The 57,456-nt window shown below is 32.4% G+C and carries 52 protein-coding genes and 4 tRNA genes; 37 read left to right on the top strand and 19 right to left on the bottom strand.

Going from position 1 to position 57,456, the window contains the following annotated elements; translation table 11 throughout:
* The coding region (locus IAI56_RS04745) for a pre-peptidase C-terminal domain-containing protein (protein WP_187656776.1) at positions 1–3,037 on the bottom strand (3,037 nt) is incomplete at its 3' end.
* Positions 3,038–3,206: 169 nt separating this feature from the next.
* Between IAI56_RS04745 and IAI56_RS04740 the strand changes: the two genes are divergently transcribed.
* Genes IAI56_RS04740 through hemL form a run of 3 tightly spaced genes read left to right on the top strand, consistent with a single transcriptional unit; the run spans position 3,207 to position 6,300 of the window.
* Positions 3,207–4,112, top strand: a complete 906-nt coding sequence (locus tag IAI56_RS04740; RefSeq protein ID WP_187656779.1) for a 1-aminocyclopropane-1-carboxylate deaminase/D-cysteine desulfhydrase — start codon at positions 3,207–3,209, stop codon at positions 4,110–4,112.
* A complete protein-coding gene (locus IAI56_RS04735) occupies positions 4,105–5,004 on the top strand; it encodes a glucosaminidase domain-containing protein (protein WP_187656775.1) in 900 nt (299 codons plus the stop codon). Before IAI56_RS04740 ends, IAI56_RS04735 begins: the two co-directional genes overlap by 8 nt.
* A gap of 9 nt (positions 5,005–5,013) precedes the next feature.
* Entirely contained in the window at positions 5,014–6,300 is a 1,287-nt protein-coding gene (gene hemL, locus IAI56_RS04730) for a glutamate-1-semialdehyde 2,1-aminomutase (protein ID WP_187656774.1), read from the top strand.
* Positions 6,301–6,328: 28 nt separating this feature from the next.
* Here the strand turns inward: hemL and IAI56_RS04725 are convergent, their stop codons facing one another.
* The gene (locus IAI56_RS04725; RefSeq protein WP_187656773.1) at positions 6,329–6,691 is read right to left on the bottom strand and encodes a hypothetical protein; all 363 of its coding nucleotides are present in this window, start codon (positions 6,689–6,691) and stop codon (positions 6,329–6,331) included.
* Between the two features lie 69 nt (positions 6,692–6,760).
* Positions 6,761–7,210: a hypothetical protein gene (locus tag IAI56_RS04720; RefSeq protein WP_187656772.1), complete on the bottom strand. Its 450-nt coding sequence runs from the start codon at positions 7,208–7,210 to the stop codon at positions 6,761–6,763.
* 78 nt (positions 7,211–7,288) lie between these two features.
* Between IAI56_RS04720 and IAI56_RS04715 the strand changes: the two genes are divergently transcribed.
* The 6 genes from IAI56_RS04715 to IAI56_RS04690 all read left to right on the top strand — a co-directional run bounded on the left by IAI56_RS04715 (position 7,289) and on the right by IAI56_RS04690 (position 12,508).
* Positions 7,289–7,729: a hypothetical protein gene (locus tag IAI56_RS04715; RefSeq protein ID WP_222940969.1), complete on the top strand. Its 441-nt coding sequence runs from the start codon at positions 7,289–7,291 to the stop codon at positions 7,727–7,729.
* Between the two features lie 110 nt (positions 7,730–7,839).
* Positions 7,840–8,622 (top strand): MbnP family protein, encoded by a 783-nt coding sequence (locus tag IAI56_RS04710; RefSeq protein ID WP_187656771.1) that lies wholly within the window; start codon positions 7,840–7,842, stop codon positions 8,620–8,622.
* Between the two features lie 13 nt (positions 8,623–8,635).
* A complete protein-coding gene (locus IAI56_RS04705) occupies positions 8,636–9,679 on the top strand; it encodes a cytochrome-c peroxidase (RefSeq protein WP_187656770.1) in 1,044 nt (347 codons plus the stop codon).
* A 21-nt stretch (positions 9,680–9,700) separates the two neighbouring features.
* The gene (locus IAI56_RS04700; RefSeq protein ID WP_187656769.1) at positions 9,701–10,483 is read left to right on the top strand and encodes an MbnP family protein; all 783 of its coding nucleotides are present in this window, start codon (positions 9,701–9,703) and stop codon (positions 10,481–10,483) included.
* Positions 10,483–11,544, top strand: coding sequence for a cytochrome-c peroxidase (locus tag IAI56_RS04695; protein ID WP_187656768.1), 1,062 nt, complete (start codon positions 10,483–10,485; stop codon positions 11,542–11,544). The genes IAI56_RS04700 and IAI56_RS04695 overlap by 1 nt, the downstream gene beginning before the upstream one ends.
* 7 nt (positions 11,545–11,551) lie before the next feature.
* The gene (locus IAI56_RS04690; protein ID WP_187656767.1) at positions 11,552–12,508 is read left to right on the top strand and encodes a transporter; all 957 of its coding nucleotides are present in this window, start codon (positions 11,552–11,554) and stop codon (positions 12,506–12,508) included.
* 58 nt (positions 12,509–12,566) lie between these two features.
* Here the strand turns inward: IAI56_RS04690 and IAI56_RS04685 are convergent, their stop codons facing one another.
* The 13 genes from IAI56_RS04685 to lysS all read right to left on the bottom strand — a co-directional run bounded on the left by IAI56_RS04685 (position 12,567) and on the right by lysS (position 23,265).
* Positions 12,567–12,896 carry a hypothetical protein gene (locus IAI56_RS04685; protein WP_239106988.1) on the bottom strand — a complete coding sequence of 110 codons (330 nt, stop codon included), beginning with the start codon at positions 12,894–12,896 and terminating at the stop codon, positions 12,567–12,569.
* A gap of 20 nt (positions 12,897–12,916) precedes the next feature.
* Positions 12,917–13,180 carry a hypothetical protein gene (locus tag IAI56_RS04680; RefSeq protein ID WP_187656766.1) on the bottom strand — a complete coding sequence of 88 codons (264 nt, stop codon included), beginning with the start codon at positions 13,178–13,180 and terminating at the stop codon, positions 12,917–12,919.
* A gap of 18 nt (positions 13,181–13,198) precedes the next feature.
* Complete coding sequence (locus IAI56_RS04675) at positions 13,199–13,993, bottom strand: hypothetical protein (RefSeq protein WP_187656765.1); 795 nt, start codon at positions 13,991–13,993, stop codon at positions 13,199–13,201.
* Positions 13,994–14,010: 17 nt separating this feature from the next.
* Positions 14,011–14,700 carry a hypothetical protein gene (locus IAI56_RS04670; RefSeq protein WP_187656764.1) on the bottom strand — a complete coding sequence of 230 codons (690 nt, stop codon included), beginning with the start codon at positions 14,698–14,700 and terminating at the stop codon, positions 14,011–14,013.
* A 214-nt stretch (positions 14,701–14,914) separates the two neighbouring features.
* Entirely contained in the window at positions 14,915–15,604 is a 690-nt protein-coding gene (locus tag IAI56_RS04665) for a hypothetical protein (protein WP_187656763.1), read from the bottom strand.
* Positions 15,605–15,897: 293 nt separating this feature from the next.
* Positions 15,898–16,278, bottom strand: coding sequence for a hypothetical protein (locus tag IAI56_RS04660; RefSeq protein WP_187656762.1), 381 nt, complete (start codon positions 16,276–16,278; stop codon positions 15,898–15,900).
* Positions 16,279–16,680, bottom strand: a complete 402-nt coding sequence (locus IAI56_RS04655; RefSeq protein ID WP_187656761.1) for a hypothetical protein — start codon at positions 16,678–16,680, stop codon at positions 16,279–16,281.
* Positions 16,681–16,691: 11 nt separating this feature from the next.
* The gene (locus IAI56_RS04650) at positions 16,692–18,062 is read right to left on the bottom strand and encodes a hypothetical protein (RefSeq protein WP_187656760.1); all 1,371 of its coding nucleotides are present in this window, start codon (positions 18,060–18,062) and stop codon (positions 16,692–16,694) included.
* 121 nt (positions 18,063–18,183) lie between these two features.
* Entirely contained in the window at positions 18,184–19,179 is a 996-nt protein-coding gene (locus tag IAI56_RS04645) for a phage/plasmid replication domain-containing protein (RefSeq protein WP_187656759.1), read from the bottom strand.
* A gap of 50 nt (positions 19,180–19,229) precedes the next feature.
* A complete protein-coding gene (locus tag IAI56_RS04640) occupies positions 19,230–19,526 on the bottom strand; it encodes a helix-turn-helix domain-containing protein (RefSeq protein ID WP_187656758.1) in 297 nt (98 codons plus the stop codon).
* A 72-nt stretch (positions 19,527–19,598) separates the two neighbouring features.
* Positions 19,599–20,306 (bottom strand): hypothetical protein, encoded by a 708-nt coding sequence (locus tag IAI56_RS04635; protein ID WP_187656757.1) that lies wholly within the window; start codon positions 20,304–20,306, stop codon positions 19,599–19,601.
* Positions 20,307–20,309: 3 nt separating this feature from the next.
* A complete protein-coding gene (locus IAI56_RS04630; RefSeq protein ID WP_187656756.1) occupies positions 20,310–21,380 on the bottom strand; it encodes a tyrosine-type recombinase/integrase in 1,071 nt (356 codons plus the stop codon).
* 157 nt (positions 21,381–21,537) lie between these two features.
* Positions 21,538–23,265: a lysine--tRNA ligase gene (gene lysS / locus IAI56_RS04625; protein WP_187656755.1), complete on the bottom strand. Its 1,728-nt coding sequence runs from the start codon at positions 23,263–23,265 to the stop codon at positions 21,538–21,540.
* Between the two features lie 246 nt (positions 23,266–23,511).
* Here lysS and lipB point away from each other — a divergent pair, with 246 nt between their 5' ends.
* On the top strand, positions 23,512–24,207 hold the full coding sequence (gene lipB / locus IAI56_RS04620) for a lipoyl(octanoyl) transferase LipB (RefSeq protein WP_187656754.1): 696 nt from the start codon (positions 23,512–23,514) through the stop codon (positions 24,205–24,207).
* A gap of 101 nt (positions 24,208–24,308) precedes the next feature.
* Here the strand turns inward: lipB and IAI56_RS04615 are convergent, their stop codons facing one another.
* Complete coding sequence (locus IAI56_RS04615; RefSeq protein WP_187656753.1) at positions 24,309–24,971, bottom strand: ribonuclease HII; 663 nt, start codon at positions 24,969–24,971, stop codon at positions 24,309–24,311.
* A gap of 187 nt (positions 24,972–25,158) precedes the next feature.
* Between IAI56_RS04615 and IAI56_RS04610 the strand changes: the two genes are divergently transcribed.
* The 6 genes from IAI56_RS04610 to IAI56_RS04585 all read left to right on the top strand — a co-directional run bounded on the left by IAI56_RS04610 (position 25,159) and on the right by IAI56_RS04585 (position 36,118).
* Positions 25,159–28,179, top strand: coding sequence for a SusC/RagA family TonB-linked outer membrane protein (locus IAI56_RS04610; RefSeq protein ID WP_187656752.1), 3,021 nt, complete (start codon positions 25,159–25,161; stop codon positions 28,177–28,179).
* Positions 28,180–28,189: 10 nt separating this feature from the next.
* Entirely contained in the window at positions 28,190–29,671 is a 1,482-nt protein-coding gene (locus tag IAI56_RS04605) for a RagB/SusD family nutrient uptake outer membrane protein (protein ID WP_187656751.1), read from the top strand.
* Between the two features lie 2 nt (positions 29,672–29,673).
* Positions 29,674–30,546 (top strand): Calx-beta domain-containing protein, encoded by an 873-nt coding sequence (locus IAI56_RS04600; protein ID WP_187656750.1) that lies wholly within the window; start codon positions 29,674–29,676, stop codon positions 30,544–30,546.
* 85 nt (positions 30,547–30,631) lie between these two features.
* Complete coding sequence (locus IAI56_RS04595; RefSeq protein WP_187656749.1) at positions 30,632–32,506, top strand: S8 family serine peptidase; 1,875 nt, start codon at positions 30,632–30,634, stop codon at positions 32,504–32,506.
* Positions 32,507–32,611: 105 nt separating this feature from the next.
* On the top strand, positions 32,612–34,573 hold the full coding sequence (locus IAI56_RS04590) for a putative porin (RefSeq protein WP_187656748.1): 1,962 nt from the start codon (positions 32,612–32,614) through the stop codon (positions 34,571–34,573).
* Between the two features lie 183 nt (positions 34,574–34,756).
* Entirely contained in the window at positions 34,757–36,118 is a 1,362-nt protein-coding gene (locus IAI56_RS04585) for a pyridoxal-phosphate dependent enzyme (RefSeq protein WP_187656747.1), read from the top strand.
* 34 nt (positions 36,119–36,152) lie between these two features.
* Here IAI56_RS04585 and IAI56_RS04580 read toward each other — a convergent pair whose 3' ends face one another.
* A complete protein-coding gene (locus IAI56_RS04580) occupies positions 36,153–37,724 on the bottom strand; it encodes a GLPGLI family protein (protein WP_222940968.1) in 1,572 nt (523 codons plus the stop codon).
* Between the two features lie 129 nt (positions 37,725–37,853).
* On the opposite strand from IAI56_RS04580, the gene IAI56_RS04575 reads away from it, so the two are divergent.
* The 21 genes from IAI56_RS04575 (at position 37,854) to IAI56_RS04475 (ending at position 57,065) form a co-directional block, all read left to right on the top strand.
* The gene (locus IAI56_RS04575) at positions 37,854–39,122 is read left to right on the top strand and encodes a DUF2851 family protein (protein WP_187656746.1); all 1,269 of its coding nucleotides are present in this window, start codon (positions 37,854–37,856) and stop codon (positions 39,120–39,122) included.
* 30 nt (positions 39,123–39,152) lie between these two features.
* Complete coding sequence (locus IAI56_RS04570; RefSeq protein WP_169524305.1) at positions 39,153–39,380, top strand: PspC domain-containing protein; 228 nt, start codon at positions 39,153–39,155, stop codon at positions 39,378–39,380.
* On the top strand, positions 39,377–40,258 hold the full coding sequence (locus IAI56_RS04565; protein ID WP_187656745.1) for a ComEA family DNA-binding protein: 882 nt from the start codon (positions 39,377–39,379) through the stop codon (positions 40,256–40,258). Before IAI56_RS04570 ends, IAI56_RS04565 begins: the two co-directional genes overlap by 4 nt.
* A 32-nt stretch (positions 40,259–40,290) precedes the next feature.
* Positions 40,291–41,463, top strand: coding sequence for an acyl-CoA dehydrogenase family protein (locus IAI56_RS04560; protein ID WP_187656744.1), 1,173 nt, complete (start codon positions 40,291–40,293; stop codon positions 41,461–41,463).
* Between the two features lie 239 nt (positions 41,464–41,702).
* The gene (gene rpsU, locus IAI56_RS04555; RefSeq protein ID WP_187656743.1) at positions 41,703–41,897 is read left to right on the top strand and encodes a 30S ribosomal protein S21; all 195 of its coding nucleotides are present in this window, start codon (positions 41,703–41,705) and stop codon (positions 41,895–41,897) included.
* A gap of 69 nt (positions 41,898–41,966) precedes the next feature.
* Complete coding sequence (locus tag IAI56_RS04550; RefSeq protein ID WP_187656742.1) at positions 41,967–42,863, top strand: tyrosine-type recombinase/integrase; 897 nt, start codon at positions 41,967–41,969, stop codon at positions 42,861–42,863.
* A gap of 32 nt (positions 42,864–42,895) precedes the next feature.
* Complete coding sequence (gene hpf, locus IAI56_RS04545; RefSeq protein ID WP_169524310.1) at positions 42,896–43,198, top strand: ribosome hibernation-promoting factor, HPF/YfiA family; 303 nt, start codon at positions 42,896–42,898, stop codon at positions 43,196–43,198.
* Positions 43,199–43,290: 92 nt separating this feature from the next.
* Positions 43,291–43,364 (top strand) — tRNA-Thr (locus IAI56_RS04540).
* Positions 43,365–43,400: 36 nt separating this feature from the next.
* A tRNA-Tyr gene (locus IAI56_RS04535) sits at positions 43,401–43,482 on the top strand.
* A 68-nt stretch (positions 43,483–43,550) separates the two neighbouring features.
* Positions 43,551–43,622: transfer RNA gene (locus tag IAI56_RS04530), tRNA-Thr, on the top strand.
* A gap of 54 nt (positions 43,623–43,676) precedes the next feature.
* A complete protein-coding gene (gene tuf / locus IAI56_RS04525; protein WP_187656741.1) occupies positions 43,677–44,864 on the top strand; it encodes an elongation factor Tu in 1,188 nt (395 codons plus the stop codon).
* A 64-nt stretch (positions 44,865–44,928) separates the two neighbouring features.
* Positions 44,929–44,999 (top strand) — tRNA-Trp (locus IAI56_RS04520).
* Positions 45,000–45,014: 15 nt separating this feature from the next.
* The gene (gene secE, locus IAI56_RS04515) at positions 45,015–45,212 is read left to right on the top strand and encodes a preprotein translocase subunit SecE (protein ID WP_187656740.1); all 198 of its coding nucleotides are present in this window, start codon (positions 45,015–45,017) and stop codon (positions 45,210–45,212) included.
* 14 nt (positions 45,213–45,226) lie between these two features.
* Entirely contained in the window at positions 45,227–45,778 is a 552-nt protein-coding gene (gene nusG, locus IAI56_RS04510; RefSeq protein ID WP_187656739.1) for a transcription termination/antitermination protein NusG, read from the top strand.
* Positions 45,779–45,845: 67 nt separating this feature from the next.
* Positions 45,846–46,286 carry a 50S ribosomal protein L11 gene (rplK, locus tag IAI56_RS04505; protein WP_169524314.1) on the top strand — a complete coding sequence of 147 codons (441 nt, stop codon included), beginning with the start codon at positions 45,846–45,848 and terminating at the stop codon, positions 46,284–46,286.
* An 8-nt stretch (positions 46,287–46,294) separates the two neighbouring features.
* Positions 46,295–46,984 (top strand): 50S ribosomal protein L1, encoded by a 690-nt coding sequence (gene rplA, locus IAI56_RS04500; protein ID WP_169524315.1) that lies wholly within the window; start codon positions 46,295–46,297, stop codon positions 46,982–46,984.
* Between the two features lie 23 nt (positions 46,985–47,007).
* Complete coding sequence (gene rplJ / locus IAI56_RS04495) at positions 47,008–47,508, top strand: 50S ribosomal protein L10 (RefSeq protein WP_187656738.1); 501 nt, start codon at positions 47,008–47,010, stop codon at positions 47,506–47,508.
* A gap of 56 nt (positions 47,509–47,564) precedes the next feature.
* Positions 47,565–47,936 carry a 50S ribosomal protein L7/L12 gene (gene rplL, locus IAI56_RS04490; RefSeq protein WP_187656737.1) on the top strand — a complete coding sequence of 124 codons (372 nt, stop codon included), beginning with the start codon at positions 47,565–47,567 and terminating at the stop codon, positions 47,934–47,936.
* Positions 47,937–48,198: 262 nt separating this feature from the next.
* A complete protein-coding gene (gene rpoB / locus IAI56_RS04485) occupies positions 48,199–52,011 on the top strand; it encodes a DNA-directed RNA polymerase subunit beta (RefSeq protein WP_187656736.1) in 3,813 nt (1,270 codons plus the stop codon).
* 287 nt (positions 52,012–52,298) lie between these two features.
* Positions 52,299–56,609, top strand: a complete 4,311-nt coding sequence (gene rpoC, locus IAI56_RS04480) for a DNA-directed RNA polymerase subunit beta' (RefSeq protein WP_187656735.1) — start codon at positions 52,299–52,301, stop codon at positions 56,607–56,609.
* Positions 56,610–56,750: 141 nt separating this feature from the next.
* Positions 56,751–57,065, top strand: coding sequence for a DUF3467 domain-containing protein (locus IAI56_RS04475; RefSeq protein WP_187656734.1), 315 nt, complete (start codon positions 56,751–56,753; stop codon positions 57,063–57,065).
* Positions 57,066–57,142: 77 nt separating this feature from the next.
* On the opposite strand, the gene IAI56_RS04470 is transcribed toward IAI56_RS04475, so the two are convergent.
* Positions 57,143–57,456 (bottom strand): hypothetical protein (locus IAI56_RS04470; protein ID WP_222940967.1); only part of this gene is annotated, 314 nt, incomplete at its 5' end.

Genomic DNA, 57,456 nt, shown 5'->3' with positions numbered 1-57,456 from the left:
TATTAGTGTTTTCGTAAAGAACGATCATACCCGAATATAAAATTGAATTATTTGAAAACATCGGAACATCATTCCATGCTGCAACTAATGCTCTACAACCAGTATCCAAAGTGATTAACTCCCAACCAACTTCACCACCTTTACTAGGATCTATATCATGATAAACACCATATATTGTGTTAGAAAATAAGGCTTCATCTAAACTAGGTAGGTTTTCATCAAATCTCCATCCAGTTGAACCGTTTGCATTGCCTGTATTAAATGAAATCATACCATTTGAACCAACTATACAAGAGCTATATGTGTTGTTATAAAAACAAAAATTAAAGGGTAAATTTATTACAGGTGACCAAACATCATCTATGTTTACGCTTATAGGATTGGTAAGACAATTGTATTGATAAGGTGGATTATATGCTATTTGTTCAACGGAATATGAAGTAGGAGAACCTAAAGTTAAATATGTAGCTTCTAAATCTACACAAGCAGATGAATTGCATGAGCTTATTGGATCGGGATCTGAACCTAGCAAACCTAAACCTCCTGAGGAAATGTTAGGACAACCATCGGTTGTATTTCCAATCCCATTTCCAGCAACACATGGTTCAGGTGATGTTACACATATACCAAATGTACCATTATTGTCATTTCCAAATTCCCAAAATCTAACATATAAAGTTATTCCTGGTGTTAACCCTGTTAAATCAATCATAGACATCATACCATTTGAACTATCATCATCATCGCATTCTAACAAGTTTAGAGATCCACACGAACCAGTATAAATAGCCATTCCACTGTCTGTAATGGTACCTTGTCTGGTATCAACTCTAATAGAACCATTTGCAGGTACTACTACAGTGAACCATATGTCACCACCAGAGTAGCCTGCACAACCCGGAGCAGGAACACTTGGACTAGATGTTGCTCCTGTATTAGAATATGTTGAATAATTACAATCAGAACTAACTGATAGAGGAATAGCTGTGGAGCAATTATCGTTAGTAACAGGCGGTGCAGGACAGTTTATTGAAAACGTAACAGCTCCACCAGTATTGCTTTCAGGATCTAAAAGTAAATAATAAGTTGTTCCTGCTGTCAGATTAAAAGTAGGACTATTAGAGTTACCTGTCATATCATCAATACAAGTCCATCCAGTAGCTCCGCATCCTGAACTTGCTAATTTAAACTGATAATCAATAAAAGTAAAAGAGCTAGTTTGAGAAATACTATAAGGACCAGTTATTGAAGGTGTAAATGTATATATTGTTTCACTTCCTGGTGTTGACCATCCACAAGCCGATGTGTTGTAAAACCCATTTCCTGCAGGTACATTCAAGTTAACTACTGTATTGCAGCTAGAAATGTTATTTATAGCTGAACATGGATTTACAGGTGTTGAAACACAGATGGTAAAGGTGCCTTGTCCAGTTCCATTCGAATTACTATAAATTCTAACATAATAATTTAAACCAACTGTTAATCCTGTAAGGGTTGTTGTCTCTGTGCTAAATCCCGTAGTATTGTTTGTGCAATTTAGGCTTATAAGGCTACCACATGAGCCTCTAAAAACTTGAAATACTATGTTGTTCATTGATATAGCAGAGATACTGATAATATGTGATGTACTTGTTGCGGTAAAATTATACCAAACATCGTCATCAGCATTCCCTGTACAGCCTGGTTGTGATTGAATTGCCCCTACAGTGGTTCCATTTGTAGTGACTGAACAACTGTTAGAAGTGTTAACGGTTAAAGGAGTCGAGTTGATACATTCGTCATTTGAAGGGATTGTTGGTGAACATTGAATTGAAAAACTTACATTTCCGCCAGTTGTGTTCTGAGCATCCATAAGTATGTAATATGTAGTTCCAGCAATTAAATTAAATGTAGGGCTCGTGCTGGAACCATTTATACTGCCAATACAGTTCCATCCTGTTGTTCCATTACAACCTCCAATACTGTTCTTAAATTGATAATCTATTGTACTGTGAGAACTTGTTTGACTTATTGAGTATGCTCCTGTAACTGTTGGTGTAAAACTGTATATTAATTCGCTTCCAGAAGTAGAAGAACCACAACCAGAGGTAGCATAAATTCCTGTTCCTGATGTAAAAGTCGCATTTGTTATATTTCCACATGAACTTATATTTGTTATTGTTGAACATGGATTAGGAGGAGTGGTAACACATAAACTGAAGCTACCATTACCAGTACTTGAGCCAAAACTATAAACTCTAACATAGTAAATATTTGTTGGTGTCAAACTATTTAAAGTTATGGTTTCGGTTGAGCTTCCGAAAGTATTATCAACACATCCCAAGCTTGTTAAACTCCCACAAGAACCACTAAAAACCTGTAAGACAGCGTCTGTTAATGTTCCTGGGGTAACGGTAATTGTATGAGCAGATGAAGTGGCTGTAAAGCTATACCAAACATCGTCATCTGCGGTGCCAGTACAACCAGATTGCGATTGGGTAGCGCCAATAGTACTGCCATTTGTACTTGTGCTACAGGTAGTGCTGGGGTTTACAGTCAGATTGGTTGCACCGCTGCAATTGTTATTTGCTGGTGGAGATGTTACACATAATGAAGTCAAATTCATATTCGAATTTGCGCTACCAACATTAACAACTTTGATGTAATATGTGCCATTGTTTAAGGTAGTAGTAATAGTTTCTGTTTGATTTGAATTGTTGTTAGTGTCGTTATTTGCACAGGCTATTTGAGTTAATCCTGTACAGGCAGAAGTTGAGGAAATTAATTGTAAAAATAAGTTTCGATTAGTAGCGTTGGCAGTGATTGTAACACTTTGCGGACCACTTGTTACAACAAATCTATACCAACGTTCTCTTTGAAAAGAGGTACTACCGGTACATCCTGAAATATTCGGAAGGTCTTGAGTGTTATCGCTAACATTTGCATTCAAACAACCTCCATTTATAGTAATCAGAGTTGCATTACTACAACTTGTTTGTGCTTGAATAGTAAAATTAACAATTAAGAGTAATAATAAAAGGAAGTATTTTTTTTTCATAATCGTCTTGATTTTGGATGAAATGCTAGTCAAATTTTACAATAAAAGTTAAAAAAATAAAATTTGACTGTTAAAATGAATGAAATAGTCGTTAAAATGTAATTTTATTCAAATAGTTTGGCTTTCATTGTAAATTTTTGTTTCGTATTTTTACAGAAATTACAAGTGTATTTTGCAAGTTAAAAATCAGAAAATCAATATATTTGAAAATGAAGTCTCTCTTTTCATAAAGCGGGAAGATTTGTCGCATCCCTATATTTCTGGGAACAAATTTCGAAAGTTAAAATACAATCTCATTGAAGCTAAAAATCAGCAAAAAACTATTCTATTGACTTTTGGTGGTGCTTTTTCCAATCATATTTTGGCGGTTGCTGCAGCAGGTAAAGAAAATGACTTTAAAACCATAGGAATTATTCGTGGAGAAGAATTGAAAGACCAAGTTAATAATAATTTAACCTTACTTAAAGCTCAAGAATTTGGAATGGTTTTTGACTTTGTTTCAAGAGAAGAGTTTAGAAATAAAAATAATTCCTGTTTTATTGAAAAACTTACAGAAAAATTTCAAGATTTTTATCTAATTCCCGAAGGCGGAACCAATGAGTTTGCAGTAAAAGGCTGCGAAGAAATTTTAACCGAACCTGATGATGATTTTGATTTTATTTGCTGTGCTGTTGGAACAGGTGGAACAATTTCGGGATTGATTAATAGTTCAAAAAATTGTCAAAAAGTTTTAGGATTTCCAGCATTAAAAGGTGACTTTTTACAAGATGATATTCGTAAATTTGCAAATAAAGATAATTGGGAATTAATAACCGATTATCATTTTGGAGGTTATGCAAAAATTGATGAAAAACTAATTCACTTTATCAATGATTTTTATATAAAATACAGCATCCCTTTGGATCCAATTTATACTTCCAAAATGGCATTTGGAGTGATTGATTTGATTGAAAAGGGATATTTTCCGCCAAAATCCAAAATTTTACTTATTCATACTGGTGGATTGCAAGGTGCAAAAGGTATGAATGAAGTGTTGAAAAAAAAGAAATTAACCCAAATTAATATACATGTATAAGAGATTTTTTTTATTGTTTTTGTCCATTTTTGTTGTTGCTTGTAGTTCCAATAAACCCGTTGTTAGAACTACCAAATCAGCTCCTACAAAACCACGAACAACAACAGCTCAAACTACCCGGAAAAAGCCTCAATCAACTTCACCTTCTCTAGCAAAAATTGAAACAAAGAAAACTTCTGAGAATTCAAATTCAACAAATAATTCTCAAGGTGAAACAGTTGTTTTAGAAGCAACTACAAGAGTGAAAGTGACTACCGAATTAGTTTTGAAATATATTGATAGTTATAAAGAAATAGCTAAAGATAATATGGTAAAAAGTGGAATTCCTGCCAGTGTTACTCTAGGGCAAGCTATTTTAGAATCAGGTGCAGGAACTGGACCTTTGAGTGTTCAAGGTAACAATCATTTTGGAATAAAATGTCATAAAGAATGGACTGGAGCAAGTATTCGTCACACCGATGATGAAGAAAATGAATGTTTCAGAAAATATGACGATCCAAGCCATTCGTTCCGCGACCATTCCTATTTTCTGGTAAGTCGTCCACGATATGCCGATTTGTTCAAACTAGATAAGGATGATTACAAAGCTTGGGCAAAAGGATTAAAAGCCGCAGGTTATGCGACCGATCCAAAATATCCCGATAAATTAATCAGTTTGATTGAGCGTTATCAATTGCAAAAATATGATGCTGAGGTGTTAGGAAAAGAATATATTCCGACTTTAAAATCAGAAACAATTGCCTACAACGATGCTTCCAAATATACTGTTGTTAAAGGCGATACTCTGTATTCAATCTCAAAACGATTTAACATTTCGATTGATGATTTAAAAAAGAAAAACAATCTTACAGATAATACACTTTCATTAGGACAAAGTATAATTGTCAAATAATTAAAAAAAATGATATACCAAAGAAGTAGTCAGCTTTTTGCTGAAGCAGAAAAAGTAATTCCAGGTGGTGTAAATTCTCCTGTTAGAGCATTTAAAGGAGTAGGTGGAACACCAATTTTTGTCAAAAGTGCCAAAGGTGCTTATCTATTTGACGAAGACAATAATAAATTAATAGATTACATTAATTCTTGGGGACCAATGATTTTGGGTCACGCCTTTGAACCAGTTGTAAATGCAGTTATCGAAAAAGCAAAAAAAGGAACTTCATTTGGAATGCCAACCGAGTTAGAAACCGAAATTGCTCAGCTTGCTGTTTCGATGGTGCCAAATATTGATAAAATACGTTTTGTAAACTCAGGAACCGAAGCTTGTATGAGTGCAATTCGTTTAGCAAGAGGTTTTACCAAAAAAGATAAAATTATCAAATTTTCTGGATGTTATCATGGTCATTCCGACTCGTTTTTAATTGCTGCAGGTAGTGGTTTAAGTACGTTTGGTGTGCCAAATAGTCCCGGAGTTACTCAAGGTACAGCAAAAGACACTCTATTAGCAAGTTTCAATGATATTGAAAATGTAAAAGCATTGTTCGAATCTAATAAAAATGAAATCGCAGCCTTAATTATTGAACCTGTCGCAGGAAATATGGGTTGCGTTCCACCAAGAGAAGGTTTTTTACAGTCCTTACGTCAACTTTGTGATGAAAACAATGCATTATTAATTTTTGACGAAGTAATGACAGGTTTCCGTTTAGCAAAAGGTGGTGTTCAAGAATTGTATAATGTTGTAGCAGATATAGTTTGTTTTGGTAAAGTAATTGGCGGCGGTTTACCGGTTGGAGCTTTTGCAGGAAGAAACGAAATTATGAATTATTTAGCGCCAATTGGACCAGTTTATCAAGCAGGAACATTGTCGGGAAATCCGTTAGCAATGGCTGCAGGTAAAGCAATGCTTGAAGCCTTAAATAACGATGACGAAATTTTTACTCGATTAGAAGAAAAAACAGCTTATTTACATCAAGGAATTCATAAAGTTTTAACGGAAAATAAAATCGATTTTACAATTAATAGAGTAGGTTCAATGATTTCGGTTCATTTTGATAAAAATCCAGTTTTCGATTTTCAAACGGCAAAAAATGGCGATAACGAAACTTTTAAAAAGTTCTTCCACGGCTTGTTAAACGAAGGAGTTTATATTGCACCATCAGCTTATGAAACATGGTTTATAACCGATGCATTGACTTATGAAGATTTAGATTTTACGATTAATGCTATAAATAAAGTAGCAAAATCATTATAAAAAAAAAGTCTCCATTAGGAGACTTTTTTTATTTACCTGTTAATCTGTTAAGAAGTTCAGAGTTTTTATCTAACTTTTCCATTTGTTCGCTAGTTAAAGAAGCTCTAAGTTTTGCATCTATAATTCTAGTTAGTTCGTTTTTTCTTTCAGAAGTTAATCCTTCTTCAGCTAGTACCGCATGTTTTTTTGTGAATAGACTAGTTAACGATCCTAATTTATTTTCTTCTAAACCAAGAAACCTAATTAATTCATAAGCATCACTTTTTGCCTTAGCTTCAGGAGTTAGCTCTTTTTTAGCTATTTCTTCTTTCGAAATAACTTTTTTATCTTGTGCATTTGCATTAAGAGAAAAAGCAAAAACTAAAGCTAATATGGTAATAATTTTTTTCATGTTGATAATTTGTTTGGTGAATTAATGTTCCAAAGCTAAATTATTTTTGTCTTAACTCAAAATCTTTTTTTATTTTTCTTCCAATTTTGGTGTTTCTTGAGTGTTGCCTTTTCTTTCTGCAAAACGCTTTTTCATTTTAGATTTACCTTCTTCACGGTTTTCTTCCCATTTTTTGTATTGCTCAGGAGTTAAGATTTTTTTCATCTCAGCTTTATTGGCAATTTGCTCATCCAACATTTTGTTTTTCATAGCATAAATTTCATCCGATGTTGGTTTTTTTGCATCGTCTTTTTTGGCTTGAAATTCTGCTTTTTTAGCTTCTCTTTTTTGGGCTTGTTCCAATAAAAGTTTTTTTACTTCAGCAACTTGTTTGTCGTTTAAATCTAAGTCAAGTTTCATTTTTTTAGCTTGAAGTTCAACGCGTTGTTCTGTAGTAAGTTTTTCTTTTTGCTCTCTTTTTCCTTGTGCAAATGTTGTCATTCCAACAAATAATAGTGCAGCTAAAAATACTTTTTTCATGTTATAATTTTTTAAAGTTTATGGTAATAAGACAATCGATTTTTGAAAAGGTTTAATCGGTAGCGAAAAATTAACATTATGAAATATGACTTTTGTCATTATGAAATGAAAACTAAGTTTTATATTTGCACCGTGAAAAAATTTGTAATCATAATTGCTTTACTATTCATATCAAAACCAATCATTCCGGTTATTGATTATATTATTAATTATGATTACATCGTTAAAGAACTTTGTGAAAACAAAGAAAAACCAGAACTTCAGTGTAATGGTAAATGTCAGTTGATGAAAGAAATGGCAAAAGCCGCCGAAGAAGATACAGCCAACGACAAATCAAATTCATCCGATAAAAAGGAAAATCACAAAAACATCGAAGTCCTTTTTTACACCGAAATCAAATCATTGGTTTCCAATCAAACTAGAGTTCAAAACCTAAATACGGTTATTGACGACTATTCTAATCTTTATAGCTATAAGACTAGTTTTTCTATTTTTCATCCACCAGCTGTAGTTTCATAAATTTTTATAAGCAATTTATTTTTAATGAATTGCAGGAATTCTTATGTTCCAAAACGATTGTTTGAAAATTAACTTTTCAAGCATAGTATCACTTATAAATAATTCAAAAAATGAAATTACAATTAAAAAGAATTTTTGTTGTAATGAGTTTTGCCATAGCTTTTACATCTTGTTCTAGCGATGATAACAACTCTGAAACAACAGGAAAACTCGTTGTAGAATTTGATAATATTTACAAAGCAGCCAATTTTGCTTTTAATACAGAATATACAAATTCTAATGGTGAGAAAATAAAAGTTACCACAGCAAAATATATTGTTAGCAATATCGTTTTAACAAAAACTGATGGAAATACTTTTGTTTACCCAAAAAATGATAGTTACTTTATTGTAGACGAATCCAATTCAGAAAGCACAGAATTAGTTTTAAACAATGTTCCTGTAGCAGATTATAAATCCATTAAGTTTGGCATTGGTGTTGACCAAGAACGTTGGCAACAAGGTGTTGAGGCACAAGGAAATTTTTGGGCTGAAGCACAAGCTGCCGATATGGAATGGGGTTGGACAGCAGGTTACAAATACGTAAATCTTGAAGGAACTTTTACTACACCAAGCAATGCAACCGCTTCTCAATTTCAAGCACATACTGGTCGTTCTGCGGAGAATTACAACTACACTGAAATTTCATTGAATTTTCACGAAGGAGAAAATGCTTTAGTTAGAGGAAACAACAATCCTCAAATCCATATTATGGCAGATTTGTCGCATATTTTGGATGGAACTAATAAAATCAATCTTTCAGAAGGTGCATCAATTCATGGTGGTGTAAAAATGTCGCTAATGACACAAAACCTAAGCAATATGTTTACGGTTGATCATGTACATAACGATTAAAACAGTTATGAAAATGAACAGCAAGAACTTTTTCTTACTGGTTGCCATAGGTTTTCTCTCTATTGCTTGTAATAGCGATGATGATGACTATACTGATGTGCCAATTGCATTTGAAAAACCATCCAATTTTCCAGAGGTAATGTATGACCTAAACGGTTATCCATTGTCAAAAGCTGGTGTCGAACTAGGTAAAAAACTCTTCTATGATGGTAGATTATCCAGTGATGGTATAATTTCATGTGGTTTTTGCCACATACAAGATGATGCGTTCACACATCATGGTCATACATTTAGTCATGGCGTAGGCGAAGGTATTGGTACCAGAAATGCACCACCTGTTCAAAACATGGCTTTTCAAAATAATTTCATGTGGGATGGAGCAACTGATGATTTAAACGCATTGTCACTAATTCCTATTAGTAGTCCAATTGAAATGGATGGAAATTTAAATACCATTGTGGCTATGCTGAATAGTGATGCGCAATACAAATCGATGTTTGCCAGAGCATTTCCTAACAAACCTATTGATACTGAACACATGCTCAAAGCATTGGGACAATTTATGGTGACTATGGTTTCATCCAATTCTAAATTTGATAAATACAGAAGAAATGAAACTGGAGGAAATCTAACAGCAGTTGAATTAGAAGGTTATCAACTTTTTAATCAAAAATGTGCTTCTTGTCATGCTACCGATTTGTTTACTGATAACACTTTTAGAAACAATGGATTACAGCCTAATCCACAAATTGATGATAAAGGTCGCTATAACGTGACACAATCGGAAATGGATAAGTACAAATTCAAAGTGCCAAGTTTGCGCAACATAGAAAAAACAAAACCCTATATGCACGATGGGAGATTGTTTACCCTTGAAGCCGTTTTGGATCACTACGCATCGCAAGTGGTTGATATGCCAACGCTCGATCCATTATTAAAACAAAATGGTTCTACAGGTATTCCACTAACAGCTGCCGAAAAAACAAAAATAATTGCCTTTTTAAAAACATTAACAGACGAGGATTTTTTAACGAATCCTAAATTTTCAGAAAATTAATAATTAACAAAATAACAAAAAATGAAAACATTTAAAAATATCGCTTTAACTCTTTTATCTTCAACTTTATTTTTCGCTTGTTCAAGTGATGATGACAATAATACAACACAAGCAAAAGCTAATGCTAATGTAACTTTTGATGCAAGAGTTGGAAGTGCCGATTTCGCTTTAGACACACCTTATACAATCAACGGAACTTCATACCAATTTGATGGATTAAGATATTGGGTTGGAAATGTTGAATTTGTAAATGCTAACAACGAAACAGTAGCATTTGAAGACAGCTATTTCCTTATGGAAGAAACCAAAGCAGTTGCTGTTCAAGAAGGTGATTTTACTTATCCTGCCAAAAAGAGAGAAACTTTTGGTTTAAATAATCTTCCTGTTGGAAATTATACAAAAATCCGTTTTACAGTTGGAGTTGACGCAGTTTATAACGATAATTTAAGTTTACAAGCTGGAGAACTTTCTCAATTAAACGGAATGACAAACATTTCTTGGATGTGGCACACTAGCTATATTTTCTCTTCATTGAAAGGAAAAAATACGGCTTCTAACCAAGCTATAACTGTAGAAACAGGTTTAAATGCAAATTACAGAACGGTTGAAATTACGCTAGCAACTCCATTTGAAGTAAAAGCAAATCAAGTAAATACTTTAGGGTTGAATGTAGATGTGGCTAAAATTGTTGACGGAATTGATTTAGCAGCAACACCAACTGTTTCTGCTTCTACACCAACGGTAATGTCAGCTGTAGCTAACAACTTTAGAGATAAAGTATTCAGTGTAAAAAGCGTTGAATAATGAAAAATAACCAGTTCAATAAAATACAATGCGGATTTTTAGGTTTACTAACTTTTGCATTCATAAGTTGCTCTGGTGATGATGATTATCAGGAACCAAAACCGTTGGTGGAAGTTCCTGATAATTTTCCTTCGTTTATTGATAGTCAAACAAATCCGTTGTCAAAAGATGGTATTGCATTGGGCAAAAAACTATTTTATGACAAAACGTTATCAGGAAATAATAATGTGTCTTGTGCGAGTTGTCATTTGCCAGAGTTAGCTTTTTCTGATGGTGTTGCTTTGTCTAATGTTGGTGTTTCGGGCAATCAATTGCATAGAAATGCTCCGGCGTTAATCAATTTAGCTTGGGCAACCAACGGTCTTTTTTGGGATGGTGGTTCAACCAATTTAGAATCGCAAGCATTTGCACCGTTATCGCATCCTGATGAAATGTTTCAAAATTTAAACCAATTAATTCAGGAACTTGAAGCAAAAACAGAATATATAACACTATTTCAAAAAGCATTTGGACAACCTGTATCTCAAACAGGAATTGTTAAAGCATTAGCGCAGTTTCAACGAACTTTAGTTTCTGGAAATTCAAAATACGACAAATTTGTCCGCAATGAAGCTGATGGAATTTTAAATGAAGCCGAATTAGATGGCTTAGCTTTAGCAGAGCAATTTTGTTTTTCATGTCATCAAACACCTTTATTAACGGATAATCAATATCATAATAATGGTTTGGACGATGATTTTTCAAATACGGCTTTTGAAGGTATGTTGCAAGGAAGATATCGTGTAACAAACGACATCAATGATTTGGGAAAATTCAAAACACCAACACTTCGAAATATAGAAAAAACGGCACCATACATGCACGATGGTCGTTTTTCAACATTAGAAGAAGTTATTGACCATTACCGTTTTGGAGTAAAAAATTCACCTTCACTGGCTTCACAATTAAACCAAAACAATACGCTGGGAATTCCGTTATCCCAAACAGAAAAGAATAATTTAATTGCTTTTCTAAAAACGTTAACCGATGAGGAATTTTTAAATAATCCTCGTTTTAAGTAAAAAATAAATGAAAAAATATAGTTTCCTTTTTCTAATTGTATTTCAATTAACAATCGCTTCCGTAAATGCAACCAATCCACCAAAGTTTTCTTCTCACAATCATCTATTAGATTTAAAAGAAACCCTTTGCGATGCTTGCGGATGTTCGGCTAGTGGCGGAAGTATGGGTTTTGCTTCTATTTTAAATCCAAATTTTATAGGCGTTCGCTATTTTAATCAATCCTATAAAAGTACCGATGGTTTGTATAGTAATTCGCCTTGGTATGAAGAAAATTTCAATACCATTCAAGTTTGGGGAAGAATTCCAATTACTAAAAAAATACAGATTTCGGCTTTGCTTCCATATCATTTCCACAATCGAGAATCAGTTAACGGAAAACAAAACATCAGTGGAATTGGAGATGCAACTTTACTCGGAATGTATGAAGTTTTTAAGACCAAAAAGGACAGTGCCGTTTTTAGTCATACTTTACATTTTGGTGGTGGTTTAAAAATTCCATTTGGAAAATTTGACGAAGCCAATAACGGTAGCATAAACCCAAGTTACCAAGTTGGAACTGGAAGTTGGGATTATATTCTAGCAACGGAATATGTAATCAAAAGAAAACAATTCGGGTTGAACACCATGCTGAATTATGTCATCAAAACCGAAAATGATAAAAACTATCGCTTTGGAAATCAAACCAATTACGCTGGAACTTTTTTCTATTTAGTTGAGACTTCAAAATTTACTTTTGTGCCACAACTCGGTATTGCTGGCGAAATTTATGAAGATAATTATCAATACAATCAAAAAGTAAGAGGAACAGCAGGCGATATTCTTTTGAGTAAAATTGGTTTTGAAATCGGCAAAAACAGATGGTCATTTGGAGCTAATACAATGTTGCCAATCCATCAAAATCTAAATGCTGGTCGAGTAGAAGCCAACTATCGTTGGAGTGTTAATTTGAATTACACTTTGTAAAAAAAATAAAAGGGAATTAACCATCGATTAATTCCCTTTTTATATTTTCTAAAAGGATTTATTTCCCTAAATATTCCACAATTTTAGCATCGCCATCAACTACAACTTTCATCAAGCCGTGTTTTGATAAACCTTTGCTCGCAGCATCCCATTTTTTGCCGCTTAAACCCGATTTTTCTTTTAAATCACCAATCTGAATTCCTTCGTTTACCTTTAAAATTTCGATAATGTGTTTTTCGTCTTCCGTTAATTCTGGACCTTTTTTCTCAGGTCGCATTTGAGGAAAGAATGATACATTTGATTGTATTGTGTTGAAAACTAATCTGTTTTGAGAGTTTTCATTTTCTTCGTGACAAATTCGTGACTGATATTGATGATTTATATGCAAATATCGGAAATTATTTGAGTTTATTCATATACTTTGATGTATCCTTTGAATGGAAATTTTAATTCTAAATTTTTCACTAAAGATTTATCTTCAATTTCATTATATCTTTCAATCGAAGTTTCCAAACCACTCATTGAATGACTTACTTTTTCTTCATACTTAATTGTAAGTACAGTATCAATAGGTGCATCAACAGACCAGCTATTAAAGTCTGTTTTAGAATCCCCAGAAAACCAACCATTTGGAGTTAAATGCCAATATGTGTATTCTTTACTTAAAGCCATAGTATTTTTATTTATTTATTAATTTTCTTTTTTATGTTTCCAACCAACATTCCAATTCCCAAGTGATTTGTTAAACCAAGATTTCTCAATAATAGATAAATATTTTAATGATTTAGAAATTCCCCCTGTATATTCAGGTTCAAGTGCTAATGTGATTCCATTAACTCTATTGAATATCCATTTTATTAATTCATTATCTAATGAAATAGCTTCTTTAACATCCTTGTCTTTCATATAAGATATTTTCTTACTAACATCTAAATTATTTGTTAGAGTGAAATAATCTAAATCAATATCAAAAAAGACATTTTCTATCTTTGATTTAAACAAAGCTTTTTTTAATTCTTGTTCTGTTTTGAATTTTCTTATGGTATGTTTTTTTCCTTTGAAATCTTCAAGGTATTCATCTTCTAATGTGCCTTGTCTACATAATACCCATACATCATTTATTAAATCTAAATATACTGCCGACATAATATGGTCGTGATTTAGTGGGTTTAACTTATAAGCTGAATAAAATGAAATTTCAAATAAATTTTCTAAATCAAGTTTTGATAAATTTTTTTTATCATAATCACAAGGATAAACTAAATCTTGATGCCAGTCAAATGAAATTAAATCTAAATTATAAGTCTTTCTATCTTTTAAAAATTCAAGTTTCCACTTTGCCCAATAATAGAAAGCTAATCTATGATGACTAAATAATCCTAATTCAATTACACCATTTTCGTGTATCGGATGAGAAAGTATTTGATGGTATGAATTTGCTGGTTCTGAATCCGTATATTCGTTAAATGGGCTAAAATCTATCATATTACAAATATAATAAATTAATGTGTTAATTTTTGGTCTAATAATTCTAAATCCCATTTCCCATATCCCAAGTAAAATGCTTCAACCCAAAAGTAGGATTGATTAATATAGTTTTGATTACAATCGTATTCACAATATATTTTTACTTTATAACCTTGATTTCCGATATACTGAACAAGGTTTGTGTTGTAATAACTTCTACTAACAATTTTGCATTTTGGATTGTCTTTATTAATCTTTTGATTCATAAACTCAACAACTTTTTTGTATGATTCTGTTTTCCAATGTTCAGAATATTCAAAGTCTTTAATATGTTCATTTATTACAACTTCTTTTGTTTTAACAATAGGTTCGTATGAATCTCTCCATTTGTAAATCCCTAGTTTTTCAACCTCATCTATTTTAATCTTTTTGATGTTATTGAAGATGTATAAATTATTGTCGTTAAATGAATAAACTATTGAATTTAATGGATTTACATCTAAATATACTTTTTGACAAATACTTGAGTTTGTATTGAACTCAATATTTTCTGAACTTTCTTTTGTTGAGTAATATTCAAATGATTTACTTTCCCAATCTTTTTCTTTGGGTTTAAAGATTAGGGTTATTTCACTCGTGCTAAAATTTACGATGTGATAATTGATTACTTTAGTAATCACGGAATCTTTATTTTTATTGGAGTCGAATTTTATTACTTTGACCATTTCACTTTTATAAACCCATATTGAATCCTTTGAACTATTTTTTATTGGATTCTTTATATAGTTTTGATGTTTATTAAAACTAAATAGAATTATAGAAAGTAATATTATAGTTGATGTTTTTAATGTTTTCATTTTGTATATTTATTAATTGAATAACCTTGTTTCAAAGATTCCCTCAAGGTTGTAAAATGTTGAATGTTTGTATCTGCCCTGACTATTGTTTTATCGCCTCTGTGAATGTCCATATTTCGTTAGAATCTCCTTTTAATCGAATCTTAACTCGACCAAATTTTGATTCAATTAACTGTGCTTCTTGTCCTGATGGGAGTTCAAATATTTCGCCTCTATTTAAAAGATTATTGATTGCTTCATAATCTTTGTTTACAGAGTAGGTAACCAAGTTATGTAATGTTTCTTCGTTATAAGATGCTTTAAATCCTTGTTGTGTAATTCTATTAGATGTTGAAGAATCATTAATATTTCCACCTATAAGATAGAGGACGAGGATTATTGCAATTCCAATTAAATATGGTTTGTAATTTATATTGTTTAAGTGGTTTTTGTAGTTGGGTATGGATTGGGTTTTTTGTTCTTTTTTTAGAACTTCATTTTTTTCTTCAAAGTTTATTATTTCAGATAAAGAATTTAAAAAATTAGTTATTGCGATGCCTTCTCCTAATGGTTTATTTTCAATGTTTTTTGAAATGATTTTTACCTCAACTTTTTGTTGTGTTTTCTTTATTGATGTATTAACCTCAATTTGATTTTTACCTGACTTAAAACTCCATTGTATTAAGTCGTTTTCACTTGAAATTATTTTGCCTTTTATTGAACGAATTTGCTTTTCAATTATTGGCTTTAATTCTGAAATAGAAACATTTGTTGTAATAATTCGTTGTACCATAACTTTAAATTTTTTATATAAAAAAGGCACGAAACTATAGAATTACTATCGGACGTGGTACTGGTGAACCAATCAAGATAAGTAAACTATGTCCGTGCCCAGAAGGTACACGGACATTAGCTCATCATCTTTCTTCTTGATTGTTGAAAATTACCAGTTTTCGTCCAAGTTATAGATGGCTAATGCCTTTGTGAAATATGTCTTTGTATTTTATTTTTCTATATCAATGTGTTTTTAAATTGTTTGACAAATATAATGGAATTAGTTTATATGTGTTTGTATTAATTCTTTAATTAGAAAGCTACCTCATCACTATCTTCGCCAACTACTCCCTCATAGCCATTCCATTTTCTATTATAATTAAAACCATCTTTTGAAGTGTGTTTTGTGTAAAACTTATTCAAAGCTGTTTCAAATTGAACCATAACTAAAACAACATCACTATTTGAAGGCAGACTATCAATGTCAATTATTTCAGTGAAATCATTTGTGGGTTCTTTTTTAAGTATTTCTTTAATTCTTGATAAAACTTTATTTACAGTGTTTGCCTTAAATTTATTGATTATTTCATCGGGTTTCTTTTTCGATAGTTCTTTAACTTCCTTTAAAAGGGTATGGAATAGAGGTGTTAATAATTGATATTCTTTGATTTGTTTTTCTGTTGCAATATTCATTTATTTTAGTTTTTTTGGTTCACTTGTTTTTAGTTTTTCAGATTGTTTGTTGTTAATTTTCCAATACCAATGGTTTTCATATTTATTGCCATTATATTTGCTTTCAGAATAAATATTATCAGTTCTTAATTTTTCAAAACAATTGATATATTGAGTTAGTATCATAGCAACATCACTATTTGTTGGAATATTGTTTTCGTCAAAAATCTCAAAATCTTCAAAAGGTTTGTATCTTGTTCCTAACACTTTGTTTGAATCAATAAGTATTTTGTTTATAAATTTAAGTTTAAACAAACTCAATCCATCATTTTGGGATTTCTTTGATAATAAACTAATTTCTTCATACATACCCTCTAATTGGGTTTGCACTTTTTCAAAAACATCAACTTCTACTTCTGTCATATTTTTACTTTTTAAGAAGGTAATAACCTTGTGAATTCTACATATTTTTTATTGATAACATCAATCGGATTTCTTTGTTTACTTTCATAAAGTTGACACATTAATTTTAAATCCTCATCGTCTAAAATTAGAATACATTTTCTATGTCCTGACCATAAACTTATGGTATTATTGATTACCTTTTTAGATGGCTTGTTTCGAGCGAATATTATTCCAAAGTTTCCAAAATTATTAGTTAAATACCTATTCAACTGGTTTACGTGTTCGTTTTCAACTTCTTTAACGTTTTTTAATTCAAAGATTATTTGTTTGCAATTATAATCATCATATAAATCCATTAATATTGGATATGAACGATTATTGTAAAAAATTAAATCCCTTATGTGTACTCCGTTTTCAGTTCTTACTTGTTCTTTTGCAAAATCTAAATTTGGATAGAGTAACGATGCTAATAATTGACATAAATTTTCTTCAAATTTCTTGTCTGCATTATCAGTTTTTCCAGTAGGCAATTTTAAAATTGTTGATAATTTTCGTTTAGATGACAATATTGGAATTTGCTTAAATAAAGGATCATTTTTTGCATTGTCTTTTTGACTTTCCTTTAGTTTTATATAGGTTTCAACTAAATCATAATTATGTCTGTTGTAATTTAGTATTTGAATTCTATTTAATGGGTCGTTGAATTTTCCTTCGGTTTCTTTTAAAAAATAATTTTCAAAATATTCTTCGTAATTGATATATGGAATATATCGAAGCCATCGTTTAGGAGTGAAAACTATTGGTTGCTTTGTATTCGGATTTTGAGGCAAATATGTAACCTCATCTTTGAATTTTTGTGTTTTGTAATCAAATACATTAACAGTATGTTGTTCGATAGGTATCTTGTATTTGTTACATTCGTCAATCGTATAGTCTATTAGCCAGGACTTAATAAAATTGCAAGTAATATCACTCACTCTATCTTTAGAAATATTTTCGACAAATAATTGAATTTCTTCAAAATGTGTAAATCCAGATTTGTTTACTTGAGGAATGTTTTTAAATAATTCTAATGTGTTAAATGCTTCTTTTTCACTAATTTTTTTGCCGTTTTTTGTCTTTGAATTACCCAAGCCAACTTCTTTGCATTCAGAAGAATTTTTTAAAATTTTTATAGTATCAACATCATTACCCTTTATATATTGATGCCCTAAATTGTTAAACGAATTTATTAGAATTGTATGTAATGCGTTATCTTGTAACGCTGGAGATTTCCACAATAAAAAAGGGTCTAAATACAAAGGTATGTCCTCGTCTAAAAAAGGAATTGCAAAATCAACTTCCTCTTGAGTAAAAGGTATGTTATAGAAGTCGTTAATACGAGGTTTTATTATCGTCAAAATATTTTTTTAACAAAGTTAATCAAAAACTTAACCAATTGAAAACCTTTGTCATTATGTCAGTACCCTTAATGCGAGGAGCAAAAAATCCTCGCAATAAAAAAGGCACCTTGTGTGATAATTAAAAACTATTTTCTAAAATAAAATAGGGGACAGAATTATTTGAAAATATATATTCCTTTATGTATAAAATTTTTTCATCTAACTCATTTATTAAATTTTTATCTTTTGAATTTTCTTTAACTTCTCTCAATAAATCTTTTATTTCTTTTCTCATTTTACATAGTTTTGACCTATTGTTTTTAACCTCAAATTCAAGTTCAGATATTTTACTTATAATTCTGTCATATCCAATTTTTTCAATTCCGTGATATGATAAATATTTATTCAATCCATTTCGATTTTTTAATAGATATTCAGGGTCTGTTCCTAAAGAAATTTTTTCTACTTTTTGATACCCATTGTACCAATATTCAATTAGTTTTTTTTGAATTGTGGCTCGAAATAAATCCTTAACTTTAACTTCTTTTAATCTAAATCTGTCGTTTAAATACTTTTTAAGCTGTATCTCGTAGCGTAAAATGTTATTCTCATGGGTTTTATTCTGTAAATCAATTTTTGTTTCTCTACGACCTTTATTTAGTTCTTTTACTTTATCATAAAAAATAAAACTACGATTATTAATGGCTGTAAAGAAAGTTACAGAATCTTTATACCTCATAGTTCCTAATCGAGGAAATGCCAAAAGACAAGCTGTATATTCGTGTATAGAATGATTTAAAGGGATATTAATTCCAAAATCTACTCTTGTGAGTATAGCTTTTGAAATATCAACATTCAAATTATCAGAAAGCATTTGAATAGCATCTTTGGTTTGATTCCAGTCCAAGTGAAAAAGATTATTACCAATATAAAATTTAGGTAGTGAGCCATTAAATGATAATTTAGTTGGGTTATATTTTCTATCAAATGAAATTGTTATTATAAAATTAGATAGATTAAATGTTTTTGTACAACCATTTTTTGTGATTGTCTTTTTTGAGTTTACTAATAAGTCTTTAAAAGTTGATTTATTACATTGGTTTAGCGTGATATAACCTTTTATTGTGTCTATCATAATGTTGCTCTTTTATGGTAATTAAACTATCTTATTATAATTTATTTGGATTACTTTTTATTTCTTAACAAATAATCAGACACATTACTATTTACCTCATCATTTGAGGAAATGTAATTTTGGGATAAAAATGTTTCTAAATCTTTTCTGTGAATAAAGATTAATTTTCCAGTTGGTTTGGAATGAGGAATTTGTTTTGAAGAAGTTAGTTTCTGAATATAGGAAACACTTACTCCCGAAAGTTTGGCAGCTTCTTCAATTGTGAGTAATCTTTTTCGATAAAGATTTCTTTGTTTAACTTCTTTTTTGAGTAATCGAAGTTCTCTTAAAATAGTTTTTTCTAACATAATTATTTGATTTAAAAATTATGTTTCAAAACTATTTCAACTACGTTGGCTTGTCGATAAGTAGATAGTGAGTTATAAATGAGTGCTTATTTCTTCAATTATTTTGTAAATAATATCATCTTTTGGTATAGATTCGTTTTTTTCTGAATAAACAGCTCCTAATTGTTTAGGGTTGAATGGTTTATTGTTTTTGTTTACAAAATGATTTTTGATTAGTAAATATTTGTTGTTTGATGTTTCTTTATCTAAAACATCATTTTTGATTAACAAATTTATAAGGTTCGTTATTTGTAATTCAGTACCTAACCATTTTATTTTAACATTCCAATTATCGTTGAAATGATTTTTAAAGTCTTCTAAATCTATATCAATTAATTTGTTGTTATTTAATTGATTATAAAGTGAATTAATAAGGGTTTTGGTATTCAAGTTTTGATTTAAAAGAAATTGAGTATTTCTAGTATGTTTAAAATTTTCAATTACTACAGCGTCATTAATTTTTGTTAAATGATTATCAATTACTCTTTTCATTTTAATCAAGCGAAATTTGAAATCTTGATATTCATCACTAAATTCATTTTCTATCAACATAAGTAAATCAACAACTCCTTTCTCATATTTTTCAAAATATTCATTATAGAAAAATTCATCTTCGATTCTGTCATTATATCCACCTTCGTAAAAATCCATTATTACTAATTGATTGAAATGTTTTTCAAAATTGATAATGATTCTATCTTCAAAATATTCAACTAACTTTTTTATTTCTTGATACTCCATAACCTAAAAATTAAATTCAACCATACTATTTACTGCTTTCTCCTTTTCCTCGTCAATTACTTTTGCGTAAACCAACGTACTTTTAATATCTTTGTGTCCCATCAATTTAGAGATAGTAAATATATTAACTCCTGATGAAACTAACAAAGTCGCAAAAGTATGCCTTGCACAATGAAAATGTATTTTTTTATCAATTTCTGTTAACTTGATTAGTTTCTTAACTGTTCTATTTATTGAGCTTTCGTGTTCTGATAAATTAAATACAAATTCCTTATTGTGTTTTTGTTTTTCTAATAGGTTTAAAGCATTTTGATTTAATGGAATATAAACAGCATTTTTTGTTTTAGTTTGAACAAGTTGAATTTTATTGTTATTGATGTGTTTCCATTTAAGATTTTTAATATCTGAAACCCTTAACCCAGTATAACAACTTAATATAAAAGCGTTTTTGGCTTCATTATCAAAGAAATCTGTATCAATTACCTTTTGTAGTTCTTCTTTTGTTAGGAATAAAATTTCTGTTTCTTCTTTTTTAGGTTTCTCAATATATTTTATTGGATTTTCAACTATTATTTTTTCTTTTACAGCTTGGTTTAAAGTTGCATTTACTTTTTTGAAATAAACATCTATTGAATTATTTGAAAGTTCTTGATTCTTTAAGTAGGTTAAAAAGTTTTCTAACCAAGACATTGTAATATTTTCAAATGAAATTTTCTTTCCGTGAAATTTGATAATATGTTTTAATGTGTTATCCCAAGCAATTTTTGTTTTTGGGGTTTTCTTTCCCATTTGTTTTTCAAAATATTCTATAAAATTGGCTTTTTGTAATTGTCGTGAAACTAATCCATTTTTTGAGTTCCCTAATTCTATTTCTAATTGGGATTTGATTCTGTCAATTATTCGTTCTTTTTCTTTTTTAACATCTTTGGAATCGTCAGGATAAAATGTAGTTTCTTTTATTGTTTCCCTTACACGTTTTCCATTTAATAAATAATCAAGTTGAAATCTGTATGGTCTGTTTCTTTTAGATAGGTTTGAATCTCCTAAATACTTAATTCTTGTGTTCACTGACATAACATCTGTTTTATAAGTTTGATAAATCTAATGGATAATTGAATACAAGTGACAGAATCGTGACACTTTTTTTAGAGTTATTTGCAATTATCTGAAACAAAAATAGGTTGCCCGAAGACAACCTATAATAAGTATTAAGTGAGTACTTATTCTGTACTTATTTTACTTTGGGATTTGTTAATGTGATAACTTTTATATTATTTTCATCAATTGTTACTTTGGTTAATCCCAATGAAGCTATGTTTTTCATTGCTTTATCCCATTTTTTTCCACTTAGACCAATATTTATTTTTAATGAATCAAGGTCTATTGGTCCGCCAGTATATGGATTAGAATTATTCTCTAAAAAGCCAATAATTAATTTCTCATCTTCAGTCAATTCAACTTGTTTTTTCTCAGGTCGCATTTGAGGAAAAAACAACACTTCTTGTATCGACGGATTATTGGTTAAAAACATAATTAATCGGTCCATTCCAATTCCTAAACCAGATGTTGGTGGCATTCCATATTCTAAAGCGCGCAAAAAGTCTTCGTCAATAATTCCATTGGCTTCATCATCGCCTTTTTCTGCCAAAGCCATTTGTGCTTCAAAACGTTCGCGTTGGTCAATTGGATCATTTAATTCCGAATAAGCATTTGCAATTTCTTTACCACAAACCATCAACTCAAAACGTTCGGTCAATTCAGGATTATCTCGGTGCGATTTACACAAAGGCGACATTTCTTTTGGATAATCAGTAATGAACGTTGGTTGAATAAAGTTACCTTCACATTTTTCGCCAAAAATCTCATCAATCAGCTTTCCTTTACCCATCGTTTCATTGACTTCAATACCCATCGATTTTGCCGCTTCAAATAATTCAGCTTCGGTTTTTCCAGTAATGTCAAAACCAGTAAATTGTTTGATAGCATCAGTCATCGTTACTCTAGCATACGGCGCTTTGAAATCTACTTTATGTTCGCCAAAAGTAGCTTCGGTCGTTCCATTTACTTGATTAGCACAATATTCCAATAAATTCTCTGTCATCGTCATCATCCAGTTGTAGTCTTTGTATGCTACATAAATTTCCATTGCAGTAAATTCTGGATTGTGCGTTCGGTCCATTCCTTCGTTTCTAAAGTTTTTTGAAAACTCATAAACTCCGTCAAAACCACCAACTATCAATCTCTTCAGATACAATTCGTTAGCAATTCTCATGTACAATGGAATATCCAAACTATTATGATGCGTAATAAACGGTCGAGCTGCCGCACCACCAGGAATAGATTGTAAAACCGGAGTTTCAACTTCCATATAACCAGCATTGTTGAAAAACGTTCGCATAGCAGTGAACAATTTTGTTCTTTTCATAAAAACTTCTTTTACTTGCGGATTCACAACCAAATCTACATAACGCATACGGTAACGCAATTCAGCATCAGTAAATGCATCATAAACTTTACCCGTTTCATCGGTTTTTGGTAACGGAAGCGGACGCAAGGTTTTACTCAAAAAAGTAAAATCATCCACACGAATACATTTTTCACCCACTTTTGTCAAAAACAATTCGCCTTCCACACCAATAAAATCACCCAAATCGGTCAATTTTCTAAAAACCTGAACATATTTCGTTTTATCCTCATCAGGACAAATCATATCACGATTAAAATACAACTGAATTCTACCTTCGCTGTCTTGTAACTCAGCAAAAGCAGCTTTTCCTTGATCACGAACACTCATCAAACGACCAGCAACCACAACCTTCTTACCTTCTTCAAAGCTTTCCTTAACCTGCTTCGAAGTATGATTTACAGGGAACAAATCCGCTGGATAAGGGTTAATGCCTAAGTCACGAAGCGACTGTAATTTCTCTCTTCTAATGATTTCTTGTTCCGAAAGTTGCATATAATTTGTATTTAAGCGTGCAAATGTAACCATAAATTAAAAAACTGCCAACTTTCAACTGAACACTGAATACTTTTTTTAAGAGCGAATCGTTTGGGTTATTCAGGATTCCATTTTCCTGCTTTCCGTTACAATCTTTTTATCTCGTTTTAAGAACGAGATAAAAAGGATTTCCTCTTCAATCAGGGCTAATTACTAAACTATTCGTAACTTTGCATCTCTTTTCAAAACATAATTTCGGTTATCATGAACAAAAAAGTTCAACTTCAAGATTTAGGAAATAAAGATTACAAAGAAACTTGGGATTATCAAGAGCAACTTTTCAAACAAATAGTTGATTCCAAAATTCAAAACCGAAATGCAAACCCACAACTTCCTACTCCTAACTTTTTTCTCTTTGTAGAACATCCACATGTGTATACATTAGGCAAAAGCGGCGATATGTCCAATTTGCTACTTTCAGAAAAACAATTAGAAGCCAAAGGAGCAACCTTCTACAAAATAAATCGCGGTGGTGATATTACCTATCACGGACCAGGACAAATTGTAGGTTATCCAATTCTGGATTTAGAAAATTTCTTTACCGATATTCATAAATACTTACGCCTTCTTGAAGAAGCCATAATTTTAACGCTAGCCGAGTATAATATAATAGGTGCAAGAAGCGAAGGCGAAACCGGAGTTTGGCTTGGCATTGAAACACCATTTGCTCGAAAAATTTGTGCCATGGGAGTTCGAGCTTCTCGTTGGGTTACCATGCATGGCTTTGCTTTAAATGTAAATGCTGACTTGGGTTATTTCGATAATATTATTCCATGTGGTATAAAAGGAAAAGCCGTAACTTCAATGCATGTTGAACTTGGTAAGCATGTTGATGAAAATGAAGTTAAAGAAAAAATTCTAAGACATTTTCAAAATCTTTTTGAAGCAGTAATGATATAGATTAAGTATGGATGCTGTATAGCATCGTTATATCAAAGCTATGGTTGTGGTACCCTGAAGTTTTTTATAAAGCTTTTAATGTGTTTTAAAAAAAAGAGAAGTTATAAATCAAGTTGTAACTGTTCTGGAAATAATCGAAAACTCATTCGGTGATATTTGGTTACGCCATATTTTTTAATCGCTTCCCGATGTTCAACAGTTGGGTAGCCTTTATTTTTTTTCCAATTGTACATTGGGAATTCTTCGTGGATTTTATCCATATATTCATCCCGATAGGTTTTTGCTAAAATAGAAGCAGCAGCAATACTTAAATATTTGCTGTCGCCTTTTATGATGCTTTTGTTAGGAATGTTTTTCAATAAGTCGATTTCTTCGGTTGTGAAAACCTTTCCATTTTTATGTTTTAGTAATCCTAATTTTGAAAAAATAGGACGATTTCCATCTACTATAATATAATTAGGAGTTGTTTCTAGTTTAAGGATAGACTCCTGCATCGCTTTCATTGAAGCGTTTAGGATATTTATTTCATCAATCTCTTGATTATATATATGTGTAACTGCAAATGTCATACAAGTGTTTTCAATCAAAGGTTTTAATTTTTTTCGCACATTTTCAGATACTTGTTTCGAGTCGTTTAAAGCCTCTAAGTGAAATGATTCAGGAAGTATTATTGCACTCGCAGTAACTGGTCCAGCAAGGCATCCACGACCAGCTTCATCAGTGCCGCATTCTAAGTTAAAATCTGAAAATCTTTGGTTTAACATTTTTTTGCAAAAATATAAAAACGGAAGCAACCTATTTGTTTTTTTGGCATCAATATAAAAGTTGGTTAAAAATTAAAGATTTCTTAAGAATTAATTTTAGTTAAATATTTATTATTCCGAAGTAATATTTGTTTATTTAAGAAAAAATTAAGAAGTTTGCGAAATAACTAACTCAAATAAAAATAATATGAGATCGAAGTTCAAATGGATTTTTACGCTACTATTAGCGTTTTCTATGCAGTTTTCCTTCGCACAAGAGAAAACTGTTACTGGTGTGGTTACCGATAAAATTGGGCCACTGCCTGGGGCAAACGTTGTTGTTAAAGGTACAACTAACGGAGTGCAAACCGATTTTGATGGAAAATATTCTATCAAAGCAAAATCTGGAGACATTTTAGAAGTGTCCTTTACTGGGTATGATAAAAAAACAGTTACTGTTGGCGCTGCCAATAGCTATAATGTTGTTTTATCAGAAGGTGTTTTATTAGATGAAGTAGTGGTTCTAGGATTTACTTCGCAAAAAAAAGAAAACATTACCACAGCAGTTTCAGTGGTTGGAGCATCTGAGCTTCAAAAGTTGTCCTCTGTCACTTCATTAGATAACATGTTGCAAGGTAAAGCAAGTGGTGTTCAGGTTGTTGCTGCTTCTGGTAGACCTGGTCAGGCTGCTAGGGTTGTTATTAGGGGTGCCAACAGCATAAACGGAGCAAGTTCTAATCCAATTTATGTGGTTGATGGAGCATTAATGACTAGTATTGAAATGAATTCAATAAATCCAGCTGATGTTGAGTCTATGACTGTGCTAAAAGATGCTGCCGCTGCTGCACTATATGGTTCAAGAGCAGGAAATGGGGTTATTATTGTTACAACAAAAAGAGCTAAGAATGGTAAAACCCAATTTGATTTTAATTCATCTTATGGTTATTCTGAAAGGGTAGATGATAATTTTTCTGTAATGAATGCAAGTCAGTTGTTAGCTTATGAAGATAAGTTAAGAGCGGCTGGTGTAAATGGAATAGCTGTAAGAACTGATGAAGAAAAGGCTAGGTTAATCAGAAATGGTGAGAATTGGGAAAAACAAATTTTTAGAAAAGGAGAAATTAAAAGTTCCCAAATATCAATGCAGAGTGCAAATGAAACAACTAATTTGTATGCTTCTTTTTCATCCGACTCTAATACGGGCTTAGTTAATCCATGGAACGGTTTTGAAAGAGTTACTGGAAGAGTTAAGGTTGACCATAAAACTAAATATAATTTCTCATTTGGTTCAAATATCAATATGTCTTACTCTAAAGATGATAGGCCAAGAGAATCTTTTAACGTTCTGAGTCCTATTTATACTGCTTACGGTTCTAGTCCTCTTATTTCTAAATTTCAGAAAAATGCTGATGGATCATTAGTTTTAGATGATAATGGTAATCCAATTTATAACACAGCTGGTTTGCCTAATAACTTCAGTTACTTTGATATATATGAAAATTATTTCATCAACACTAGACAATTCAGAACATTTGGTAATGTTTATGGAAAATTAGATGATTTATTTGTGAAGGGTTTGTCTTTCAAATCTGATTTTAGTGCTATATATGGAAGAAATGTTAATGAAACATTCTTTACTCCAGGATCTAGCATTGGTACAGCTTTTGGTGTTCCAACCGGACAAAAGAATGATGGAGGTAGTGATGAACTTGACATGCGTTGGGTTAACAGTATTGATTACGTTAAATCTTTTGGGAAACACAATTTGGCTGTAACATTATTTACTGATTACAATACTTATAATTCTTACAGTTATGGACTTGAATCGCAAGGTTTTCCTAATTCATTTTTACAAGTTCAATCTGTGGGTTCAACAAAAACTGATGCTACTACTTCCAGACTAGATTATATGATTTACGGTTATGGTGGTCAAGCTAATTACGATTATGATGATAAATATTTTGTTTCTTTTTCAGGAAGAAGAGACGGTAATTCTAGATTTGGCGCAGATCAAAGATTTGGTTTCTTTCCAGCTGCCTCTGTAGGTTGGAAAATTTCTAGTGAAAACTTTCTTAAAGATTCTAAAATCATTTCTTTCTTAAAATTATATGCTTCTCATGGAACTGTAGGTTCTGTTTCTGGAATTGGTCAAAATTATTCTGCTACCTCTATTGGTTTTCCATCTTATAACAATATAAATGGTGCTGCTCCTGCAGGTACTGTTAATAATCCAAATCTAGGTTGGGAAGACGTTAAAACTACCGATATTGGTTTAGATTTTCAATTATTTAATTCAAGAGTTTCAGGTAAAGTTGAATATTTCTTAGCTAACCGAACAGGTTTTTATTTTCAAGATTTATTAGCCACTGAAGCGGGTGGTTACAGTCAAAGAATCAATGCTGGTGAATTTGAAAACAAAGGTTTAGAGTTACAATTAAATGTTGAGTTAATTAGAAATAACAATTTTAGTTGGAATGTTTATGGTAACACAACCTTTGTAAAATCAAAAATATTAGATCTTAATGGTGAAGAAGAAATATTCTCAGGATCAACTGTTCAGAGAGTAGGTGGTTATTTAGGAGAATATTTCTTAGTTAGATATGCTGGCGTTAATCCTGCTAATGGTGAACCATTATATTATGATATTGATGGAAATGTTACAAATGTTTACGATGGTGATGATGCTGTTGCACTTTCAGGTAAAACTCCTAATCCAACATATTATGGTGGTTTTGGAACTTCTTTTACGTATAAAGGTTTTGATTTATCAGCTGATTTCTCTTTCCAAGGAGGTAATTACATACGAAACATTGCTGAGTTAGTATTGACTGATCCGTCTTCAATTAATACTCAAAATTTTAGAACTGATGCTGTAAACTTTTGGACTCAACCAGGTCAAACAAATGTGTTACCAAGTCCAGTTAATGCTGATGGTACTACTAGAACGTATCAAAATACAGATCAATTTTTACAAAAAGGTGATTTTGTTCGTTTCAGAACTTTAAATTTTGGATATACTTTCAAAAAGAATATTTTGGGTGATAAAATTCCTCTAGAAAAGCTAAGGGTTTATTTCCAAGGCCAAAATTTATATACTTGGACTAATTTCAAAGGAGATCCTGAAGTTGGTTTCATTGGATTAGAAGGAGCTGGTCTTTCAGGTGAGGCATACAGATGGGCTTATCCTAATGCAAAATTAATATCATTCGGATTACAAATAACTTTCTAAAACATTAACTATGAAAATAAATTTTATAAATAAATCTTTTTTTGCAATAATGATTTTCAGTGTCATTTCTTGTGAAGATAAAATGGATGAATATATTCCTTATGATCAAGAAATTTTTGAAAATTTCTACAAGTCACCTGCTGATTTTGAACAAGCAAAAAACGCAATGTATTCTGCCTTTAGAGGTAATGGGTATTTCAGTGGTGGAGGTTCAGGTGATGGTTTAATTAGTACACCTGATATCATGTCTGATAATTTGGTATTGAACACTGAAGGAAGACAGTCTGGAAGAGTAAATGCTGAGTTTACTTTTAATTCTAATAATGTTCCTAATGGTATGTATGGTACAGCTTACAGAATTATAAGTAGAGCAAATTCAATTATTGATAGGATTAATGTATTACCTGACGGTGATTTTAAAAATAACATTTTGGGTCAGGCACTTGCAGTTAGGGCTATTTGTCATTTTGATGTAGCTAGAGCATACGCAAAAATTCCTACACAATCAGCAAATGCAAATCAGAGTTTGGGTATCGCTTATGTAAAGACATTTAACCCACAACAATTACCAACTCGTTTAGCTACTGTAGAAGAAACTTATAATGAAATCATTAATGATTTAGAATTAGCTTCTCAGATAATAGCTGTAGAAAATACTGTTGATGCAACTCAAGCTGGTACTAATGTTTTTTTAGATAGAGTTTCTGTTAAAGCATTGTTATCTCGTGTTTATCTTTATAATGGTAATTATGCATTAGCAGCTCAAAGAGCTCAAGAAGCTATTGATTTAGGTGCTACACTCGGTACTAGAGCACAGTTTCCTGGTATTTGGAATGACTCGAATAATTCTGACATACTATTTAAAATAGCAATTACTGTTCAAGATGATGTACAAATTGGTGTTGATTATTTTCAATTCTTATCTGGCGCTTTCTTTTCTGAATACGTTTGTGATTTTGATTTTTATAACTTATATTTAAATAATGATGTAAGAAAATCTGCTTATTTTACAGTTGCTCAATCAAATGGCAGTGAGTATATTCATATAACTAAATATTATCGTGATCTTACTAATCAGCGTTTCCTTGATGGTAAATACATCAGAACTTCAGAAGTATATCTTAACCTTGCTGAGGCAAAAGCTAGACTGGGTAACGATGATACAGGTGCTTTAGCTGCGCTTAATGCACTAAGAGCACAAAGGTATACAGGTTTTGTTTCAGGTAATGAGACTGGTTCAGCTTTACTTAATCAAATTTTACTTCAAAGACGTTTAGAACTAGCTTTTGAAGGTGATAGATTTTTTACTTTAAAAAGATTAGGGTTGCCTTTACAACGTTCTGGTAAAGGTCACTTATCTGACGGTACTGGTAATATTTCCGTACCACAAACTTTATCGGCTGACGATCACAGATGGCAATGGCCAATTGATCAAACAACATTAAATATTAACCCTAACATTCAGCAGAATCCAAATTATTCTGCAAACTAATTATGAAAAAGTTATATTCCATTATTTTTTTAGTTAGTTTTTGTTTATTAAATTTATCATGTGATGATGAAAACGATTTAACAAAAACATTCGATGATTTTACTTTTTTAAGTTTTAAAAGTACTGATAATGTCCTAACTGTACTTGAGAATTCAGGTTCAGTTTCTATACCTGTTTATTTGTCTGAGCCTCAAAATACTGATGTTGAAGTTTCAATTGTTGTAACAGACGGAACCGCTATTAGTGGTGATCATTTTACTTTTAATTCTTTATCAATTACTATCCCAGCAGGGCAGTACGAATCTGCTTTTCAGTTGAATTTAGTTAATGATTCTGAATTTAACGAAAGTAGAAGATTTAAGATTAAGATACAATCAAGTAGTTCTTTGGTAGTAGGTCTTTCTGGTGCTAATGGCTCTACAGAAAAAGATGTTGTCGTTGTAAATGATGATTGTCCTACTCAATATGCTTTTTGGTTTGGTCTATTATCAGTAGAAGATGTAGGTTTTGGTTCAACTTCTGGTGTAGGTAGTGCTAATACTAATGGTGATTGTGATGTTCTTTTAGTTAATAACAATTTGCCGGGTGATGCTAGTCCAGTAAATACTCTTTTTGAGTTAATATTTACAGCTGATTCTAGTGACCCATCGGGTTCAGTTGGAACTGTTGAGGTTCTAGATACTACAGTTAGACAAAGAACTTTTAATGTTGGAGGTACTCCTACTGTTTGTGATGTAAAATACAGAGCTACTGGTTTTTATGACACTACAACTGGTGAAATATTTTTAGATTATGAGTATAGAGCTTTTAATGCTTCTACAGGGAATTTAGTTGGATTATATTATTCAGGTCAAAATATTATTACACTACAGTAAAAATATAATTAAAAAAAAAAGGCAGTTTTTTAAACTGCCTTTTTTTTATATAAAAAATTACTATATTTGCTATAAATCTTTTGTTATGAAAAAAATAATATTTTTACTAATTATTCTTCTTTGCACTTTTTCTTATTCACAAAAAAAATTTGATAGTTATATTTTTTTAAATTCTAATTTAGCCTCACTAGATTCTCTTGACAAGGAGTTGTACGATTTTGAGTTGTTAAATAAAATTAATGTCTCAAACTTTTTAAAAAAAAATCCTAATTTTAGATCTATTTATTTTAAAAATGACAATAAAAAAGAGCTTGTTAACATAATAGACGGAATTCCTATTTACAATACAACTTATAATTTTAATTCTGCAAAGACTATATTCGCAGATAGGCTTTATTCTGATGGTGGTTTAGGTTTAAATTTAAATGGTGCTGGCTTGTATGCAGGTGTGTGGGATGGTGGTTCAGCAAGATTTTCACATTCTCAATTTAACAATAGGGTTTCAATTATTGATGACTCTGTTGATGATAATCATGCAACACATGTAACAGGTACCATTATAGCTTCTGGTGTTGGGAATTTAAACATTAGAGGTATAGCTTATAACGCTAGTGTTTATTCCTATGATTGGTCAAATGATTTAACAGAAATGTCCTCTGCTTTTCAAAACTTTAATTTATTAGTATCTAATCATTCATATGGAGCCGACGCTGATACAGCACCATTATGGCTTTTTGGAGGATATGATAATAAAGCAAGATTAATGGATTCTTTACTTTTTAATTCACAATTTTTGTTGCCTATTGTGGCAGCTGGAAATGATAGAGATAATTTTCAACAGTATAATCCTTCTAAAAATGGTTTTGATTTGATTGGGGGTTTCAACTCTGCTAAAAATGTAATTACTGTAGGTGCTATTAATCAGGTTTTGAATTATGTGTCACCCAATAGTGTTGTCATGTCAGCTTTCAGTAATTGGGGTCCTACAGATGATGGTAGAATAAAACCTGATGTTGTTGCAAAAGGTGTAAATGTAAGGTCTACAACTTCTGCGAGCGACTCTTCTAATGGTTTTTTAAGTGGAACTTCCATGGCATCACCTGCAGTTGCTGGCGCTTGTTTATTACTGCAGCAGCATTATTCTAATCTTTATCAAAATCCAATGCTAGCTTCTACTTTAAAAGGTTTAATTCTTCACACAGCTGAAGAAGCAGGTTCATCTAAAGGTCCCGACTATATGTTTGGTTGGGGTTTGGTTAATTCCGAAAAGGCTGCAAGACTTATAACTGATAAAGGGACAGCATCCATTATTGATGAATTAACTTTACAAAATAATGCTGCATACTCAACAGAAGTACAAATAAACAACTCTTCATCTTTAATGGCGTCAATTTCATGGACAGATAGACCTCCTCTTTCAGCTAATAGTGGAACTGTTGACCTTCAAACAAAGATGTTAGTTAATGATTTAGATATTAGAATATTAAAAGATGGTGAAATTTTTTATCCTTGGACTTTAGACCCGTCAAATCCTTCATTTAGTGCTTCAAATTTAACTGATAATTCTAGAGATAACTTTGAAAAAATTGAAATTGAAAATGCGAATGGAATATATAATATTTTGGTTACTCACAAGGGTAATTTGTCAGGAGGACAACAAAAATTTAGCTTAATTGTCTCTGGTAGTGGTCTAACAAGACTTAATTCGGATATACCTAATTTAAAAAATATGTTTACATTATATCCAAATCCTGCAAAAAACACTTTGAATGTTAATATAAATACAATTTATAATAACGCAACACTATCTATTGTTGATTTACAAGGTAGGTTAATTAAATCTCAGTCTTTATTAGATACAACAACTACAATTGATGTTGCTAATCTTCAATCTGGGGTTTATATTGTTAAAGTTGACTCTTCTGATGGTTCATATACTAAGAAATTTATTAAAGAATAATTCCTTTTAAATTATTTACATAAAAAAACCATTCCAATTCGGGATGGTTTTTTTATGACTTTATTACAAATACTTTTATGTATTTTTGCTCCGAAATCTATTCTAATGAAAAAATTAATTTTAGTAATATTTATATTGTCATTTTCGATTGGTATTGCCCAAAAGAAAAAGGTACTTAATGAGCAATTAAGTGCTCCTATTTCTTCTATTAATAATAGAGACAAAGACACAACTAAGTTCAAAAGTGTAAAAACCTCTACCTTCAATCAATATCGTATCATATCACTACAAAGAGACACAACCTATGTTGATACATCATTAACCATAAAAAAAGAATACGAATACAATTATCTTCGAAAAGATATTTTTGGGCTATTGCCTTTTTCCAACGAAGGACAAACCTATACAACACTTGACTTCGGCTACAAAAAACTCTCATCATTTCCCGAAATAGGTTTTTCAGGAAAGCACTTCAACTACATGCAACCTAATGATATCAACTATTATTCTGTTGCAACACCAATAACCGAATTGTATTTTAAAACAACAATGGAACAAGGACAATCCGTTGACGCTTTAATTGCAGTAAATACATCAGAAAGATTTAATGTGTCATTGGCTTTCAGAGGTTTGCGTTCTCTTGGAAAATATATAAATCAACTCTCAAGTACAGGGAATTTTCGCTTTACAACAAGCTATAATACGCTCAATAAAAGATACTTTTTAAACTTTCATTTCACTGGACAAGATATTTTAAACGGTGAAAATGGCGGAATTACAACACTAGAGCAGTTTGAAATCGATGATCCCGATTTTGAAAACCGAGCGCGACTTGAAGTTTATCTTCGTGATGCCAAAAGTTTTATGAAAGGGAAACGATATTTCATTGACCACAATTTTAGAATAAACTCCAAAGAAGCCCAAAACAACCTGTTCTTAGCGCATCAATTTAACTACGAAACCAAGTTTTTTGAGTACAATCAAAGAACACTTGTTTCAACAGTTGGCGATACCCGAATTAATCGCTTTGGTGACTCATACATCGCTGCAAACATTAATGACCACACACGCTACAATCGAATGTACAATAAACTCGGAGCAATATATGAAAACAAAACACTAGGGAAATTTCAGTTTTTCATAGAAGATTTCAGATACAATTATTATTATAAAAAAGTATTAATTCTAGATTCAGGAACTGTTCCAAGCAAACTTTCTGACGAAATCAACACCATTGGTGGACAATACGAATACCGAAAAGACAAATGGAACGGAGTTTTTACCTATTCCAACTCCATTTCAAACCAAGCAATGTCTAATTTTGACGCCAAACTAAACTACAAACTCAACGATAAAAACGAGTTACAATTTCAGTACCAAATGTTCAGCAAAATTCCCGATCACGTTTACAATCTCTACCAAAGCAGTTTTGTTAACTACAATTGGGCAAACGATTTCAACAACGAAAAAATAAATAATCTACAAGCAATAGCCAAAACACAGTGGTTAACAGCGTCATTAAAACTAACATCTATAAATGATTATCTATATTTTAGCAACGATGCAACCGATGAACAACAGCAAATAATTTCCCCAAAACAATACGACAAAACCATAAATTACCTTTCAATAAATATAAGTCGCGAGTTCAAGTGGTGGAAACTTGCACTAGACAACACCATTTTATACCAAGAAGTAGACCAAGAAAATAGCGTCCTAAACGTGCCAAAAATAACAACAAGAAACTCACTTTATTACACCGATTTCCTCTTCAAAAAAGCACTATTTTTACAAACAGGTTTCACATTGAACTATTTTTCAAAATACTACATGAACGACTATAATCCTGTTGTTACAGAAGCTTTCGTCCAAACTGATAGAAAAATTGGCGACTTCCCAATGATAGATTTCTTCATCAACGCAAGAATTCGTCAAACAAGAATTTTTCTCAAAGCCGAACATTTCAACACCATGTTTTCCTCCGAAAAGAAATACTACACCGCACCAAATTATCCCTATCGTGACTTCATGATACGTTTTGGATTGGTTTGGAATTTCTTCCAGTAGAAACAAAACGTTCGGGTTTTTTCAGCAAATGCAATTCCTGCTTTTCGCGCTACACGGTAGCTTGCTTCAATCAGGGTTAAACGATAAACTATCCGAATTTTTGTAAACAATACAAATAGCATTACCTTTGTCAAAAAAAGAGAAATCCATTATCATTTCTCTTTTATCTATTTTGAAAAAAAAATGAAATACGCAAAAAACATACTCGAAACTATTGGAAATACACCATTAGTAAAACTAAACAAAGTCGTTCAAGGAATTGATGCCTTAGTTCTAGCAAAAGTAGAAACCTTCAACCCAGGAAATTCCGTCAAAGACCGAATGGCACTAAAAATGGTCGAAGACGCCGAAGCCGACGGACGATTAAAACCAGGCGGAACCATCATTGAAGGAACATCTGGAAACACCGGAATGGGATTAGCATTAGCTGCCATTGTAAAAGGATACAAATGTATTTTTGTAATCACCGACAAACAATCCAAAGAAAAAATGGACATACTTCGTGCCGTTGGCGCAAAAGTAATCGTTTGTCCAACAGATGTAGAACCAACCGACGAGCGTTCGTATTATTCAGTTTCAAAAAGATTAGGAACAGAAATTCCTAACTCTTGGTACGTAAATCAATACGACAATCCATCAAATGCAACAGCACATTACGAACAAACAGGACCAGAAATTTGGGAACAAACCGAAGGTAAAGTTACACATTTTGTTGTTGGCGTTGGAACTGGCGGAACCATTTCTGGTGTTGCAAAATACCTAAAAGAAAAAAATCCAAACATCAAAATTTGGGGAATTGATACTTATGGTTCTGTTTTCAAAAAATACCACGAAACTGGAATTTTTGACGAAAACGAAATCTATTCATACATCACCGAAGGAATTGGAGAAGACATTCTTCCAAAAAATGTTGACTTTTCACTAATCGACGGTTTCACAAAAGTAACCGACAAAGATGCTGCTGTTTATACCCGTAAAATTGCTCTCGAAGAAGGTATTTTCGTTGGTAATTCTGCAGGTTCATGTATTAAAGGTTTGCATCAATTAAAAGAACATTTCAAACCAGAAGATGTAGTAGTAGTTCTTTTTCACGATAGCGGAAGCCGTTATGTTGGGAAAATGTTCAATGACGATTGGATGCGCGAACGCGGTTTCCTTGACGAAGAAGTTACCAAAGCCGAAGATGTAATTAAAGATCATATCGATAAATCTTTAGTAATTGTTCGTACAGAAGAGTTGGTTTCTCATGCCATTGAAAGAATGCGTAAATATAAAATTTCTCAAATTCCAGTAATTGATATCACAGGTTTTGTTGGCTCGGTTGACGAATCTGATTTGTTTCAAAGTTATGTTTCTGATAAAGATGTAGCCGAAAAACCAATTAAAGAAGTAATGGGAAAACCATATCCAATTGTAAAATTAGGAACACCAATAGAAGAAGTTTCTAAATTATTTACTAAAGACAATCAAGCTGTTTTGGTAGATTTAGGAAACGGGAAACACCATATTATTACAAAATACGATATTATTGGTTCGATAAAATAAAAAAAAGCCCGAAAATAGTTTTTTCGGGCTTTTTTTATTCTCCAATCAAAATACCCGAAATATTCCACGAACTAAAGCTCGTTCCTTCAGGCAAACCTTGTGGGATTTTGATTTGCATTGTATGTGTTCCAACTTCCAAATCGCCTAAATCAATATAAATTGGAAACGTTACCATTCCTGGACACCAATTTGAGCGACTGTAATCCGAAGAAGATAATCCATTTGGAAAATTCCCCGAAGCAGGATTGTACAATCGATAAGAACCACAATCTTGTCGCCAAGGTTTGAAACTGAAAGTTTCTTTTCCGTCTAAATAAATAGAATTCTTTTTCGGAACAAATTCATCGCCGTTTTCCCAACCGCCATGACCAGTAGTAATATATCGTAATTTGGCATTTTTCATTGGTTTGTTGAGCGTGAAATTGACTTCAAGACCTTTCTCGTGGTTGAACATCGTGCCATATTCTTGTCCAGCCATTTCCATTACGTTATTGGTGCAAAATAGCGGAACAATATCTTTAGCTTTTGTCGAAATTTCTTCAGGATGAATAGTAATATTTGCCGAAACTTTGTGTCCGCCTTTGTCATAATTTCCAATGTTGATGCCAATCCAAACCTCTTTTCCACTTAATAGATTTACCAAATCCGAAATGTCCTGACGGTACATCACTTTGTCATGCCAATTTTTATCTTTTAATTCCAAATAATTATATTGCTTAACGCCAAAAGGAGTGAAGAAACGCATCATTTCAATTATTGGATTGTAGTTTTTTGTAGCAACAACTCCTTGATAATCCTTTCCATTTTCATTAGAATAAATAGGTAGCGATTTCACACCATTTTGTAATCCGTTTAGAAAAGAAATTTCTTTATCAGTTGGAATGATAAAAAACGAACCTGTTCTGTCATAAGCATCGCCATTGGATTGTTCTGTTACATCAGCAAAAATTTGACTTCCAGATTTTATAACAGGAAATTTTACTTTTCTAACCGCAATTGTTCCGTTAGCAAATCTTAAAATGCTATCATTCGATTTAGAATCGCTTGAAAAATTAATTATTTGGTCTTTAAAAATTTCTACAGTTGTAAATCGGCTTTTCCAAACTAAATCTTTATAGGTTAAAATATCAACATTCTTTTTTGGAAGCGAAATAACGGGAAACTCTTTGGTTTTTTCTATTTTGGTTGCTGCAATTACAAAGTTTCCGTTGCGAACCATTTCCAAAACCAATCCTAGATTTTGCCCTAAAATTGTTGGTGCTGCTTTTACCTTTAAATCTTCAGTGTACCAAAATTCAATAGTGTTTGAATTGATTATCGTTTTTGCTTTTTTACAATGGTAACCTAATATTTTTTTGGTTTCCAATGGAAATTCAAAATTTTGTTTTTTTAATGATAAGCTGTCTTTTGTAGCAATGCTTTTCTCATCATTCAAGTTTGTCATTTGTTGAAAAAAATCATTGCTTCGGTTAATAAAAATTTGCTCAAAAGGGAATTCGCTTTTTTTGCTCATTACTTTTTCAGAACTAATTAAAGTTTCATTGCTATTCGTAAAAACCCAAATTGCATCTTGATTTTCAATCAAATTTCCATTGGAGCTTTTCAAATAAGTGATTTTATAATTTTGAGAACTTACCGAGCTGAAAATGAAAAGAAAGAGAATGAGTATTTTTTTTTTTCATAGAAATAAATTTTGTAAAAGTAATTTTCTTACTTTAGTGTTTTAACTTTTAACATGAAAGAAGATTTTCTCCATTATGTTTGGCAATATAAGAAGTTTGATTTTTCAAACCTAAAAACTTGTGCTGAAGATTTGTTGACAATTATTAATTCTGGACAATATTTACAGCTTTCTGGACCAGATTTTTTTAATGCTCAAATTGTTTTAAACGAACAAAAATGGGCTGGAAATATTGAAATTCATGTAAAATCGTCCGATTGGTATTTGCATCAGCATGAAAAAGATCAAGACTATGATAATGTAATTTTGCATGTCGTTTGGGAAAACGATGCGCCAATTTTCAGAAAAGATAATTCAGAAATTCCAACATTGGAACTTAAAAAATATGTTTCCAAAGAAGTTTTGGAGAATTATTTAAAACTTAAAACTCAAAAATCATGGATTTATTGCGAAAATCAAATTGGTTCAGTTGAAGATTTTGTATTAAATAATTGGAAAGAACGATTATTTTTTGAGCGATTAGAACGAAAAGAAATTCCAATTTTGGAATTGCGTCGTGAAACCGAAAATAATTGGGAAGCTGTTTTGTTTTGCATGTTAGCCAAAAATTTCGGATTGAATACCAATGGTGAAATGTTTCTGAAAATGGCAAAATCAATTCCTTTTTCAGTAATAAGAAAAGAAAGTTTCGAAGTAAAAAATCTAGAAGCTTTGCTGTTTGGAACATTGGATTTAATTCCTGCTCAACCCGAAGATAATTATTCTAAAGTGTTGAGAAATCAATTTGAGTATAGTATTCAAAAATATCAGCTTGATAAAAAAAATATTGAACCTGTTCAGTTTTTTAAACATCGACCAGATAATTTTCCAACTATTCGCTTGGCGCAATTAGCGATGTTGTATCATGAGAATCAAAATTTATTTTCGAAAATTATTTCTATATCTAAAGTAGACAATTTTTATTCGCTATTTGATATTTCTGTTTCCGATTATTGGCAAACACATTATCAATTTGACAAAGAAAGTCCAAGAAAGAAAAAGAAATTTTCAAAATCCTTCGTAGATTTGTTGATTATAAATACAATAATTCCGTTTCAATTTGCTTATGCAAAAAATCAAGGAAAAGAAGCTTCTGAATTGATGTTAGAATTAATCCAATCAATAGGTCCTGAGAAAAATACAATTATTGATAAGTTTTCTAGTTTAGGTGTAAAATCTAAAAACAGCTTTGAAACACAATCGCTTTTGCAGTTAAAAAATGAATATTGTAATAAAGGAAAATGTTTGCAATGTGCCGTTGGAATTCAACTTTTAAAAGCATGATTTTTTCTATGTAGTAAAAAAAAACAAAAAATGTCACCAATACTTAAATTAAAATATTTCTTCGAAAAACATGGATTTCATGTATCATCACGATTAGCCGATAAATTAGGAATGCGAGCTTCTAATGTTCGGATTTTCTTCATTTATATTTCGTTTGTAACTGTTGGATTAGGATTTGGCGTGTATTTAACATTGGCATTTTGGATACGATTAAAAGACTTAATTAGAGGAAAAAGAACTTCGGTTTTTGATTTATGAATGCAAATAATACTTTTAGGCAAACTGTTTTAAGTTATTCCAAAAGTCAACGTATTGGGATAATTTTTCTATTTATATTGATTTTCGTTTGTCAGGGAATTTATTTTTTTAATAATTTTAATTCTACCGAAAATTCTCCAAAAGAGAAAGCACAATGGTTGTCTTTCCAAAAAGAAATGGACAGTTTAAAACTATTTAAATCCAATTTTAAACCAACGATTTATCCATTCAATCCCAATTTTATAACCGATTTTAAAGGATATAAACTCGGAATGTCCGTAGTCGAAATAGATAGATTGCTAGCCTTCAGAAAGCAAAATAAATTTGTTAATTCAGCAGAAGAGTTTCAGCAAGTAACCAAAGTTTCTGATAGTTTATTGAAGAAAATTTCGCCTTATTTCAAATTTCCAGATTGGGTTAAAAACAAAAAGAGTTTTAATAATTCATATGAAAAGAAAGATTTTTCAAAACCCGAAAAGAAATTTTTTCTCGATATAAATTTAGCTTCACAAGAAGATTTGATAAAAGTTTACGGTATTGGTGAAGGTTTATCTAAAAGAATTTTAGAGCAAAAAGAAAAACTTGGATCATTTGTCAGTATGGAACAAATGAATGATGTTTGGGGTTTATCGCCCGAAGTTATTGAAAATTTGAACAAAAGTTTCTTTGTAAAAAACACTTCAGCAATTAAAAAAATGAATATTAACTCGGCTTCCATCAAAGAGTTATCTCAATTTCCTTATTTCAAATACAATTTAGCTAAAGAAATTGTTACTTATAGGACTATGAATGGTGATATAAAAATTGAGGATTTAACAAAAATTAAAGGATTTCCTGTTGAAAAATTAAAAATAATTGCCTTATATTTGGAATTCTAAAAAAAAATAGAACACAAAAGCGTATTATTTATATGAATTCATCATACTTTACCGAAGAGCACGAATTATTTAGAGCAAGTTTACAAGATTTTTTGCAAAAAGAAGTCGTGCCTCACATTGAAAAATGGGAAAAAACAGGAACCATCGAGCGATTTATCTGGGAAAAATTTGGTGAAATGGGTTTTTTTGGGATTGCTTATCCCGAAGCTTACGGCGGATTAAACCTTGATTTATTCTATACCGTTATTTTTCTTGAAGAACTTCAAAAAGTAAAATCATCAGGTTTTGCAGCTGCAATGTGGGCGCATTCCTATTTGGCAATGACACATCTAAATGCTGAAGGCGACGAACGCATTAAACAAGAGTATTTAGCACCAAGTATTTTAGGAAAAAAAATCGGAGCTTTATGTATTACCGAACCTTTCGGCGGTAGCGATGTGGCAGGAATGAAAACAACAGCAGTTAAAAAAGGCGATAAATATATAATCAACGGTTCAAAAACATTTATAACCAACGGTGTTTATGCAGATTATTATGTAGTTGCCGCCAAAACAACTCCCGAATTGGGTAACAAAGGAATCAGTATTTTCTTGATGGATACCAATTTAAAAGGAATAACCGCTACAAAGCTCGATAAACTAGGTTGGCGCGCATCCGACACAGCCGAAATTTCTTTTGACAATGTAGAAATTCCACTAGAAAATCTAATGGGCGAAGAAGGAAAAGGATTTCCATATATCATGCAACATTTTGCCCTAGAACGATTAATTATGGCAATAAACGCACATGCAAGAGCAGAATATGCCATCGACTACACAATACAATATATGTCTGAACGCGAAGCATTTGGAACAACCATCAACAAGTTTCAAGCACTTCGACACACCATGGTTGAACATGCCACAGATGTTGAACATTGCAAAATATTCAATTACGCAGCCGTAGCCCGTTTAAACCAAGGTGAATACGTAGTAAAAGAAGCCACAATGGCAAAATTAAAATCAACCAAAGTTGCAGACGAAACCATATACAGTTGCCTTCAAATGCTTGGCGGTTACGGTTACATGGAAGAATATCCATTAGCAAGATTGTTAAGAGACAGTCGTTTAGGCCCAATTGGCGGCGGAACATCAGAGATTTTAAAAGAAATTTTATCCAAAATGATAATCGACAAGCAAAATTATCAACCAGCAGTAAAAAAATAAATTAAAACAATGATAAGAAGCCAATCCAGCTTTCGTTATTATCTTTTTTATAAAATTATAGTACTTCTAAATGCAAAAAAAGGAGCTTCCGTTGGTCGCTCTTTTTTTGTTAGAAAAATGATGGTTTCATCAAAAAAGGATAACCGTTTCTATCTGGGCTAAAATATTTGTAAAAATTAGTTTCAGAATTAAAAAATAATATTACTTTTGCAACCTAAATGAGAGGAGGTGTCTAAATTATGTTGATTATACCAATTAAAGACGGAGAAAACATTGATAGAGCATTAAAGCGCTACAAAAGAAAATTCGATAAAACCGGAACTGTAAGACAGCTTAGAGCGCGTCAAGCGTTTACAAAGCCATCTGTAGTTAGAAGAGCGCAAATTCAAAAAGCTGCTTACATTCAAAACATGAAAGATAGCTTAGAAAGTTAAAAACAGTTTTTACGAAAATAATACAACCATCAAATAAAAGTTCTTAACTTTGGATTTGATGGTTTTTTTATGGAAAAAATTAAAGAAAGTTTTGCCGATTACCTTTTCTTGGAAAAAAAATATTCCAAACATACCGTTAATGCCTATATAACCGATTTGAATTCATTCCACGATTTTATTAAAGAAGAATTCGAACAAGAAAATTTAGCAGAAGTAAGTTACCCATTAATACGCTCTTGGATAATTCTATTGTCAGAAAAAAAAGCAGAAAATGTTACGATTAATCGTAAAATTTCATCATTAAAAGCATTTTATAAGTTTCTTTTAAAATCAAAACAAATAGAAGTTAGTCCGTTATTCAAACATAAAGCATTAAAAACACCAAAAAAGATTCAAATTCCTTTTTCCGAAAAAGAATTAGATCTAGCAATAAATCAAATAAAATACCCCGAAGGATTTGATGGAATTCGAGACAAATTAATCATTGATTTATTTTACACAACAGGAATTAGACGAGCAGAACTTATAAATTTAAAAGTCTCTAATGTTGATAATCAAAACGCTACCATAAAAGTTTTAGGAAAAAGAAATAAAGAAAGAATAATTCCGTTATTACCAGTTATAATTAATGAAATTACAGAATATCTTCAGCAAAGAAATTCATTAAAAACAATAATCGATACCGAAAATCTTTTTTTAATGTTAAAAGGAGTTAAATTGAATGAAACATTTGTGTATCGAATAATAAATGATTACTTTAGTGCTGTTTCAGAGAAAGTAAAAAAAAGTCCGCATATATTAAGACATACATTCGCGACACATTTGCTTAACAATGGAGCGGATATAAATTCAGTAAAAGAATTATTAGGACATTCAAGTTTGGCATCAACACAAGTTTATACCCATAACAGTTTAGCAGACTTAAAAAAAGTGTATAAAAATGCTCATCCTAGAAATAATAAATAATTCTAAAATGTTTAATCAATAAAAATAATATTATGAAGGTAAATGTTCATGCAGTAAATTTTAATGTTGATAGAAAATTAGTAGATTTTATTAACGAAAGATTAGTAAAACTAGAAAAATATTATGATAAAGTTGTCTCATCCGACGTTTTTTTGAAAGTAGAAAAGACAAGTGAGAAGGAAAATAAAGTTGTAGAAGTTAAAATTCACGTTCCTGGAGACGATTTTATGGTAAAAAAACAATGTAAAACTTTCGAAGAAGGTGTGGAATTAGCATCTGAATCTCTAGAAAGATTGTTGGTAAAAAGAAAAGAAAAAGTAAGAGCACATATATAAGTAAAAAATTTTTCAAAAAAATGTTTTGATTAATTGATAAAATCCATACATTTGCAGTCCGTTAGAAATAGCGGACTTTTTTTATTGAGTTTGCCGGTGTAGCTCAGCTGGCTAGAGCAGCTGATTTGTAATCAGCAGGTCGTGGGTTCGAGTCCCTCTATCGGCTCAGTTCTTTTTTGTATTGAAAAAATAAAAATGGTTTGGGGAGATACTCAAGCGGCCAACGAGGGCGGACTGTAAATCCGCTGACTACGTCTTCGCAGGTTCGAATCCTGCTCTCCCCACAAATGAAACTTGGAATTTAGAAAATGAATTTAAAAATTTCTGAAATCTAACATCTGAACACACAAAAGCCGGTGTAGCTCAGGGGTAGAGTGCTTCCTTGGTAAGGAAGAGGTCACGGGTTCAATTCCCGTCATTGGCTCAAAATTGTAAAATTTGAACACTAATAAATAACTAAGATTAAAAATTAATTAAAATGGCAAAAGAAAATTTTAGTCGTACCAAGCCACACCTTAACATTGGTACGATTGGTCACGTTGACCACGGAAAAACTACATTAACTGCAGCTATTACTAAAGTATTATCTGACGCAGGATATTGTCAAGCGAAATCATTTGATCAAATTGATAACGCTCCAGAAGAAAAAGAAAGAGGTATTACTATTAACACTTCTCACGTTGAGTACGAAACTGCTAACCGTCACTATGCGCACGTTGACTGTCCAGGTCACGCGGATTACGTTAAGAACATGGTTACTGGTGCTGCTCAAATGGATGGTGCTATTCTTGTAGTTGCTGCTACTGATGGTCCAATGCCACAAACTCGTGAGCACATCCTTTTAGGTCGTCAGGTAGGTATTCCTCGTATCGTTGTTTTCATGAACAAAGTGGATATGGTTGATGATGCTGAGCTTTTAGAGCTAGTTGAAATGGAAATCAGAGACTTATTGTCTTTCTACGAGTATGATGGAGATAATGGGCCAGTTGTTCAAGGTTCTGCTTTAGGTGGATTGAATAATGATCCAAACTGGGTACCAAAAATTATTGAATTAATGGAAGCTGTAGATAACTGGATTGAAGAGCCAGTACGTGATGTTGCTAAGCCATTCTTGATGCCAGTTGAAGATGTATTTACAATTACAGGTCGTGGAACTGTTGCTACAGGTCGTATTGAAACTGGAGTTGCTAATACAGGAGATCCAGTAGAAATCATTGGTATGGGAGCTGAAAAATTAACTTCTACTATTACAGGAGTTGAGATGTTCCGTAAAATCCTTGATAGAGGTGAAGCTGGAGACAACGTAGGTTTATTGTTAAGAGGTATTGATAAAGCTGATATCAAAAGAGGTATGGTTATTATTAAGCCAGGTTCAGTAAAACCACACTCTAAATTCAAAGCTGAGGTTTATATCTTGAAAAAAGAAGAAGGTGGTCGTCACACGCCATTTCACAATAACTACCGTCCACAGTTTTATGTTCGTACAACTGATGTAACAGGAGTTATTTCTTTACCAGCAGGTGTAGAGATGGTAATGCCAGGTGATAACTTAACTATTGATGTAGCTTTATTAAGTCCAATTGCAATGAACGTAGGTTTACGTTTCGCTATCCGTGAAGGTGGTAGAACAGTTGGTGCTGGTCAGGTAACTGAAATTGTAGAGTAATCTACATAAATATATAACCAGTAGATAATCGTTTGGTTGTCTACTGGTTTTTTAAAAAAAAAATACGGGCGTAGTTCAAGGGTAGAATAGCGGTCTCCAAAACCGTTGATGGGGGTTCGAATCCCTCCGCCCGTGCAAATCTTAAAGACGATGACAAAAGTTGTTAATTATATATCAGAAGCATTTGAAGAGCTTAAATCAAATGTTACTTGGCCGGAATGGTCAGAAGTTCAGCGTTACACTATTGTAGTAGCTGTTTTTTCTATTGTATTGGCTCTAGTGACATGGGGTGTTGATGAGTTTTTTGCAAAAGCTTTAGAGGGTTTTTTCAATTGGTTGAAACCTTAAAATTAATATAAAGAATGGCTGATATTAATACAAAAAAGTGGTATGTAGTTAGAGCAGTAAGTGGTCAAGAGAATAAGGTTAAATCTTATATTGAGACTGAAATTGCAAGATTAGGAATGGCTGATTACATTTCACAAGTTCTTGTGCCCACAGAAAAAGTAGTTCAAGTTAGAGATGGAAAAAAAATTTCAAAAGATAAAGTTTACTTTCCAGGTTATGTCATGATCGAAGCTAATCTTATGGGTGAGATTCCTCATATCATTAAATCGATAACAGGAGTTATTGGGTTTTTAGGTGAGGTTAAAGGCGGTGATCCGGTACCATTAAGATTATCTGAAGTGAATAGAATGTTAGGGAAAGTTGATGAGTTAGCTGTTAATACAGATACACAAAATATTCCTTATGTAAATGGAGAAACAGTGAAAGTTATTGATGGTCCTTTTAATGGTTTCAATGGAACTATTGAAAAAATCAATGAAGAAAAGCGTAAACTTGAAGTAATGGTGAAAATTTTTGGTAGAAAAACACCACTAGAATTAAGTTTTATGCAAGTAGAAAAAGTATAATTTTTTGTTACAAATACAATAAACCACATCAATCGCTTCCAATTGAGAGATGTAAAATTTTTAAGAAATGGCTAAAGAAATTAGTAAAGTAGTTAAACTACAAGTTAAGGGAGGTGCTGCGAACCCGTCGCCACCGGTTGGACCTGCTTTGGGAGCTGCTGGGGTTAATATCATGGAGTTCTGTAAGCAATTTAATGCTAGAACCCAAGATCAACCTGGCAAAGTATTACCAGTACAAATTACTGTGTACAAAGACAAATCATTCGATTTTGTTGTAAAAACTCCACCTGCTGCAGTTCAGTTATTGGACGCTGCTAAATTAAAATCTGGTTCTGGCGAGCCAAACCGTCGTAAAGTGGGAAGTATCACTTGGGACCAAATTAAAGCAATCGCTGAAGACAAGATGACTGATTTAAATGCTTTCACAATTGAATCTGCTATGAGCATGATTGCTGGAACAGCTAGATCTATGGGTATAACTGTAACTGGAGATTCTCCTCTAAAATAAGGTAAGAAATGGCAAAATTGACTAAAAAACAAAAAGAGGCTGCTTCAAAAATTGAGAAAAATAAATTGTATTCATTAAAAGATGCTTCATCCTTATTGAAAACAGTTGCTTCTGCAAAATTTGATGAGTCTGTAGATATTGCTGTTCGTCTAGGAGTAGATCCAAGAAAAGCAAATCAAATGGTAAGAGGTGTTGTAACGCTTCCTCACGGAACTGGTAAAGATACTAAAGTATTAGCTTTAGTAACTCCAGATAAAGAAGCAGAAGCTAAAGCTGCTGGTGCTGATTTCGTAGGATTAGACGATTACCTTCAAAAAATTAAAGATGGTTGGACTGATGTTGATGTAATCATTACTATGCCAGCTATCATGGGTAAATTAGGCCCACTAGGACGTGTGTTAGGTCCAAGAGGTTTAATGCCTAACCCTAAAACAGGAACAGTTACTATGGAAATTGGTAAAGCTGTTGCTGAAGTAAAAGCGGGAAAAATTGACTTCAAAGTTGACAAAACAGGTATTGTTCACGCTGGTATCGGAAGAATTTCTTTCGAAGCTGACAAAATCGTTGATAACGCTCACGAAATTATTCAAACATTAATTAAAATGAAACCAACTGCAGCTAAAGGTACTTACATCAAGTCTATCCACTTGTCTAGTACAATGAGTCCTGCTATCGCTTTAGATCCTAAAGCTGTATAATTGGTAGTTAAACATATTTTATTATGACTAGAGAAGAAAAATCAATCGCGATAGAAGATTTAACTGCAAAGTTGGCTGATGCAAACATTGTATATATTGCAGATACATCTGGATTAAATGCAGAAACTACTTCAAACTTAAGAAGAGCTTGTTTTAAAGCTGGAATTAAATTAGAAGTTGTTAAAAATACATTACTTGAAAAAGCAATGGTAGCTTCTGCTAATGATTATGGAGATTTACCATCAGTATTAAAAGGAAATTCTTCAATTTTCATTGCTGAAGTTGCAAATGCTCCTGCAAAAATCATTAAAGATTTCCGCAAGAAATCTGATAAACCACTTTTAAAAGGTGCTTTCATTAATAATGAAATCTACATTGGAGATAACTTATTAGATAGCTTAGCATCTCTTAAATCTAAAGAAGAAGTTATCGGTGAAATCATCGGATTGCTTCAATCTCCTGCTCAACGTATTATTTCAGCATTATTAAATAATGCAGAACAAAAAGGTGAAGCAGCTGAATAATCGAGCAGACTAAAAAAACATATTTAATTAAAAGAACATTTTAAACGATAGAAAAAATGGCAGATTTAAAACAATTCGCAGAACAATTAGTTAACTTAACAGTTAAAGAAGTTAACGATTTAGCAACAATATTAAAAGACGATTATGGTATCGAACCAGCTGCTGCAGCTGTAGTAGTTGCTGCTGGTGGAGCTGATGCAGGTGCTGCTGAAGAACAAACAGAATTTACAGTAGTATTGAAAGATGCTGGTGCTTCTAAATTAGCAGTAGTTAAAGCGGTTAAAGAATTAACAGGTCTTGGCTTGAAAGAAGCAAAGGATATCGTTGATGGTGCACCTTCTAATATTAAAGAAGGAGTTTCTAAAGCAGAAGCTGAAGGTTTGAAAAAATCTTTAGAAGAAGCTGGAGCTGTTGTTGAGTTAAAATAATAACACACCGGTTTTAGAACTAGGTTTAGGTCTTGAGTTAACCCTCAAAGACCTAAACCATTTTTCGTATAATAAAATTATATAAATTTTATTACTGCATAGCTCAAATTACGAAGGAGCTTTTAATCAATACGAAGAAAAAAATAGACAATTTTCCTGGTTTATTTTTAAGAGGTATTGATTATCAAAAAAAAGGAAAGTAGAGATTGAACAGTGTTTTTACACAAAAATTACTTTTTTTAAATCAAAATTTTGTCCATTGATGATAACAAATCAGACTGAAAGATTGAATTTTGCCTCAACAAAAAATATACCTCAATATCCAGATTTTCTAGATGTGCAGGTAAAATCTTTTAAAGATTTCTTCCAATTAGAAACGAAATCAGATGAAAGAGGCAACGAAGGTTTATATAATACCTTCATGGAGAACTTCCCAATTACAGATACAAGAAACCAATTTGTATTAGAATTTTTAGATTACTTCGTAGATCCACCACGTTACACGATCGAAGAATGTATTGATAGAGGTTTAACTTACAGCGTTCCCCTTAAAGCCAGACTAAAGCTTTACTGTACAGATCCAGAACATGAGGATTTTGAAACTATCGTTCAAGACGTATATCTAGGAACAATTCCTTACATGACACCAAGTGGTACTTTCGTTATAAATGGTGCTGAAAGAGTTGTGGTTTCTCAATTACACCGTTCACCTGGTGTTTTCTTTGGACAATCATTCCATGCTAATGGAACCAAATTATATTCTGCCAGAGTAATTCCTTTTAAAGGTTCTTGGATAGAATTTGCTACCGATATCAACAACGTAATGTATGCGTATATTGATAGAAAGAAAAAATTACCAGTAACGACTCTTTTCCGTGCCATCGGTTTTGAGCGTGATAAAGATATTCTTGAAATTTTTGACCTTGCAGAAGAAATCAAAGTTTCAAAAACAGGTCTTAAAAAATACATCGGTAGAAAACTTGCTGCACGTGTTTTGAATACATGGCATGAAGATTTCGTTGACGAAGATACAGGTGAAGTAGTATCTATTGAGCGTAATGAAATTATATTAGATCGTGATACTATTATCGATAAAGATAATGTAGAAGAAATCATTGATTCTAATGTAAAATCTATTTTGTTACACAAAGAGGATAACAATCAAGCAGATTATGCAATTATCCACAACACATTACAAAAAGATCCAACAAACTCTGAAAAAGAAGCTGTTGAGCACATCTATCGTCAGTTGCGTAATGCAGAACCGCCTGATGAAGAGACTGCTCGTGGTATTATCGATAAATTATTCTTCTCTGACCAACGTTATAACTTAGGTGAAGTAGGTCGTTATAGAATGAACAAAAAGTTAAACCTTGATATTCCTATGGAAAAACAAGTTTTAACAAAAGAAGATATCATTACTATCGTAAAATATTTGATTGAGTTAATCAATTCAAAAGCCGAGATTGATGATATTGATCACTTGTCAAACCGTCGTGTTAGAACAGTTGGTGAACAACTTTCTCAACAATTTGGTGTTGGTTTGGCTCGTATGGCAAGAACCATTCGTGAGAGAATGAACGTTAGAGATAACGAGGTGTTTACACCAATCGATTTGATTAATGCTAAAACATTATCTTCGGTTATCAACTCTTTCTTTGGTACTAACCAGTTATCTCAATTTATGGATCAAACGAATCCATTGGCAGAGATTACACACAAAAGAAGATTATCAGCACTTGGACCAGGAGGACTTTCGAGAGAAAGAGCTGGTTTCGAGGTTCGTGACGTTCACTATACGCACTACGGAAGACTTTGTCCAATTGAAACTCCTGAAGGACCAAACATTGGATTGATTTCTTCTCTTGGTGTTTATGCTAAAGTTAACGGAATGGGATTCATCGAAACACCTTACCGTAAAGTAACTAACGGACAAGTTGACTTAGTTTCTGAACCTATTTATTTAAGTGCAGAAGAAGAAGAAGGAAAAATGATTGCTCAGGCAAACATCGAAATGGATGCTAACGGAAAAATCACAGCTGACAAAGTTATTGCTCGTGAAGAAGGCGATTTCCCTGTAGTTGAGCCAAATGTTGTTCATTATACTGACGTTGCGCCAAACCAAATTGCTTCGATTTCGGCTTCATTAATTCCTTTCTTGGAGCATGATGATGCGAACCGTGCGTTGATGGGATCAAACATGATGCGTCAAGCCGTTCCATTATTACGTCCAGAATCTCCAATCGTAGGAACAGGTCTTGAAAGACAAGTTGCTTCTGACTCGAGAGTATTGATTAATGCAGAAGGTAACGGAACTGTTGAATACGTTGATGCTAACATGATTACCATTAAGTACGATAGAACCGATGCTGAAAGAATGGTAAGTTTTGATGCTGACGAAAAGACATATCAATTAATCAAATTCAGAAAAACAAATCAAAGTACATCTATCAACCTGAAACCAATCGTTAGAAAAGGTGACAGAGTTACAAAAGGTCAAGTACTTTGTGAAGGATATGCTACTCAAAACGGAGAATTAGCACTTGGAAGAAACCTTAAAGTAGCGTTCATGCCATGGAAAGGTTACAACTTCGAGGATGCAATTGTAATCTCTGAAAAAGTAGTTCGTGATGATATTTTTACCTCAATCCACGTAGATGATTATTCATTAGAAGTTAGAGATACTAAATTAGGTAACGAAGAGTTAACTAATGATATTCCTAACGTTTCTGAAGAAGCTACTAAAGATTTAGATGAAAATGGAATGATTAGAATTGGTGCCGAAGTTAAACCTGGCGACATCCTAATCGGAAAAATTACACCAAAAGGAGAATCAGACCCAACTCCAGAAGAAAAACTTTTAAGAGCAATCTTTGGAGACAAAGCAGGTGATGTAAAAGATGCTTCATTAAAAGCTTCTCCATCATTACACGGTGTAGTTTTAGATAAAAAACTATTCGCTCGCGCGGTAAAAGATAAAAAGAAACGTACCAAAGATAAAGACGATTTGACGGCTTTGGAAATGGAATTCGAAACTAAATTTGTTGAATTAAAAGACAGATTAATCGAAAAACTATTTGAAATCGTTGATGGTAAAACGTCACAAGGAGTAATGAATGACCTAGGTGAAGAAGTTCTTCCAAAAGGTAAAAAATACTCTAAAAAGATGTTACAGTCAGTTGAAGATTTTGCTCACTTAACCAAAGGTCAATGGGTTTCTGATGATGAAACTAACATTTTAGTTAATGACTTAATTCACAATTATAAAATCAAATTAAACGATTTACAAGGTGCGTTGAGAAGAGAAAAATTCACAATTACAGTTGGAGATGAATTACCAGCTGGAATTTTGAAACTTGCTAAAGTTTATATCGCTAAAAAACGTAAGTTAAAAGTTGGTGATAAAATGGCAGGACGTCACGGAAACAAAGGTATTGTTGCTCGTATCGTAAGAGACGAAGATATGCCTTTCCTTGAAGATGGAACGCCAGTTGATATCGTATTGAACCCACTTGGTGTACCTTCACGTATGAACATTGGGCAGATTTATGAAACCGTTCTTGGTTGGGCTGGACAAAAATTAGGTAGAAAATATGCTACACCAATTTTTGACGGAGCAACATTAGACCAAATTAATGAGTTAACTGACGAAGCTGGAATTCCACGTTTTGGTCACACTTATTTATATGATGGTGGAACAGGAGAACGTTTCCATCAACCAGCAACTGTTGGAGTTATCTATATGTTGAAACTTGGACACATGGTTGATGATAAAATGCACGCTCGTTCAATTGGTCCATACTCATTGATTACGCAACAACCACTTGGAGGTAAAGCTCAGTTTGGAGGTCAGCGTTTTGGAGAAATGGAGGTTTGGGCACTTGAAGCTTATGGAGCATCAAGCACGCTAAGAGAAATCTTGACTGTTAAATCGGATGACGTTATTGGTAGAGCTAAAACATACGAAGCTATTGTAAAAGGAGAAACTATGCCAGAACCAGGATTACCAGAATCGTTCAACGTATTGATGCACGAATTGAAAGGTCTTGGATTAGACATCAGATTAGAAGAATAAATCAGTTCTTTGTTGTCGGTTTTCAGTTCTCGGTTTCAAAACTGATAACAGAAAACCGATAACTGATAACTAAAGAGTAATTTATAATAAGTTTTTAAAGATTTATACCCGTAAACCGTTCCGATTTTTTATGCAATATTAAATTGTATAACTAGCACTTCAAGGTGAAAGAGACTTGAGGTTTTGAGAAGTAATTCGAGGTAGTAACTTAATGGTTTAGTTTTTTTAGAAAAACAAAAATCATAAATCTAAGTTCAATTAATAGAAATAAATCAATAGTAAAAACTATGATGAATAATAGAAATAATAAGGACAATAAAAATACTATCAAAAGGTTTGATAGGATTTCAATTGGTTTAGCTTCTCCAGAGTCTATCTTGGCTGAGTCAAGAGGCGAAGTGTTGAAGCCAGAAACTATCAACTATAGAACACACAAACCAGAACGTGATGGTCTTTTCTGTGAAAGAATTTTCGGTCCAGTAAAAGATTTTGAATGTGCTTGTGGTAAATACAAAAGAATCCGTTATAAAGGAATCGTTTGTGACCGTTGTGGTGTTGAAGTTACTGAGAAAAAAGTACGTCGTGATAGAGTTGGACACATCAACCTAGTTGTTCCAATTGCTCATATCTGGTACTTCCGTTCGTTGCCAAACAAAATTGGTTATATCCTTGGATTACCATCTAAGAAATTAGATATGATTATTTACTACGAAAGATATGTAGTAATTCAAGCTGGTATTGCTAAAAATGTTGATGGCGAAGAATTAAACAGATTAGACTTTTTAACAGAAGAAGAGTATTTGAATATTTTAGATACACTTCCAATGGAAAACCAATATTTAGATGATAATGATCCTAATAAATTCATTGCCAAAATGGGTGCTGAATGTATTATGGATTTATTAGCACGTACAGATTTAGATGCTTTGTCATATGAATTACGTCACAATGCTAATAACGAAACATCGAAACAAAGAAAAACAGAAGCGTTAAAGAGATTGCAAGTTGTAGAGTCTTTCCGTGAAGCAAATCTAAACAGAGAAAACCGTCCAGAATGGATGATTTTAAAAGTAATTCCAGTTATTCCACCAGAATTACGTCCGTTAGTGCCGCTTGATGGAGGTCGTTTTGCAACATCTGATTTGAACGATTTGTACAGAAGAGTTATCATTCGTAACAATCGTTTAAAAAGATTAATGGAGATTAAAGCTCCAGAAGTAATCTTGAGAAACGAGAAACGTATGTTACAAGAATCAGTAGATTCATTATTTGATAACACTCGTAAAGCTTCTGCGGTTAAAACAGAATCAAACAGACCATTAAAATCACTTTCCGATTCATTGAAAGGTAAACAAGGTCGTTTCCGTCAAAACTTATTAGGAAAACGTGTGGATTATTCTGCTCGTTCGGTAATTGTTGTTGGACCAGAAATGAAATTGTTCGAATGTGGTTTGCCAAAAGATATGGCTGCTGAATTGTACAAACCATTCGTTATTCGTAAATTAATCGAAAGAGGAATTGTTAAAACAGTTAAGTCGGCTAAGAAAATAATCGACAAAAAAGAACCAGTAGTTTGGGATATCTTAGAAAATGTAATCAAAGGACATCCAGTATTACTGAATCGTGCTCCTACTTTGCACAGATTGGGTATTCAAGCTTTCCAGCCAAAATTAATTGAAGGAAAAGCAATCCAATTACACCCGTTAGTTTGTACGGCATTCAACGCGGATTTTGATGGTGACCAGATGGCGGTTCACTTACCACTTGGACCAGAAGCTATTTTGGAAGCACAATTATTAATGTTGGCTTCACACAATATCTTGAATCCTGCAAATGGTGCGCCAATTACGGTTCCTTCTCAGGACATGGTACTTGGTCTATATTATATGACCAAAGAAAGATTATCAACTCCAGAACACCCAATTTTAGGTGAAGGTTTAACGTTCTATTCTGCTGAAGAGTGTAATATTGCGTTAAACGAAGGAAGAATTGAATTGAATGCTCGTGTGAAAATTAGAGCAAAAGATTTCAATGAAAATGGTGAGTTGGTTTATAAAATTATTCAAACAACTGCCGGTAGAGTATTATTTAATGAAGTAGTACCTGAAGCAGCTGGATATATCAATGAAGTATTGACTAAAAAGAACTTACGTGATATTATTGGAAAAATCCTTGCAGTAACTGATGTTCCTACAACGGCAGCTTTCCTTGATAACATGAAAGACATGGGATACAAATTTGCATTCCGTGGTGGATTATCATTCAGTTTAGGTGATATTAGAATTCCAGAGCAAAAAGAAAAATTAATTGCAGACGCAAGAGAGCAAGTTGAAGGTATTTCTATGAACTATAACATGGGATTAATTACCAACAACGAGCGTTATAACCAAGTTATTGATATTTGGACTTCTGCCAATGCTCAATTGACTGAGTTGGCTATGAAAAATATCCGTGAAGACCAACAAGGTTTCAACTCGGTATATATGATGCTTGACTCTGGAGCGCGTGGTTCTAAAGAGCAAATTCGTCAGTTAACTGGTATGCGTGGTTTGATGGCTAAGCCGAAAAAATCAACTGCTGGTGGTGGTGAAATTATTGAAAACCCAATTCTTTCTAACTTTAAAGAAGGTCTTTCAATCCTTGAGTACTTTATTTCTACTCACGGTGCGCGTAAAGGACTTGCGGATACGGCTTTGAAAACGGCTGATGCGGGTTACTTAACTCGTCGTTTACATGACGTTTCTCAAGACGTAATTGTAAACTCTGTAGATTGTGGAACATTAAGAGGAATAGAAGTTTCTGCTTTAAAGAAAAACGAAGAAGTTGTTGAAACATTAGGAGAAAGAATTCTTGGACGTGTTGCTTTACAAGATGTTATCAATCCATTGACTAACGAAGTATTGGTTCATGCAGGTGAGCAAATTACTGAAGCCATTGTAAAAACAATTGAAGAATCTCCAGTTGAAAGAGTAGATGTTCGTTCGCCATTAACTTGTGAAGCTAAAAAAGGTATCTGTGCTAAATGTTACGGAAGAAACTTAGCTACTGGTAAAATGACACAAAAAGGTGAAGCTGTTGGAGTTATTGCAGCACAATCTATTGGTGAGCCAGGAACACAGTTAACACTTCGTACCTTCCACGTTGGTGGAGTTGCTGGTGGAGTTTCTGAGGAATCAAGCATTGTTGCAAGATTTGGTGGAAGACTTGAAATTGAAGATTTAAAAACAGTTAAAGGTGAAGATAGCGAAGGAAATACAGTTGATATCGTAATCTCTCGTTCTACTGAATTAAAATTAATCGATGTTAAAACCGATATATTATTAAGTACACATAACATTCCTTACGGTTCATTCATCTATGTAAAAGATGGTGATGTTGTTGAAAAAGGAACAGATATTTGTAAATGGGATCCATATAATGGAGTTATTATTTCTGAGTTTACTGGTAAAGTAGCTTATGAAGATTTAGAGCAAGGACAATCGTTCATGGTTGAAATCGATGAGCAAACTGGTTTCCAAGAAAAAGTAATCTCTGAAGGAAGAAACAAAAAATTAATTCCAACACTACACATTTATGGTAAAGATGGCGAATTAATTCGTACCTACAATTTACCAGTTGGTGCTCACCTTATGGTAGAAGATGGAGAGAAAATTAAAGCAGGTAAAATCCTTGTAAAAATTCCTCGTCGTTCTTCTAAAGCTGGTGATATTACTGGAGGTTTACCAAGAATTACCGAGTTGTTAGAAGCTCGTAATCCTTCAAACCCAGCGGTAGTTTCAGAAATTGATGGTGTTGTTTCTTTCGGGAAAATTAAAAGAGGTAACCGTGAAATTGTTATTGAATCTAAATTTGGTGAAATTAAAAAGTATTTAGTGAAACTTTCTAACCAAATTCTAGTTCAAGAAAATGACTTCGTAAAAGCAGGTATGCCATTGTCTGACGGTGCTATTACACCAGAAGATATTCTTAGAATTCAAGGACCATCGGCTGTTCAACAGTATTTGGTAAATGAAATTCAAGAGGTTTACCGTCTTCAAGGGGTAAAAATCAATGATAAACACTTTGAAGTGGTTATTCGTCAAATGATGCGTAAAGTTAGAGTTGAAGATCCAGGAGATACTTTATTCTTAGAAGAGCAACTTATTCATACTAGTGATTTTATCGAAGAAAACGATAAATTATACGGAATGAAAGTTGTTGAAGATGCTGGAGATTCTGATGTATTGAAACCAGGTCAAATTGTTTCACCACGTGAATTGAGAGATGAGAATTCTTTATTGAAACGTAACGATAAAAACCTAGTAGTTGCTCGTGATGTAATTACAGCTACCGCAACTCCAGTACTTCAAGGTATTACTAGAGCTTCGCTTCAAACGAAATCATTTATTTCGGCGGCATCGTTCCAGGAAACTACTAAGGTATTAAACGAAGCTGCAGTAGCAGGTAAAGTAGATACATTAGAAGGCTTGAAAGAAAATGTTATCGTTGGACATAGAATTCCTGCAGGAACAGGTATGAGAGATTATGATCATACTATTGTAGGTTCTAAAGAAGATTTTAACGAAATCATGTCTAAAAGAGAAGAATACATCTACTAATTTAATGATTAGTAGTTATTAAATGAAAGCCACTATTTTATATTTTAAATTAGTGGCTTTTTAATATTAGATATTAAATATCCTAATATCAAATATTTAATATCTAAAATCTAATATTTAAAATCTAAAATCTAAAATCAAATGAGCGATAATAATCCACAACAACAAGGTCAAATTAATATTGAACTTGATGAAAAAACAGCCGAAGGCATTTATTCTAATTTAGCCATCATCAACCATTCTGCTTCTGAATTTGTTGTTGATTTTGTTACAATAATGCCAGGCGTTCCCAAAGCTAAGGTGAAGTCTAGAATTGTTTTAACGCCACAACATGCTAAACGTTTTTTGAAAGCATTAAACGAAAATATTCACCGATTTGAAGCGGTAAATGGAGAAATAAAGGATACTGAGCAACCTCAAATTCCTTTGAACTTTGGTCCGACTGGACAAGCTTAATAAATCTGTTATATTATTTCAATTTAAAGAAGCCACTCTATTGAGTGGTTTCTTTTTTTATAAACGTTAACTAGGTTTTAAATCATTCGATTTGCAAAGTTGAACGAAAGTTTTGGAATTGCAGTAGTGAGTTTTGGAATTGCAGTTGTAAGTTTTATAATGTCAGATGAGAGTTTTGGAATTGCAGTAGTGAGTTTTAGAATTGCAGTTGCAAGTTTTATAATGTCAGATGATAGTTTTGGAATTGCAGTTGCAAGTTTTATAATCTCAGATAAGAGTTTTAAAATAGCGGATGTGAGTTTTAGAAAGACAGTAGCAAGTTTTGGATTTGCAGTCATAATTTCTAGAAAGTCGGATACAAGTTTTAAAAAATTGGATACAAGTTCTAAAA

The sequence above is a fragment of the Flavobacterium macrobrachii genome (assembly GCF_014486675.1).
Classification (GTDB): Bacteria; Bacteroidota; Bacteroidia; order Flavobacteriales; family Flavobacteriaceae; genus Flavobacterium; species Flavobacterium macrobrachii.
This window is presented reverse-complemented; position numbering and strand designations above follow the sequence as displayed.

Bases quoted from the DNA above. Each gene is read 5' to 3' on its own strand.
- IAI56_RS04735 (WP_187656775.1), top strand. From the start codon at position 4,105: ATGTATAAGAGATTTTTTTTATTGTTTTTGTCCATTTTTGTTGTTGCT.
- hemL (WP_187656774.1), top strand. From the start codon at position 5,014: ATGATATACCAAAGAAGTAGTCAGCTTTTTGCTGAAGCAGAAAAAGTA.
- IAI56_RS04725 (WP_187656773.1), bottom strand. From the start codon at position 6,691: ATGAAAAAAATTATTACCATATTAGCTTTAGTTTTTGCTTTTTCTCTT.
- IAI56_RS04720 (WP_187656772.1), bottom strand. From the start codon at position 7,210: ATGAAAAAAGTATTTTTAGCTGCACTATTATTTGTTGGAATGACAACA.
- IAI56_RS04715 (WP_222940969.1), top strand. From the start codon at position 7,289: ATGAAATATGACTTTTGTCATTATGAAATGAAAACTAAGTTTTATATT.
- IAI56_RS04710 (WP_187656771.1), top strand. From the start codon at position 7,840: ATGAAATTACAATTAAAAAGAATTTTTGTTGTAATGAGTTTTGCCATA.
- IAI56_RS04705 (WP_187656770.1), top strand. From the start codon at position 8,636: ATGAACAGCAAGAACTTTTTCTTACTGGTTGCCATAGGTTTTCTCTCT.
- IAI56_RS04700 (WP_187656769.1), top strand. From the start codon at position 9,701: ATGAAAACATTTAAAAATATCGCTTTAACTCTTTTATCTTCAACTTTA.
- IAI56_RS04695 (WP_187656768.1), top strand. From the start codon at position 10,483: ATGAAAAATAACCAGTTCAATAAAATACAATGCGGATTTTTAGGTTTA.
- IAI56_RS04690 (WP_187656767.1), top strand. From the start codon at position 11,552: ATGAAAAAATATAGTTTCCTTTTTCTAATTGTATTTCAATTAACAATC.
- IAI56_RS04680 (WP_187656766.1), bottom strand. From the start codon at position 13,180: ATGGCTTTAAGTAAAGAATACACATATTGGCATTTAACTCCAAATGGT.
- IAI56_RS04675 (WP_187656765.1), bottom strand. From the start codon at position 13,993: ATGATAGATTTTAGCCCATTTAACGAATATACGGATTCAGAACCAGCA.
- IAI56_RS04670 (WP_187656764.1), bottom strand. From the start codon at position 14,700: ATGGTCAAAGTAATAAAATTCGACTCCAATAAAAATAAAGATTCCGTG.
- IAI56_RS04665 (WP_187656763.1), bottom strand. From the start codon at position 15,604: ATGGTACAACGAATTATTACAACAAATGTTTCTATTTCAGAATTAAAG.
- IAI56_RS04660 (WP_187656762.1), bottom strand. From the start codon at position 16,278: ATGAATATTGCAACAGAAAAACAAATCAAAGAATATCAATTATTAACA.
- IAI56_RS04655 (WP_187656761.1), bottom strand. From the start codon at position 16,680: ATGACAGAAGTAGAAGTTGATGTTTTTGAAAAAGTGCAAACCCAATTA.
- IAI56_RS04645 (WP_187656759.1), bottom strand. From the start codon at position 19,179: ATGATAGACACAATAAAAGGTTATATCACGCTAAACCAATGTAATAAA.
- IAI56_RS04640 (WP_187656758.1), bottom strand. From the start codon at position 19,526: ATGTTAGAAAAAACTATTTTAAGAGAACTTCGATTACTCAAAAAAGAA.
- IAI56_RS04635 (WP_187656757.1), bottom strand. From the start codon at position 20,306: ATGGAGTATCAAGAAATAAAAAAGTTAGTTGAATATTTTGAAGATAGA.
- IAI56_RS04630 (WP_187656756.1), bottom strand. From the start codon at position 21,380: ATGTCAGTGAACACAAGAATTAAGTATTTAGGAGATTCAAACCTATCT.
- lysS (WP_187656755.1), bottom strand. From the start codon at position 23,265: ATGCAACTTTCGGAACAAGAAATCATTAGAAGAGAGAAATTACAGTCG.
- lipB (WP_187656754.1), top strand. From the start codon at position 23,512: ATGAACAAAAAAGTTCAACTTCAAGATTTAGGAAATAAAGATTACAAA.
- IAI56_RS04615 (WP_187656753.1), bottom strand. From the start codon at position 24,971: ATGTTAAACCAAAGATTTTCAGATTTTAACTTAGAATGCGGCACTGAT.
- IAI56_RS04610 (WP_187656752.1), top strand. From the start codon at position 25,159: ATGAGATCGAAGTTCAAATGGATTTTTACGCTACTATTAGCGTTTTCT.
- IAI56_RS04605 (WP_187656751.1), top strand. From the start codon at position 28,190: ATGAAAATAAATTTTATAAATAAATCTTTTTTTGCAATAATGATTTTC.
- IAI56_RS04600 (WP_187656750.1), top strand. From the start codon at position 29,674: ATGAAAAAGTTATATTCCATTATTTTTTTAGTTAGTTTTTGTTTATTA.
- IAI56_RS04595 (WP_187656749.1), top strand. From the start codon at position 30,632: ATGAAAAAAATAATATTTTTACTAATTATTCTTCTTTGCACTTTTTCT.
- IAI56_RS04590 (WP_187656748.1), top strand. From the start codon at position 32,612: ATGAAAAAATTAATTTTAGTAATATTTATATTGTCATTTTCGATTGGT.
- IAI56_RS04585 (WP_187656747.1), top strand. From the start codon at position 34,757: ATGAAATACGCAAAAAACATACTCGAAACTATTGGAAATACACCATTA.
- IAI56_RS04575 (WP_187656746.1), top strand. From the start codon at position 37,854: ATGAAAGAAGATTTTCTCCATTATGTTTGGCAATATAAGAAGTTTGAT.
- IAI56_RS04570 (WP_169524305.1), top strand. From the start codon at position 39,153: ATGTCACCAATACTTAAATTAAAATATTTCTTCGAAAAACATGGATTT.
- IAI56_RS04565 (WP_187656745.1), top strand. From the start codon at position 39,377: ATGAATGCAAATAATACTTTTAGGCAAACTGTTTTAAGTTATTCCAAA.
- IAI56_RS04560 (WP_187656744.1), top strand. From the start codon at position 40,291: ATGAATTCATCATACTTTACCGAAGAGCACGAATTATTTAGAGCAAGT.
- rpsU (WP_187656743.1), top strand. From the start codon at position 41,703: ATGTTGATTATACCAATTAAAGACGGAGAAAACATTGATAGAGCATTA.
- IAI56_RS04550 (WP_187656742.1), top strand. From the start codon at position 41,967: ATGGAAAAAATTAAAGAAAGTTTTGCCGATTACCTTTTCTTGGAAAAA.
- hpf (WP_169524310.1), top strand. From the start codon at position 42,896: ATGAAGGTAAATGTTCATGCAGTAAATTTTAATGTTGATAGAAAATTA.
- tuf (WP_187656741.1), top strand. From the start codon at position 43,677: ATGGCAAAAGAAAATTTTAGTCGTACCAAGCCACACCTTAACATTGGT.
- secE (WP_187656740.1), top strand. From the start codon at position 45,015: ATGACAAAAGTTGTTAATTATATATCAGAAGCATTTGAAGAGCTTAAA.
- nusG (WP_187656739.1), top strand. From the start codon at position 45,227: ATGGCTGATATTAATACAAAAAAGTGGTATGTAGTTAGAGCAGTAAGT.
- rplK (WP_169524314.1), top strand. From the start codon at position 45,846: ATGGCTAAAGAAATTAGTAAAGTAGTTAAACTACAAGTTAAGGGAGGT.
- rplA (WP_169524315.1), top strand. From the start codon at position 46,295: ATGGCAAAATTGACTAAAAAACAAAAAGAGGCTGCTTCAAAAATTGAG.
- rplJ (WP_187656738.1), top strand. From the start codon at position 47,008: ATGACTAGAGAAGAAAAATCAATCGCGATAGAAGATTTAACTGCAAAG.
- rplL (WP_187656737.1), top strand. From the start codon at position 47,565: ATGGCAGATTTAAAACAATTCGCAGAACAATTAGTTAACTTAACAGTT.
- rpoB (WP_187656736.1), top strand. From the start codon at position 48,199: ATGATAACAAATCAGACTGAAAGATTGAATTTTGCCTCAACAAAAAAT.
- rpoC (WP_187656735.1), top strand. From the start codon at position 52,299: ATGATGAATAATAGAAATAATAAGGACAATAAAAATACTATCAAAAGG.
- IAI56_RS04475 (WP_187656734.1), top strand. From the start codon at position 56,751: ATGAGCGATAATAATCCACAACAACAAGGTCAAATTAATATTGAACTT.